The organism is Streptomyces sp. NPDC020299 (assembly GCF_044387825.1).
GTDB lineage: Bacteria > Actinomycetota > Actinomycetes > Streptomycetales > Streptomycetaceae > Streptomyces.
Window position 1 is genome coordinate 342,127 of the sequence record NZ_JBIRWL010000008.1, and the last position, 53,929, is coordinate 396,055.

55 protein-coding genes (2 of these 55 running past the window's edge) are annotated in these 53,929 nt (G+C 72.8%); 29 read left to right on the forward strand and 26 right to left on the reverse strand.

What is annotated here, in order from left to right:
• Positions 1 to 2,072 carry the 3' portion of an NHLP bacteriocin export ABC transporter permease/ATPase subunit gene (locus tag ACH45E_RS22555; RefSeq protein ID WP_361445787.1) on the forward strand. Its footprint begins 745 nt before the window's first position, so the window shows 2,072 of its 2,817 coding nt (coding positions 746-2,817); the start codon falls outside the window, past its left edge; the stop codon is at positions 2,070 to 2,072.
• Between the two features lie 13 nt (positions 2,073 to 2,085).
• On the opposite strand, the gene ACH45E_RS22560 is transcribed toward ACH45E_RS22555, so the two are convergent.
• A complete protein-coding gene (locus ACH45E_RS22560) occupies positions 2,086 to 2,613 on the reverse strand; it encodes an SRPBCC family protein (RefSeq protein WP_361445790.1) in 528 nt (175 codons plus the stop codon).
• Positions 2,614 to 2,757: 144 nt separating this feature from the next.
• Here ACH45E_RS22560 and ACH45E_RS22565 point away from each other — a divergent pair, with 144 nt between their 5' ends.
• The 7 genes from ACH45E_RS22565 to ACH45E_RS22595 all read left to right on the forward strand — a co-directional run bounded on the left by ACH45E_RS22565 (position 2,758) and on the right by ACH45E_RS22595 (position 8,082).
• Positions 2,758 to 4,260: an MFS transporter gene (locus ACH45E_RS22565; protein ID WP_361445793.1), complete on the forward strand. Its 1,503-nt coding sequence runs from the start codon at positions 2,758 to 2,760 to the stop codon at positions 4,258 to 4,260.
• A gap of 154 nt (positions 4,261 to 4,414) precedes the next feature.
• Positions 4,415 to 5,422, forward strand: a complete 1,008-nt coding sequence (locus tag ACH45E_RS22570) for a Ppx/GppA family phosphatase (protein WP_361445796.1) — start codon at positions 4,415 to 4,417, stop codon at positions 5,420 to 5,422.
• A 36-nt stretch (positions 5,423 to 5,458) separates the two neighbouring features.
• Positions 5,459 to 5,638 (forward strand): hypothetical protein, encoded by a 180-nt coding sequence (locus tag ACH45E_RS22575; protein ID WP_361445799.1) that lies wholly within the window; start codon positions 5,459 to 5,461, stop codon positions 5,636 to 5,638.
• Positions 5,639 to 5,679: 41 nt separating this feature from the next.
• Positions 5,680 to 6,693 carry an iron-containing redox enzyme family protein gene (locus ACH45E_RS22580; RefSeq protein WP_361445802.1) on the forward strand — a complete coding sequence of 338 codons (1,014 nt, stop codon included), beginning with the start codon at positions 5,680 to 5,682 and terminating at the stop codon, positions 6,691 to 6,693.
• 21 nt (positions 6,694 to 6,714) lie between these two features.
• Positions 6,715 to 7,368 carry a HemK2/MTQ2 family protein methyltransferase gene (locus ACH45E_RS22585; protein WP_361445805.1) on the forward strand — a complete coding sequence of 218 codons (654 nt, stop codon included), beginning with the start codon at positions 6,715 to 6,717 and terminating at the stop codon, positions 7,366 to 7,368.
• The gene (locus ACH45E_RS22590; RefSeq protein ID WP_361445808.1) at positions 7,349 to 7,552 is read left to right on the forward strand and encodes a CDGSH iron-sulfur domain-containing protein; all 204 of its coding nucleotides are present in this window, start codon (positions 7,349 to 7,351) and stop codon (positions 7,550 to 7,552) included. The genes ACH45E_RS22585 and ACH45E_RS22590 overlap by 20 nt, the downstream gene beginning before the upstream one ends.
• Before the next feature lie 128 nt (positions 7,553 to 7,680).
• Positions 7,681 to 8,082 (forward strand): STAS domain-containing protein, encoded by a 402-nt coding sequence (locus ACH45E_RS22595; protein ID WP_361445811.1) that lies wholly within the window; start codon positions 7,681 to 7,683, stop codon positions 8,080 to 8,082.
• Between the two features lie 134 nt (positions 8,083 to 8,216).
• On the opposite strand, the gene ACH45E_RS22600 is transcribed toward ACH45E_RS22595, so the two are convergent.
• Positions 8,217 to 8,648, reverse strand: coding sequence for a protease inhibitor (locus ACH45E_RS22600; RefSeq protein WP_361445814.1), 432 nt, complete (start codon positions 8,646 to 8,648; stop codon positions 8,217 to 8,219).
• Between the two features lie 323 nt (positions 8,649 to 8,971).
• Between ACH45E_RS22600 and ACH45E_RS22605 the strand changes: the two genes are divergently transcribed.
• Both ACH45E_RS22605 and ACH45E_RS22610 read left to right on the forward strand, forming a co-directional pair.
• On the forward strand, positions 8,972 to 9,535 hold the full coding sequence (locus ACH45E_RS22605) for a hypothetical protein (RefSeq protein ID WP_361445817.1): 564 nt from the start codon (positions 8,972 to 8,974) through the stop codon (positions 9,533 to 9,535).
• A gap of 82 nt (positions 9,536 to 9,617) precedes the next feature.
• The gene (locus tag ACH45E_RS22610) at positions 9,618 to 10,784 is read left to right on the forward strand and encodes a lactate 2-monooxygenase (protein ID WP_361445883.1); all 1,167 of its coding nucleotides are present in this window, start codon (positions 9,618 to 9,620) and stop codon (positions 10,782 to 10,784) included.
• Between the two features lie 26 nt (positions 10,785 to 10,810).
• Here the strand turns inward: ACH45E_RS22610 and ACH45E_RS22615 are convergent, their stop codons facing one another.
• The 3 genes from ACH45E_RS22615 to ACH45E_RS22625 all read right to left on the reverse strand — a co-directional run bounded on the left by ACH45E_RS22615 (position 10,811) and on the right by ACH45E_RS22625 (position 13,429).
• Positions 10,811 to 12,445, reverse strand: coding sequence for an RICIN domain-containing protein (locus ACH45E_RS22615; protein WP_361445820.1), 1,635 nt, complete (start codon positions 12,443 to 12,445; stop codon positions 10,811 to 10,813).
• A gap of 363 nt (positions 12,446 to 12,808) precedes the next feature.
• Positions 12,809 to 13,186, reverse strand: coding sequence for a toxin Doc (locus tag ACH45E_RS22620; protein ID WP_361445823.1), 378 nt, complete (start codon positions 13,184 to 13,186; stop codon positions 12,809 to 12,811).
• 3 nt (positions 13,187 to 13,189) lie between these two features.
• The gene (locus ACH45E_RS22625; protein ID WP_361445826.1) at positions 13,190 to 13,429 is read right to left on the reverse strand and encodes a hypothetical protein; all 240 of its coding nucleotides are present in this window, start codon (positions 13,427 to 13,429) and stop codon (positions 13,190 to 13,192) included.
• 169 nt (positions 13,430 to 13,598) lie between these two features.
• On the opposite strand from ACH45E_RS22625, the gene ACH45E_RS22630 reads away from it, so the two are divergent.
• On the forward strand, positions 13,599 to 14,321 hold the full coding sequence (locus ACH45E_RS22630) for a 2OG-Fe(II) oxygenase (protein WP_361445829.1): 723 nt from the start codon (positions 13,599 to 13,601) through the stop codon (positions 14,319 to 14,321).
• Between the two features lie 448 nt (positions 14,322 to 14,769).
• On the opposite strand, the gene ACH45E_RS22635 is transcribed toward ACH45E_RS22630, so the two are convergent.
• Entirely contained in the window at positions 14,770 to 17,874 is a 3,105-nt protein-coding gene (locus ACH45E_RS22635) for a glycoside hydrolase family 2 TIM barrel-domain containing protein (RefSeq protein ID WP_361456381.1), read from the reverse strand.
• A 259-nt stretch (positions 17,875 to 18,133) separates the two neighbouring features.
• Here ACH45E_RS22635 and ACH45E_RS22640 point away from each other — a divergent pair, with 259 nt between their 5' ends.
• On the forward strand, positions 18,134 to 20,524 hold the full coding sequence (locus ACH45E_RS22640; protein ID WP_361456384.1) for a SpoIIE family protein phosphatase: 2,391 nt from the start codon (positions 18,134 to 18,136) through the stop codon (positions 20,522 to 20,524).
• 28 nt (positions 20,525 to 20,552) lie between these two features.
• On the opposite strand, the gene ACH45E_RS22645 is transcribed toward ACH45E_RS22640, so the two are convergent.
• Positions 20,553 to 21,101, reverse strand: a complete 549-nt coding sequence (locus tag ACH45E_RS22645; protein ID WP_361456387.1) for an RNA polymerase sigma factor — start codon at positions 21,099 to 21,101, stop codon at positions 20,553 to 20,555.
• Positions 21,102 to 21,147: 46 nt separating this feature from the next.
• On the opposite strand from ACH45E_RS22645, the gene ACH45E_RS22650 reads away from it, so the two are divergent.
• From ACH45E_RS22650 to ACH45E_RS22670, 5 genes are all read left to right on the forward strand, one after another.
• Complete coding sequence (locus ACH45E_RS22650; RefSeq protein ID WP_361456390.1) at positions 21,148 to 22,557, forward strand: serine/threonine-protein kinase; 1,410 nt, start codon at positions 21,148 to 21,150, stop codon at positions 22,555 to 22,557.
• A gap of 152 nt (positions 22,558 to 22,709) precedes the next feature.
• On the forward strand, positions 22,710 to 23,414 hold the full coding sequence (locus ACH45E_RS22655) for a DUF4232 domain-containing protein (protein ID WP_361456393.1): 705 nt from the start codon (positions 22,710 to 22,712) through the stop codon (positions 23,412 to 23,414).
• Positions 23,415 to 23,616: 202 nt separating this feature from the next.
• The gene (locus tag ACH45E_RS22660; RefSeq protein WP_361456396.1) at positions 23,617 to 24,867 is read left to right on the forward strand and encodes a hypothetical protein; all 1,251 of its coding nucleotides are present in this window, start codon (positions 23,617 to 23,619) and stop codon (positions 24,865 to 24,867) included.
• 23 nt (positions 24,868 to 24,890) lie between these two features.
• Positions 24,891 to 26,186 (forward strand): arsenic transporter, encoded by a 1,296-nt coding sequence (locus ACH45E_RS22665; RefSeq protein WP_361456399.1) that lies wholly within the window; start codon positions 24,891 to 24,893, stop codon positions 26,184 to 26,186.
• Between the two features lie 76 nt (positions 26,187 to 26,262).
• Positions 26,263 to 26,757, forward strand: coding sequence for a universal stress protein (locus ACH45E_RS22670; RefSeq protein WP_361456402.1), 495 nt, complete (start codon positions 26,263 to 26,265; stop codon positions 26,755 to 26,757).
• A 31-nt stretch (positions 26,758 to 26,788) separates the two neighbouring features.
• On the opposite strand, the gene ACH45E_RS22675 is transcribed toward ACH45E_RS22670, so the two are convergent.
• Together ACH45E_RS22675 and ACH45E_RS22680 are read right to left on the reverse strand one after the other, a co-directional pair.
• Complete coding sequence (locus ACH45E_RS22675) at positions 26,789 to 29,002, reverse strand: RICIN domain-containing protein (RefSeq protein WP_361456405.1); 2,214 nt, start codon at positions 29,000 to 29,002, stop codon at positions 26,789 to 26,791.
• A 294-nt stretch (positions 29,003 to 29,296) separates the two neighbouring features.
• A complete protein-coding gene (locus ACH45E_RS22680) occupies positions 29,297 to 30,223 on the reverse strand; it encodes a helix-turn-helix domain-containing protein (RefSeq protein ID WP_361456408.1) in 927 nt (308 codons plus the stop codon).
• A gap of 68 nt (positions 30,224 to 30,291) precedes the next feature.
• Between ACH45E_RS22680 and ACH45E_RS22685 the strand changes: the two genes are divergently transcribed.
• A complete protein-coding gene (locus ACH45E_RS22685) occupies positions 30,292 to 31,128 on the forward strand; it encodes a phytanoyl-CoA dioxygenase family protein (RefSeq protein ID WP_361456411.1) in 837 nt (278 codons plus the stop codon).
• A 16-nt stretch (positions 31,129 to 31,144) separates the two neighbouring features.
• On the opposite strand, the gene ACH45E_RS22690 is transcribed toward ACH45E_RS22685, so the two are convergent.
• Complete coding sequence (locus ACH45E_RS22690) at positions 31,145 to 32,113, reverse strand: aldo/keto reductase (RefSeq protein ID WP_361456414.1); 969 nt, start codon at positions 32,111 to 32,113, stop codon at positions 31,145 to 31,147.
• 182 nt (positions 32,114 to 32,295) lie between these two features.
• On the opposite strand from ACH45E_RS22690, the gene ACH45E_RS22695 reads away from it, so the two are divergent.
• Both ACH45E_RS22695 and ACH45E_RS22700 read left to right on the forward strand, forming a co-directional pair.
• On the forward strand, positions 32,296 to 33,153 hold the full coding sequence (locus ACH45E_RS22695; RefSeq protein ID WP_361456417.1) for an endo alpha-1,4 polygalactosaminidase: 858 nt from the start codon (positions 32,296 to 32,298) through the stop codon (positions 33,151 to 33,153).
• A 149-nt stretch (positions 33,154 to 33,302) separates the two neighbouring features.
• The gene (locus ACH45E_RS22700) at positions 33,303 to 34,160 is read left to right on the forward strand and encodes a hypothetical protein (RefSeq protein WP_361456420.1); all 858 of its coding nucleotides are present in this window, start codon (positions 33,303 to 33,305) and stop codon (positions 34,158 to 34,160) included.
• On the opposite strand, the gene ACH45E_RS22705 is transcribed toward ACH45E_RS22700, so the two are convergent.
• Together ACH45E_RS22705 and ACH45E_RS22710 are read right to left on the reverse strand one after the other, a co-directional pair.
• Positions 34,157 to 34,696: a flavoprotein gene (locus ACH45E_RS22705; protein WP_361456422.1), complete on the reverse strand. Its 540-nt coding sequence runs from the start codon at positions 34,694 to 34,696 to the stop codon at positions 34,157 to 34,159. The two genes, ACH45E_RS22700 and ACH45E_RS22705, sit on opposite strands and share 4 nt — an antisense overlap.
• A 9-nt stretch (positions 34,697 to 34,705) precedes the next feature.
• Entirely contained in the window at positions 34,706 to 35,164 is a 459-nt protein-coding gene (locus ACH45E_RS22710; protein ID WP_361456424.1) for a nuclear transport factor 2 family protein, read from the reverse strand.
• A gap of 108 nt (positions 35,165 to 35,272) precedes the next feature.
• Here ACH45E_RS22710 and ACH45E_RS22715 point away from each other — a divergent pair, with 108 nt between their 5' ends.
• The gene (locus tag ACH45E_RS22715; protein WP_361456427.1) at positions 35,273 to 35,848 is read left to right on the forward strand and encodes a TetR/AcrR family transcriptional regulator; all 576 of its coding nucleotides are present in this window, start codon (positions 35,273 to 35,275) and stop codon (positions 35,846 to 35,848) included.
• A gap of 178 nt (positions 35,849 to 36,026) precedes the next feature.
• On the opposite strand, the gene ACH45E_RS22720 is transcribed toward ACH45E_RS22715, so the two are convergent.
• Genes ACH45E_RS22720 through ACH45E_RS22730 form a run of 3 tightly spaced genes read right to left on the reverse strand, consistent with a single transcriptional unit; the run spans position 36,027 to position 37,659 of the window.
• Positions 36,027 to 36,236, reverse strand: coding sequence for a ferredoxin (locus ACH45E_RS22720; protein WP_361456430.1), 210 nt, complete (start codon positions 36,234 to 36,236; stop codon positions 36,027 to 36,029).
• Positions 36,237 to 36,248: 12 nt separating this feature from the next.
• Positions 36,249 to 37,469, reverse strand: a complete 1,221-nt coding sequence (locus ACH45E_RS22725) for a cytochrome P450 (RefSeq protein WP_361456433.1) — start codon at positions 37,467 to 37,469, stop codon at positions 36,249 to 36,251.
• Positions 37,470 to 37,527: 58 nt separating this feature from the next.
• Positions 37,528 to 37,659 (reverse strand): hypothetical protein, encoded by a 132-nt coding sequence (locus ACH45E_RS22730; protein ID WP_361456436.1) that lies wholly within the window; start codon positions 37,657 to 37,659, stop codon positions 37,528 to 37,530.
• A 102-nt stretch (positions 37,660 to 37,761) separates the two neighbouring features.
• Here ACH45E_RS22730 and ACH45E_RS22735 point away from each other — a divergent pair, with 102 nt between their 5' ends.
• Positions 37,762 to 38,403 (forward strand): LysE family transporter, encoded by a 642-nt coding sequence (locus ACH45E_RS22735; RefSeq protein ID WP_361456439.1) that lies wholly within the window; start codon positions 37,762 to 37,764, stop codon positions 38,401 to 38,403.
• Between the two features lie 145 nt (positions 38,404 to 38,548).
• Complete coding sequence (locus tag ACH45E_RS22740; RefSeq protein ID WP_361456442.1) at positions 38,549 to 38,998, forward strand: nitroreductase family deazaflavin-dependent oxidoreductase; 450 nt, start codon at positions 38,549 to 38,551, stop codon at positions 38,996 to 38,998.
• 113 nt (positions 38,999 to 39,111) lie between these two features.
• Here ACH45E_RS22740 and ACH45E_RS22745 read toward each other — a convergent pair whose 3' ends face one another.
• Positions 39,112 to 40,176, reverse strand: coding sequence for a cation diffusion facilitator family transporter (locus tag ACH45E_RS22745; protein WP_361456445.1), 1,065 nt, complete (start codon positions 40,174 to 40,176; stop codon positions 39,112 to 39,114).
• Positions 40,177 to 40,273: 97 nt separating this feature from the next.
• Here ACH45E_RS22745 and ACH45E_RS22750 point away from each other — a divergent pair, with 97 nt between their 5' ends.
• The gene (locus tag ACH45E_RS22750; RefSeq protein ID WP_361456448.1) at positions 40,274 to 41,287 is read left to right on the forward strand and encodes a glutathione S-transferase C-terminal domain-containing protein; all 1,014 of its coding nucleotides are present in this window, start codon (positions 40,274 to 40,276) and stop codon (positions 41,285 to 41,287) included.
• Between the two features lie 32 nt (positions 41,288 to 41,319).
• Positions 41,320 to 41,616: a DUF4235 domain-containing protein gene (locus ACH45E_RS22755; RefSeq protein WP_361456451.1), complete on the forward strand. Its 297-nt coding sequence runs from the start codon at positions 41,320 to 41,322 to the stop codon at positions 41,614 to 41,616.
• Positions 41,617 to 41,631: 15 nt separating this feature from the next.
• On the opposite strand, the gene ACH45E_RS22760 is transcribed toward ACH45E_RS22755, so the two are convergent.
• A complete protein-coding gene (locus ACH45E_RS22760; RefSeq protein WP_361456454.1) occupies positions 41,632 to 42,024 on the reverse strand; it encodes a VOC family protein in 393 nt (130 codons plus the stop codon).
• Positions 42,025 to 42,082: 58 nt separating this feature from the next.
• Positions 42,083 to 42,547 carry a pyridoxamine 5'-phosphate oxidase family protein gene (locus ACH45E_RS22765; RefSeq protein WP_361456457.1) on the reverse strand — a complete coding sequence of 155 codons (465 nt, stop codon included), beginning with the start codon at positions 42,545 to 42,547 and terminating at the stop codon, positions 42,083 to 42,085.
• A 559-nt stretch (positions 42,548 to 43,106) separates the two neighbouring features.
• On the opposite strand from ACH45E_RS22765, the gene ACH45E_RS22770 reads away from it, so the two are divergent.
• A complete protein-coding gene (locus ACH45E_RS22770; protein ID WP_361456460.1) occupies positions 43,107 to 44,837 on the forward strand; it encodes a hypothetical protein in 1,731 nt (576 codons plus the stop codon).
• 100 nt (positions 44,838 to 44,937) lie between these two features.
• On the opposite strand, the gene ACH45E_RS22775 is transcribed toward ACH45E_RS22770, so the two are convergent.
• From ACH45E_RS22775 to ACH45E_RS22795, 5 genes are read right to left on the reverse strand one after another with little or no spacing between them, the layout of a single operon-like run.
• Positions 44,938 to 46,185, reverse strand: a complete 1,248-nt coding sequence (locus tag ACH45E_RS22775; RefSeq protein WP_361456463.1) for a cytochrome P450 — start codon at positions 46,183 to 46,185, stop codon at positions 44,938 to 44,940.
• Positions 46,182 to 46,787 carry an ATP/GTP-binding protein gene (locus ACH45E_RS22780; RefSeq protein WP_361456466.1) on the reverse strand — a complete coding sequence of 202 codons (606 nt, stop codon included), beginning with the start codon at positions 46,785 to 46,787 and terminating at the stop codon, positions 46,182 to 46,184. Before ACH45E_RS22780 ends, ACH45E_RS22775 begins: the two co-directional genes overlap by 4 nt.
• A complete protein-coding gene (locus ACH45E_RS22785; protein ID WP_361456469.1) occupies positions 46,768 to 47,139 on the reverse strand; it encodes a DUF742 domain-containing protein in 372 nt (123 codons plus the stop codon). The genes ACH45E_RS22780 and ACH45E_RS22785 overlap by 20 nt, the downstream gene beginning before the upstream one ends.
• A complete protein-coding gene (locus ACH45E_RS22790) occupies positions 47,136 to 47,546 on the reverse strand; it encodes a roadblock/LC7 domain-containing protein (protein WP_019057749.1) in 411 nt (136 codons plus the stop codon). The genes ACH45E_RS22785 and ACH45E_RS22790 overlap by 4 nt, the downstream gene beginning before the upstream one ends.
• Positions 47,547 to 47,551: 5 nt before the next feature.
• Entirely contained in the window at positions 47,552 to 49,327 is a 1,776-nt protein-coding gene (locus ACH45E_RS22795) for an ATP-binding protein (RefSeq protein ID WP_361456472.1), read from the reverse strand.
• A 259-nt stretch (positions 49,328 to 49,586) separates the two neighbouring features.
• Here ACH45E_RS22795 and ACH45E_RS22800 point away from each other — a divergent pair, with 259 nt between their 5' ends.
• Positions 49,587 to 49,949, forward strand: coding sequence for a DUF1304 domain-containing protein (locus ACH45E_RS22800; RefSeq protein WP_361456475.1), 363 nt, complete (start codon positions 49,587 to 49,589; stop codon positions 49,947 to 49,949).
• Positions 49,946 to 50,509, forward strand: coding sequence for a TetR/AcrR family transcriptional regulator (locus tag ACH45E_RS22805; protein WP_361456478.1), 564 nt, complete (start codon positions 49,946 to 49,948; stop codon positions 50,507 to 50,509). The genes ACH45E_RS22800 and ACH45E_RS22805 overlap by 4 nt, the downstream gene beginning before the upstream one ends.
• 4 nt (positions 50,510 to 50,513) lie before the next feature.
• Here the strand turns inward: ACH45E_RS22805 and ACH45E_RS22810 are convergent, their stop codons facing one another.
• Both ACH45E_RS22810 and ACH45E_RS22815 read right to left on the reverse strand, forming a co-directional pair.
• The gene (locus ACH45E_RS22810) at positions 50,514 to 51,332 is read right to left on the reverse strand and encodes a hypothetical protein (protein ID WP_361456481.1); all 819 of its coding nucleotides are present in this window, start codon (positions 51,330 to 51,332) and stop codon (positions 50,514 to 50,516) included.
• 61 nt (positions 51,333 to 51,393) lie between these two features.
• Entirely contained in the window at positions 51,394 to 52,350 is a 957-nt protein-coding gene (locus tag ACH45E_RS22815) for a helix-turn-helix domain-containing protein (RefSeq protein WP_361456484.1), read from the reverse strand.
• 71 nt (positions 52,351 to 52,421) lie between these two features.
• On the opposite strand from ACH45E_RS22815, the gene ACH45E_RS22820 reads away from it, so the two are divergent.
• Complete coding sequence (locus ACH45E_RS22820; RefSeq protein WP_361456487.1) at positions 52,422 to 53,372, forward strand: NADP-dependent oxidoreductase; 951 nt, start codon at positions 52,422 to 52,424, stop codon at positions 53,370 to 53,372.
• A gap of 1 nt (position 53,373) precedes the next feature.
• Here the strand turns inward: ACH45E_RS22820 and ACH45E_RS22825 are convergent, their stop codons facing one another.
• Positions 53,374 to 53,929 carry the 3' portion of an NAD(P)-dependent alcohol dehydrogenase gene (locus ACH45E_RS22825; protein ID WP_361456490.1) on the reverse strand. It continues 551 nt past the right edge of the window, so only the last 556 of its 1,107 coding nucleotides appear in the window; its start codon lies beyond the right edge, outside the window; the stop codon is at positions 53,374 to 53,376.

Genomic DNA, 53,929 nt, shown 5'->3' on the forward strand with positions numbered 1-53,929 from the left:
CCACGGCCGCCGACGCCGACGCCGGCTACGCGGCCTGCAAGCTGGTCGCCGAGGCGGCCGGGATCACCCTCGCCGAGCCCGCGCAGAGCGGCACCGGCGGGGACCGTCTCGACCCGGTGGACCAGGTGGCCCTGGCGTCCCGGGTGCGCACCAGGGCCGTACGGCTGGACGGCCGCTGGTGGCGGGAGAACGTCGGGCCGCTGGTGGGGCACCGGGCCCTGTCGGGGGCGCCGGTGGCCCTGCTGTGGCGGCGCGGCGGCTATGTCGCGGTGCATCCGGCGACCGGCCGGGAGACGCCGGTCGAGAAGGCCAACGCCGAGGAGTTCGAGCCGCGCGCGGTGATGTTCTACCGCCCGCTGCCCGAACGGCACCTCGGCCCGCTCGGGCTGCTCCGGTTCAGCATGCGCGGCACCCGCGGCGACCTGGTGAACCTGCTGCTCGCCGGGCTGGTGACGGTGGCCATCGGCGCGCTGGTGCCGATCGCCACCGGCAAGGTGCTCGGCGAGTACGTGCCCAGGGCGCAGCAGGGGCTGATCGTCCAGGTCTGCCTGGCGGTGATGGTCAGCAGTGTGGTGGCGGCCGCGTTCATGCTGCTGGAGAACCTGACCATCCTGCGGCTCGAAGGCCGTATCGAGGCCGCGCTCCAGCCGGCCGTCTGGGACCGGCTGCTGAGGCTGCCGACGAAGTTCTTCACCCGGCGCTCGACCGGCGAACTGGCCAGCGCGGCCATGGGCATCAGCGCGATCCGCCGGCTGCTCGCGGGCGTCGGCCCGGTGGTCGCCCAGTCGGTGACCGTCGGCGCGATGAACCTCGGCCTGCTGTTCTGGTACAGCGTGCCGATGGCGATGGCGGCGATCGGCATGCTCGTGGTCATCGGCGCCGTGTTCCTGGGGCTCGGCCTGTGGCAGGTGCGCTGGCAGCGGCGTCTGGTGGTACTCGGCAACAAGCTGAACAACCAGGCGTTCCAGACTCTGCGCGGGCTGCCGAAGCTGCGGGTCGCGGCGGCGGAGAACTACGCGTACGCGGCCTGGGCGGGCGAGTTCGCGCGCAGCCGCGAGCTGCAGCAGAAGGTCGGGCGGATCAAGAACCTCACCACGGTGCTGGGCGCGGTGTACCTCCCGGTGTGCACCCTGCTGATGTTCATGCTGCTGGCGGGCCCGGCCAGGGGTGCGATGTCGGCGGCGGCGTTCCTCACCTTCAACACCGCGGTGACCATGCTGCTCACCTCGGTGACCCAGCTGACCGGTGCCTTCGTCTCGGCGGTGGCCGCGCTGCCGCTGTTCGAGGAGATCAGGCCCGTGCTGGAGGCGACCCCCGAGGTGCGCGCCGCGAGCACCCGGCCGGGGCCGCTGTCCGGGGCCGTCGAGGCACGGCGGCTGTCCTTCCGGTACGCGGACGACGGTCCGCTGGTCCTGGACGACGTGTCGTTCGAGGTCCGGCCGGGCGAGTTCGTGGCGGTCGTCGGCCCCAGCGGCTGCGGCAAGTCCACGCTGCTGAGGCTGCTCATCGGCTTCGACAGGCCGGTGTCCGGGAGCGTGCTGTACGACGGTCAGGACCTGGCCGCCCTCGACCAGTCGGCCGTACGGCGGCAGTGCGGGGTGGTGCTCCAGCACGCCCAGCCGTTCACCGGCTCGATCCTGGACGTCATCTGCGGCACCGAGCCGTACACGCCGGAGGAGGCGATGGCCGCGGCGGAGCTGGCGGGGCTCGCGGAGGATATCCAGCGCATGCCGATGGGCCTGCACACGATCGTCTCGGGCAGCGGCGCGATCTCCGGCGGGCAGCGGCAGCGGCTGATGATCGCCCAGGCGCTGATCCGCCGCCCGCGGATCCTGTTCTTCGACGAGGCGACCAGCGCCCTGGACAACGACACCCAGCGCACGGTCATCGACAGCACACGCAAGCTCAACGCCACCCGGATCGTCATCGCCCACCGCCTGTCCACGGTGCTGGACGCGGACCGGGTGATCGTGATGGAGGACGGCAAGGTCATCCAGCAGGGCCCGCCCGCCGAACTCCTCGCGGACACCGGCGGCCGGCTGCACGAGCTGGTGCGGCGGCAGCTGGCCTGAGGGGCCCCTGCGGTCAGTCGAGGCCGGGGACGGGTGCGCCGGAGGGGAAGCCGGCCTCGACGTAGCCGTCGTAGAAGTCCTTCCACAGCGCGCCCGGCCCGGCGTGCGGCCCCGCGGACCCCGCCCCGCTCGCCCTCGCGTCCAGCGCGGTCAGGCAGACCTCCCAGCCGGCGGCGTTGCGGGCGGTGGTGTCCGCGGCGGCCAGGACGTCCGTGAGGGTGAGGCCGGTGCGGCCGTCGCCGGCGTCCTCCAGGTCGAACCGCAGTTCGTCACCGCCCCACTCGAAGGACAGGTGCCGGGGCGGGGCCACGGCGATCACCCGTCCCGTGGACGCGGGCATGTTCGGATCACCGCTGAACCGGATGGTGCCGCCGGGGCGCAGCTCCATCTCGGCGCGGGAGGGGAACCACCGCGCGAGTTCGCCGGGGTCGGTGACGAAGCGCCAGACCTGGTCGGCCGGGTGGTCGTAGGTGCGGTGGAAGCGGACGGCCGGGCGGTCGCCGGCCAGCGTGAGACGGGTTCCGGTGAGTTCGGCGGACATGGCGGATCACTCCTTCGGCGGCGAAACGAAACTTTGCCGTTTCGCAGAATCTGGTCTAGCCTCTGACAGGTAGGTGTACGAAACCGTTTCGTTTAACGCCCCTTTGCCCGAAGCTCCGAACGACTTCCCTGGAGTGGTTCCCCGATGTCACAGAAAACCCTGAAGGACGAGGCCCGGCCGGGCACCGTCGAGGCGCCGTCCGGCGGCTCGCCGAAGCGATGGTGGATCCTCGCGGTCGTCGCCCTCGCGCAGCTGATGGTGGTCCTCGACGCCACCATCGTGAACATCGCCCTGCCCTCGGCCCAGGCCGACCTCGGCTTCTCCGACGGCAACCGGCAGTGGATCGTGACGGCGTACGCGCTGGCGTTCGCCTCGCTGCTGCTGCTCGGCGGCCGTATCGCGGACCTGTTCGGCCGTAAGACGGCCTTCCTCATAGGTGTCGTCGGCTTCGCGGCCGTCTCCGCGCTCGGCGGTGCGGCGAACGGCTTCGGCATGCTGGTCACGGCGCGCGCCCTGCAGGGCGCCTTCGGCGCGCTCCTCGCCCCGGCCGCGCTGTCGCTGCTCAACACCACGTTCACCGACGCCCGGGAACGGGCGCGGGCGTTCAGCGTGTACGGCGCGATCGCCGGCGCCGGCGGCGCGGTGGGCCTGCTGCTCGGCGGTGTGCTGACCGACGCGCTCGACTGGCGCTGGACGCTTTACGTCAACGTGGCCATCGCGGTGCTCGCCTTCGCCGGCGGCCAGGCCCTGCTGGCCAACCACCGGGACGCGGCGAACTCCAAGCTCGACGTGCCGGGCACCGTCCTGGTCGCCGCGGGCCTCTTCTCGCTGGTGTACGGCTTCTCCAACGCGGAGACCCACGACTGGAACTCGCCGCTGACCTGGGGCTTCCTGATCGCGGGCGGGGTGCTCCTTACGGCCTTCGCCTGGTGGCAGACCCGGGCCGCGCACCCGCTGCTGCCGCTGCGCATCCTGACCGACCGCAACCGGGCGGCCTCCTTCCTCGCCGTACTGATCTCCGGCGCGGGCATGTTCGGGGTGTTCCTGTTCCTGACCTACTACCTCCAGCTGAACCTGGGCTTCAGCCCCACCAAGACCGGTGTGGCCTTCCTGCCGATGGTCGGCGCGCTGATGGTGACGGCCCAGCTCGGTACGACCGTCCTGGTGCCGCGGCTCGGCCCGAAGGCGGTCGTCCCGCTGGGTTTCGCGGTCGCCGCGGCCGGCATGGCCTGGCTGACCGGCCTCGGGATCGGCTCGCACTACCTGAGCGCGGTGCTGCCGCAGCTGGTCGTGACCGGCATCGGTCTGGGCCTGGTCATGCCGCCCGCCATGCAGCTGGCCACCGGCGGGGTGGCGGCCGAGGACGCGGGCGTCGCGTCCGCGACGGTCAACGCCATGCAGCAGGTGGGCGGCTCGGTCGGCACGGCGCTGCTGAACACCCTCGCGGCGAGCGCCGCGACCGACTACCTCTCCGGCCGGGACGCCACCAGCAAGCTGGTCCAGGCCCAGGCGACCATCGAGAGCTACACCACCGCCTTCTGGTGGTCGGCCGGCTTCTTCGCCGCGGGCGCGCTGATCTGCTTCCTCGTCTTCAGGCGGGGAGTGCCGGAGCAGGACGCGGACGCCGCACCTGTCGTCCACATGTGAGTGCCGCCGGCTGACGATCTTCTGTCAGATCTGTCCGAGGGGCCGCCGTCCACAGGGAGACGGCGGCCCCCACGCGTGCCCGGGGTGGCCGTATGCGTTCCCTCCCGCACGCGGCGAAGGGCATGGGACGGCTTCAGCGGGTACTTGCCAGACCATGCGGATCAGTGTGGTGGACGTGGGCTCGAACACGGTGCGGCTCGTGGTGGCGGACGCGGAGGGCGGGGTGCCGCTGCCGGTGCACACCGCCAAGTGGCGGCTGCGGCTGTCGGAGCAGGTCGGGCCCGGGGGAAAAATCCCCGACGAGGACGTGGAGAGACTGGTGGAAGCGGTGGCCGCGGCGAGCAGGACCGCCGCCAAGTGGGGGGCGGCGGGACCGCTGGCCTTCGCCACCGCCGTGGTGCGCGCGGCGCCGAACCGGGCGGAGGTCCTGCGGGCCGTCCGCACGGGCACGGGGGTCGACCTGTGCACCCTGCCCGGCGAGGTCGAGGCCGAGCTGACCTTCCTCGCCGCCCGGCGCTGGCTGGGCTGGCAGGCCGGGCCGCTGGCGGTGCTGGACATCGGCGGCGGCTCGCTCGAGGTCGCCTTCGGCCGCGGCCGGCTGCCGGACTTCGTGGCCTCGCTGCCGCTCGGGGCGGGGCGGCTGACCCGCGAGTTCTTCGATGACGAGGACCCTCCCTCGGCCGAGCGGCTGCGCGCGCTGCGGCGCAGGGTCCGCCACCAGCTGCGGGACGTGGCCGCCCGGATCCGCTGGGAGGGCCCGCGCTCCGCGGTGGCCACCTCACGCACCTTCCAGCAGCTGGGACGGCTGTGCGGTGCCCCGCCGGGACGGCACGGGCCGTTCGTGCAGCGGGTGCTGCACCGTGCCGACCTGCGCGACGCGGTCGGCCGGCTGGCCGCCCTGCCCGCCGCCGAGCGCGCCCATCTGCCCGGCATCTCCGCGCCGCGCGCCGCGCAGAGCCTGGCCGGGGCGGTGGTCGGCCACACCGTGATGAAGCTGACCGGTCTCGGCGCGGTCGCCCTGTGCCCGTGGGCGATCCGCGAGGGCGTCCTGTTGCGGCGCATCGAGGACGGCCCGGCCTGGTGGGCGGAGACCACCCGGCGCTCCGAGGAGCCCCCGCCCCCCGAACCGGTGCCCCTGCGCGTCGCGAGCACCACGCCCTGAGCCGGCGTACTGAGCCACGTACGGAAGGAGACAGTCATGTCCAAGTCGAAGAACCGCGAGGAGCACCCGCGGACCGCCCTGGGGGAGGTCGTCGACGAGGCCGCACGGGCCGGGAAGCGCACCACCGACTCCGACCGCGCCGACGAGCGCCGGGGCGAGGCAGGGGAGGCGGTCACTCCCAACACCCGGGCCCAGGAGGAGTCGCAGGGCGACTGACCCGGCGGGGATGAAGGGGCGCGGCCGGGTACCCGGGCGGCATGGCACAGTACCTCCAGGGACCCGCGCTGCCCCCCGCCCGCGGCCCGGTCTCCGCGGCCGTCGGCGCGTACCTGCCCGGCGCCGGCCCGCCTCCGTCCGAGGGGACGATCGCGGCGGCGGACGTGTACGGCGACGACCTCCAGCTCGCCCTCTACCTCTGCTACGAGCTGCACTACCGCGGCTTCGCGGGCGTGGCCCCGGACCGCGAGTGGGACCCCGATCTGCTGCGCGCCCGGGCCGTGATGGAGCGGCGTTTCCTGACCGCGCTGCGCGCCGGCACCCCGGCCCACGACAGCCTCGACGACGCCCTCGCGGACCTCCTCGTGGAACCCGTCGACGGCACGGGCGTCAGCCACTACCTGCGCGACGAGGGCGAGCTGTGGCAGCTGCGGGAGTACGCGGCCCAGCGCTCCCTGTACCACCTGAAGGAGGCCGACCCGCACGCCTGGGTGCTGCCGCGGCTGTGGGGGCGGGCCAAGGCGGCGATGGCGGCGGTGGAGTTCGACGAGTACGGCGGCGGCCGTGCCGACCGGGTGCACGCCCGCCTGTTCGCCGAGCTGATGACGGACCTGGGCCTGGACACCACGTACGGCCGCTATCTGGACGCGGCGGCGGCCGAGGTGCTGGCGACGGTGAACCTGATGTCCCTCTTCGGCCTGCACCGGGAGCTGCGCGGCGCCCTGGTGGGCCACTTCGCCGCGGTGGAGATCACCTCCTCCCCCGGCTCCCGGCGGCTGGCCGAGGCGATGCGCCGCACGGGCGCCGGGCCGGCCGCGGAGTTCTTCTACGACGAGCACGTGGAGGCGGACGCGGTGCACGAGCAGGTGGTGCGCCACGACGTCATCGGCGGACTGCTCGAACAGGAGCCGGGGCTGGCGGCGGACATGGCCTTCGGCGTCGACGCGACCGGGTACCTGGAGGACCGTCTCGCCCGGCGGCTGCTGGCCGCCTGGCGTGCGGGACAGTCCTCGCTGCGCACACCACTACAGCGGGAAATGCACCATATCTCCTGAATTCGGGGGTACCCGCGCTCCGTGAACGCACTGGTACTTCCGGGCGTGTACGCGCCCCAGGACGACACCGAACTGCTGGCCGAAGCCCTGGGCGAGGAGCCGCTGGAACCGGGTGCCCACGTGCTGGACGTGGGCACGGGCAGCGGCGCGCTGGCCCTGGTCGCCGCACGGCGGGGCGCCGAGGTGACCGCGGTGGACGTGTCCCGCCGGGCGGTGTGGACGGCCCGGCTCAACGCGCGGCTGGCCCGGCTCCCGGTGCGCATCCGGCGCGGGTACCTCTTCGGGCCCGTGCGCGGACGGTCGTTCGACGTGATCCTGGCCAACCCGCCGTACGTTCCCTCGCCCGACGCCCGGCCGGAACCCCGGGGCCGGTCCCGGGCCTGGGACGCGGGCCACGACGGCCGTCTGATCCTGGACCGCATCTGCCGGGACGCCCCCGCGCTGCTGCGCCCCGGCGGGGTGCTGCTGATCGTCCATTCCGCGCTGAGCGGTCCCGAGCGCACCCTCGAACTGCTGCGCGGGGCCGGACTCAAGGCCGCGGTGACCCGCCGCCGCTGGATCGACTTCGGGCCGGTGCTGCGGGCCAGGCACGGCTGGCTGCGGGAGCGGGGGCTGCTGTCGGCGGCCGACGAGAAGGAAGAGCTGGTGGTCATCCGTGCCGAACATGCCTGCTGACTCCGCTGAGCCACGGCGCATCACCATGCGGCGGCAGGGCCCGATCCTCGTCGACGGTCCGGTGGAGGTCGAACTGGAGGACGGCACCACCGTGTCCTCGGACCGGTTCCGGGTCGCCCTGTGCACCTGCCGGCGCAGCCGTTGCTATCCCTGGTGCGACACCAGCCACCGACGCAGGAGTTGAGTCAACTTCACAGACGGAGATTCACTCGATCGAGGGGATTTGATCTTTCGGGTCGCCTCACGGGGGTGGCCGTGCGTCCTGCGGGGTAACTACCGGGGTCCAAGGCGCCGGGCGACATGGAGCGAGATATGACGCCGGAAGCCGACGACCTCGACCCGGGAGTCCTGCCGGAGGCACCGGCGGCGAATCCGTGCGCCCGCACCCGGGCCGGCGGGCCGTTCACCGTCGTGGTGGCCTCGGGCGAGATCGACATCGCGACGGCGCACCTGCTGGCCGAGCATCTCGATGCCGCGACCTCGGGGCCGGAACCGGACGTCCTGGTGGACCTGAGGTCCGTGGAGTTCTTCGACTGCTCGGGGCTGCGGGTGCTGTGCCGGGCCGAGTCCCGGGCCAGGGAGCGCGGCGGACGGCTGCGCCTGGTCTGCGCGGGGCCGCTGCTGCCGCGACTGCTGCGCGTCGGCGGGTTGCTGGGGCGTTTTCCGCCGCTTCCCGGAATACCCCGGGACGGGCAGCCCGGGAAGCGGCCGTGAAACCGGGGGACGGCGGGCGGCCCCACTCCGCCCGCCGACCCCCGGTGCGAGATCGCGAGATCCCCGGGACAAGGGCCCGCACTCCCCAGCAACGGGCCTGTACCGGTGGTCGCGGGGACCGGCGATCCCGGTCCTCAGAACGCGAAGACGGCTCCGTAGGAGTCCTTCACGCACGCGTTGCCGAAGGTGCGCTCGTAGGAGACGCGCTTGCCCTGCCAGACACCCTCGACGGTGACGACGACGGGGTTGTAGAGCTTGGTACAGAAGACGTCGTCGCTGCTCTTGAGACCGTTCAGGTCCCCGCCGGCACCGCGCAGATCCGCGCACGCCTGGACGGCGGCCGGGTGCGTGCCGGAGGCCGTCGGGGCGCAGGAGAGGGTGACGGCGCGCTCGGGCGTCGCGGTGAGGGCGCTCTCGCCGTGGCCGGTGGTGAGCACCAGGGCCGAGGGGGCGTAGAGCGACGACGGGGCGCTGTCCGGTGCGGCGAAGGCGGCCCCGGTCAGGGGTCCGCAGACGGTGACGGCCGTGAGGCCGAGGGTCGCTGCCCAGCGCGCGGTGGTCCGCATTGTGTGCATCCTTCCGCTCGAATAGACGGGTCGCCGGCCCGGACCGGTGGGTGCCGGGGCGGCGTGCGCCACTCTGCCGAGTCCGCCGCCGAATCTCACATCGAACCCATAGGTTTCAGTAACCTTGCGTGTTGAATCAGTGGCGTGAAGTCACGGAGTTCGAACGCTCCAACGCCGAAACTGAGCGGTTCTTGATCGCCTCAAGCAGCCAAGTGGCTGAATTGCACCAGTTCGTTAATAGGCCTGAAACATTCCGGTTCAGCCGTCGGCGCACTCCCCCGCGGCCCCTTGTGTTCATGCGGAAGCCGAGTAATCGTCATTACATGATTACTTCGGAACAGCGAGAGAAGCTACGCGGCTGGTTCACCGGCCGGCTGCCCGAGGACCTCTTCCAGGAACTGGTCGAGGTCACCGCCGACCGCGAGGAGATCACCGTGATCGGCCGCATCCCGGCGCCCCGGCTCGCCGAGGGCGCCTCGGAGGCGGAGCGGGAGGCGGCCGTCCAGGGCCGCGTCCAGGAGTTCCGGGAACGCACCCGGGAGGCCAGGATCGCCGTGGCCCGCGAGGCCGAGCACCGGTTCCGCAGGAAGGTGTCCTGGGGAGTGGAGTGCGACGGCGAGCGCGCCCTGTTCACGCACGTGGCCGCCCCCGTCATGACCCGCCTCCGCCAGCCCGAGCGCCAGGTCCTCGACACCCTGATCGCGGCCGGCGTCGCACGCAGCCGCAGCGACGCCCTCGCCTGGTGCGTACGACTGGTCCAGCGGCACACCGACGACTGGCTCACCGAACTGCGGGAGTCGCTCGAACACGTCCAGCGGGTACGAGCGCAGGGGCCGGATGCCGAGGAGGTGGCCGATTCATCCACCGAGGACGGAGCAGATGGATGAACCGTCCGAGCACCGCCCCGTTCCCTACCCGCCGGTATCGTCGGCTCGGCGCACGACCGGCGACGAGAGGCGGGACGTACGGATGGCGAAGCACTGGGCGGACTTCCAGTACGAGATCTACCTGAACGGGATGACGGGCGCCGTGCCGCGCCTGCCCACCGACCTGACCCGGCTGGAGGAGCTCGCGGAGCACCGGCTGGGCCCCGGTCCGGTCGGCTATGTGGCGGGCAGCGCGGGCGACGGCAGTACGGCGCGGGCCAACCGGGCCGCCCTGGAGCGGCGGCGGATCGTCCCGCGTGTCCTGCGGGACGTGCGGGAGCGGGACCTGTCGGTGGAGGTGCTCGGCCGCGCGCTGCCCGCCCCCCTGGCGCTGGCGCCCGTCGGCGTGCTGTCGATCATGCATCCGGACGCGGAGACGGCCGCCGCCCGAGCCGCCGCCGCGCAGGGCGTGCCGTACATCCTGTCCTCGGCCTCCAGCACGCCCATGGAGCAGGTGGCCGAGGCGATGGGGGACGGCGAGCGCTGGTTCCAGCTGTACTGGGGCAAGGACCCGGAGGTGACGCGGAGCTTCCTCGGCCGGGCGCGCGCCGCGGGGTTCACGGTGCTCGTCGTCACCCTGGACACACCGCTGCTGGCCTGGCGGCCACGGGACCTCGACCAGGCGTACCTGCCGTTCGTGCACGGCGTGGGCACCGCCAACTACTTCTCCGACCCGGCCTTCCAGGCGGGGCTCGCCAAGCCGGTGCACGAGGACCCGGGCGCGGCGGTGCGGCATTTCCTCGGCCTGTACGGGGACGCCGGCCACACCTGGCCGGACCTGGCGTTCCTGCGGGAGCACTGGGACGGGCCGATCGTCCTCAAGGGCATCCTGCACCCGGACGACGCCCGGCTGGCCGCCGACGCCGGGGTGGACGGGGTCGTGGTGTCCAACCACGGCGGGCGGCAGGTGGCCGGTGCCGTCGCGGCGGCCGACGCGCTGCCCCGGATCGCGGCGGCGGTCGGCGACCGGCTGACGGTGCTGTTCGACAGCGGTGTGCGCACCGGCGACGACGTCTTCAAGGCCCTCGCCCTCGGTGCGCGGGCGGTCCTGCTGGGACGGCCGTACGTCTACGGGCTCGGCCTCGACGGGCAGGCGGGCGTGGAGCACGTGATCCGCTGCCTGCTCGCGGAGTTCGACCTCACCCTCGCCCTGTCGGGGCACGCCGGCCCCGGCACCGTCGCCGCCGGCGACCTCGACGGGCCCGCGTGAACCCTGCCGTGTTCGTGGACCTGCCGTCAGCCCCGGGTGCCGTCGTCCGGCAGGTTCGCCGGCTCGGCGGACGACCCCTCGGTCCCGGTGACCGACAGGGAGCCGGGGCTCGCCGACGGCGGGTCGGTCAGCCAGCGCTGCCCGGTGGAGCTGTCGCGGACCTTGACGACGATGTCGGCGCCGGCGTCCTCGCCCGCGCCGGCGAGGGCGAGGGTCTCGTCCCAGCGGGGCAGCAACTCGCCCTGCACGGTGAGGTCGTAGCGCACGTCGTCGCCCCGCCCCGCCTTCTTGCCCGCGCAGGTGCCGAGGACGACCACACCGGCGTCCGCGTGCGAGTCGAGGCACAGGTCGGGGTCGGCGGCGCTGCGCAGCAGGCCGTCGGTCTCGTACGTCCACTGCTGGGTGCCCGCCGACGAACACACCGCCAGCAGCACGCTCCCGCCGGCCCTGGGCCTGCCGTCGGTGTCCAGGCAGAGCCCGGCGGCGTTGCGCAGCCGCGTCCCCCGGGTCGCGTTGGGCAGCTGAGCCGTACCGGGCGAGGAGGCGGAAGTGCCGGGCGCGGTGTCCCGGGCACCGGAGGCGCCCGTCGAGGCGACCGGGTCGGTACCGTCCCCGCCGTCCGGCAGCAGGCTGATCGCCAGGACGGTCGCGAGCAGTCCGGCCGAGGCCAGGCCGACGCCGGTGAGCAGTGTCTTCGGTGACCGGGCCACCGAGGAGGCGCGGCGCGCCGGGAGGGGTATCCGCCCCAGTACCCGGTGCCGTGCTCCCCCGTCGGGTCGTCCGCCGGTGCGCCGGGAGGTGCCCCGGCCGCGCGGCGCGGCCGAATCGGCCCGGCCCGGGCGGGAGTCGAGGTAGCGGCGGGCGCCCCAGCCGAGCACCGCTTCGGCGAGCAGGAGGCCGGTTCCGGCCTCGATGTGACCGAGCTGCTCGGCGGCGTGCCGGCAGTAGCGGCATTCGGACAGATGCCGCTGCACATCGGGCAGCAGGTCGCCGCCGCGCCGGATCGGTACGTCGAGGAGACGGTTGTAGAAGCGGCAGTCCTTGGTGGGCGCCAGTTCCCGGTGGGCGCGGACACAGCCTTGGCGGAAGGCTTCCCGGGCCTGTTCGAGTGCGGCCGCCGCGGTGTCGGCGTCCATGCCGAGCAGGCCGGCCGGGACGGTGAGCGGTTCCGCCTCGACCTCGGTGTGCCACAGCACGCACTGCGCGAGCGGCAGGAGTCCCTGGAAGGACCGCTCGGCGAGGACACGGTTGTCGGGGATCAGGGACTTCGCCGCACGCATGCCGCGGCCCCCGGCCGGCCTCGCCAGGTCCGGCAGCACCTCGGGCAGATGGTCGTCGGCCGACCACTGGGCGACCGTGTCGCGCACGGCCACCAGCAGCCGGGGCCGCAGGGCGCCGGCCGGCCGGTCCGCCGCCAGCCGGTCCAGGACCCGGTGGAAGGCGGTGGCGGTGGCCATGTGGACGACGGTGTCCTCGGCGGCGAGGCAGATGGCGGCGTAGTCGTGGACCGGCTGCCAGTGCCTTGCCATCAGCAGGGCGACGGACGAGGCGGCCTCTCCCTCCGACTTTCCGCGCAGTCGGCCGGCGACAGACTCGTCGGACTCTCCAAAGGCCCCTCCGGGCGGCGGATAGGCAGGACGTGGGGGGTGGGGGGTGGGCACGGAGTGATTCCTTTGGTGCGTGTGCGCTGAAGTGGTTCACCCTTGCACAACTCCCCAAAGGCCAACAAGGAGTTCGGCGGCATCGACAGTTTTGACAGAAAGTCAGGCTATAGGGGAGCTTTCCCCTTTCCGTGCGCCCCGTGTGAACCACGCGCACGCGCCGGCCCGCCGCGCACGCTCCCGGCACCCGTCGGCGGGTAGTGCACTGGGCATCGGCCCTTCTCGCAAGGCCCCGCGCAGGACGGCGGCTCTGCTGCGCGGCATGGGCCGCCGGCCCTGCTCCTCCCGCCCTCGGCCGGCGGCCCCGGGCCGGCCCGCACCGCCCGGGGCGACTTCCCCTGCCGACGGGGGCGGGTGCCGCCGTCAGATCTGCCAGGAACGGAGCCGGTCGGCCGCGTCGTAGACATCGGTCTTGCCGGTCATCAGGTCGCGGGCGAGGTCGACCAGCGCGCCGTAGGGCGGGTCGATGCCGGCCCCGCTGACGAACATGTACGCCACCGCCGTCGCGCAGGCGAACCGCGCGTTGGCCGACGGCAGCGGCTTGAGCAGGGCGAGGGTGTGCAGCAGGGCGGCGGCCCGCCAGGCCGGGTCGGAGTTCACGCCGAGGCGCGGCGGGTCGACCCGGTGCCGGGCGACGGCGGCGACCAGCACCGAGAAGTCGTCGATCGTCGGCTGTTCCGGCAGTACTTCCTCATGACGCTGGAGCAGCCACGGGACGTCGATATGGAGGACGGGTGACATGGGTCAGGCGGCCTCGCCCCTGCCGGGGGGCTCGTCGTCCGGGAACGCGGCCGCGAACTCGTCGGCGTGCGTGGCGAAGAAGCGGCGGAACGTCTCCGCGCCCTCCTGAAGCGCGCGGTGCCGGGCGATGTCGGCCGCCGCCGCCTCGCGCACCAGGGCCTTCATCGACGTACCCCGCTCCTTGGCGATCCGCCGCAGGTCCTCTAGCTCGCGCTCACTGAACTCCACGTTGAGAGCTGGCATGCCCCAACGGTAGCGCGAGGGTACTCGGGCGTAAATAAACACAGCTCAGACGGCATACCCATCGGTACCTCCGGGAGTGGAGCACCAGGACACCAGGTCCGAATCCCGCCGGTTCGGCGCCGGCCGGGGCGACAGACTGGGACTCCGGGCGCACACGAAGGGAGCCGCCATGACCCTCACCCCCGACGGGGCCCGCCGTCGCGTGGCCGAAACGGACTGGGCCGTGCTCGCCGAGGAACTCGACGCGCTCGGCAGCGCGCCCACAGCCGGTCTGCTGACGCCCGCCGAGTGCCGTGACCTGGCCGCCCTGTACGAGAAACCGGAGCTGTTCCGGACCACCGTCGATCTGGCCCGGCACCGGTTCGGCTCCGGCGAGTACCGCTACTTCACGCACGACCTGCCCGCCCCGGTGGCCGCTCTGCGCGCCGCCCTCTATCCGCGGCTGCTGCCGATCGCCCGCGACTGGGCGGCCCGGCTGGACCGGCCCGCGCCCTGGCCCGACGACCTGGACGCATGGCTGGCCCGCTGCCACGCCGCCGGTCAGGACCGCTCGGCGCAGATCCTGCTGCGCTACGGCCCCGGCGACTGGAACGCCCTGCACCGCGACGTCTTCGGCGAACTGGTCTTCCCGCTCCAGGTCGTCGTCGCCCTCGACGAGTACGGCAGCGACTACACCGGCGGCGAGTTCCTGATGGTCGAGCAGCGGCCCCGCGCCCAGTCCCGGGGCTCCGCGACCGTCCTGCGCCAGGGCCACGGCCTGGTGTTCACCACCAGGGACCACCCGGTCCGCACCAGGCGCGGCTGGTCGGCCGGAGCGATGCGGCACGGCGTGAGCACCGTACGCTCCGGCCACCGCCGCACACTGGGGCTGGTCTTCCACGACGCCGCGTAGGCAGGCCGCCGGCGAGACCGCGGCCGACCTCGGGTCGGTTGCGCACGTCCCGTCGTCCGCCCGAAGGGCGGGCCCGGCGCCCGCCGCGACGGGGCCCCCGCACGAGTGTGTTCGAGCGTGGGCCCGGGCGCCGGGCGTCGCCGGGCTTGGGGGCCTCCCGGCCGAAGGCCGGGGGAGAAACTTTCGCAACAGGCCCCGGCTAGGGCCTGTCTGACAATTCCCGTCGTCCGCCCGAAGGGCGGGCCCCGCGGCGGCGATGGGGGTCCCCCCGCGCGAGCGCGTTCGAGCGTGGGGGAGCGTGCGATCGCAAGGCGCCGGAGCGCCCTCGCGGCGGAGCCACGTGGGTGGTTCGGCAACGCGGCATGGGGGTCCCCCCGCGCGAGCGAAGCCGAGCGTGGGGGAGTGCGTGCCAGACGCCGCGGGGCAGGCGGGAATTGTCAGACAGGCCCTAGACCTCCAGGCGGCTGATCCGCACCGCCCCCCGGGCCTCGCCCGGATGCGCGCTCGTCAGGGTCAGTCTGATGCGGGAGCCGCTCACCGGGGCGAAGGTGATCGCCGTCGGGGCGTCCGACGCGGTCGCCCACTCCACCGCCGCGTCCTCCACCGGGACGTAGGCCCGTCCGTTCCACACCGCCACCTCCACCGAGGCGGGCAGCGAGTGCGTCGAGTCCACGGTGAAGGAGGCCTCCACGCGGTCCAGGGTGCGGCCGCGCCCGAAGTCCACCGACACCCAGTCCTTCGCACGGGCCCCGTTGAAGGCGGGCAGCAGGGCGGTCGCCGACTTGGCGAAGGCGTTGGACCAGCCGGTGGCCGGGTCGCCGTCGAGCATCGCGGCCGGGAGGGTGTCGGGGCGGCCGGAGTAACTGGCGTCCGCGAGCGGGTGGTCCGAGGGCGCCGGGAGGTCGGGCCGGAAGCCGGGGGCGGGGGTACGGGCCACCGAGCGGGCGGCTTCGGTGCGCACCCGCACCGTTCCCTTGCGCAGGCCGTCCACCCGTGCCGTGACCTTGAGGGCGCCCGCCTCGGTGCCGGACCGCACGATGGCCAGGGCCTTGCCGTGGAACGCGGTGCGGGTGCTCGACTGATAGCGCTCGGCGCTCTCCTCACGGCCGTTGTCGAGCCCGGCGAGGGAGCCGCCGGCCACGTCGAAGGCGATGAGATGCCCGGCATCGGGCACGACCACCCCGTGCGCGTCGACGATGTCGGCGGTCACGAAGACCAGCGAACGCCCGTCGGCGGCGGTGGACTTGCGGTCGGCGGTCAGGCGGACCGCGTGCGGAGCACCGGCCGTGCGCAGCACATCGCTGGCGACCACCTTGCCGGCCCGCCGGGCCACCGCCCTCAGCTCGCCGGGCGCGTACGGCACCTTCCAGGCCAGGTGCAGCTTGCCCGCGCTGCCGTTGGGGCTGGTGTAACTGCCCGGGTAGGGGCCGCCGGTGAAGGTCTTGTCGTCGCCGGTGGCCTCGGTGGTCTCCAGGTAGGTGCGGCCGTCGGTGGTCGTCTTGGTGTCGAACTCCCGCACGCCCAGGGACTTTCCGTTGAGGAACAGCTCGACGGACGGCACGTTGGCGTACGCCCAGACCTCCACCGTGTCTCCCGGCTCGTGGTTCCAGGTCATCGGCAGCAGGTGCACCATCGGTTCGCTCACCCACTGGCTGCGGAACAGGTGGTACATGTCCTTCGGGAAGCCCGCGGTGTCGACCGCGCCGAAGAAGGACGCCTTGACCGGGAAGACGTCGTACGGGGTCGGCTCGCCGATGTAGTCGATGCCCGACCACAGGAACTGCCCGGCGAACCACTTGCGGTCCCGGTCCTTCTTGTGGCCGTACTCGCCGCTCATCGTCCAGGAGGCGAGGTTGTTGTCGTAGGAGGAGACGTCCCGCCTGCCCGGCGTGTGGTTCTCGCCGGTGTTGAGGTGCTCGGGCTCCTGGTAGCTGCCGCGCGTCGAGGTCTCGGACGAGGACTCCGACTCGAAGAGGAACAGCTTCGGGTACTTGGCGTGCAGGGCGTCCACCGACCTGGCGGTGTTGTAGTTGAGGCCGAGGCCGTCCAGCTTGGCCAGCATCAGGTCGGCCGCGGAGCCGGTGGCGGGCACGCCGTGGTACTTGTTGGAGCCGATGACGACCGGCCGGGTGCCGTCCGCCGCCTTGATCGCGCCGATGATCCGGTCCGCCATGGCGAGGCCCGCGGTGGAGGTGGAGTCCGGGATCTCGTTGCCGATCGACCACAGCACCACGGCGGGCGAGTTCCGGGCCGCGAGGACCATCTCGGTGGCGTCCTTCTCGCACCACTCGTCGAAGAACCGGCCGTAGTCGTACTTGGTCTTGCCGGTCCGCCAGCAGTCGAAGGCCTCCACCATCATCACGATGCCCAGCTCCTCGCAGACCTCGATCATCTGCGGCGAGGGCGGGTTGTGCGAGGTGCGGAAGGCGTTGACGCCCATCGACTTCATGATCGTCATCTGCCGGCGCACCGCGTCGACGCTGATCGCCGCGCCGAGGGCGCCCTGGTCGTGGTGGAGGTCGACGCCCTTGATCTTGGCGTGGGTGCCGTTGAGGGAGAAGCCCTCGTCCGGGTCGAAGCGGTAGCTGCGGATACCGAAGGGGGTGCGGCAGGTGTCGGTGGTGCGGCCGTCGACGCGGAGTTCGGTCACCAGGGTGTAGCGCTGCGGGGTGTCGAAGTCCCACAGGCGGGGCCGGGCGACGGTGAGCTCGTGTGTCTCGCTCGCCGTGCCGGAGACGGCCGCCGTGGAGGACGTACGGGCGACCTGGTGTCCGCCGGGGTCGAGGACCCGGGAGACGACCTGGACGTCCGTGCCGTCGCCGGTCTCGTTCACGACATCGGTCCGCACCCGCACGACGGCCCGCTCGGCGGTGATGTCCGGCGTGGTGACGTACGTGCCCCAGCGGGCCACGTGCACGGGGTCGGTCACCACCAGGCGGGCCTCGCGGTAGATGCCGCTGCCCGAGTACCAGCGGCTGCTGGGCAGCTGGTTCTGGACCTTGACCGCGATGACGTTCTCGGTGGTTCCGTCGGTGTGCACCAGGCCGGTCAGATCGAGGGCGAAGCCGGTGTAGCCGTACGGGTGACGGCCGGCCTGGGTGCCGTTGCAGTACACGTACGAGTCCATGTAGACGCCGTCGAACTCCACCGAGATCCGCTTGCCCGCACAGGCCGGCGGCAGGGTGAAGGCGAGGCGGTACCAGCCGAGGCCGCCGGGGAAGAAGCCGGTGCCGCTGGTCGTGCCGTGCTCGGTGGTCGGGGTCTGCTCGATGCTCCAGTCGTGGGGTACCGCGACCTCGCGCCAGGCGGAGTCGTCGTACCCCGGGTCGGCGGCGTTCGCGTACGCGCCGGTCGGGTCGGTGATGCCGCCCGGGTCGACCAGCGCGAAGCGCCAGCCGTCACGCAGGGGGACGGTACTGCGCCCCCCTGCGGCACCGAAGGTCTCGGCGGCACCGGACGCCTCGGCGGCCCGGGCGGCCGGTGCGCCGAGGAGCGCGCCGGCCGTCGGGGCCGCCGTGGCGGCGACCAGAACCGATCTGCGAGTGACCGTCATAGCGGACTCTCCCTCATCAGGACCCAGAAGTACTCACAACTGATCGTGAACGAACAGATTCTGACGTGGAGCCACACCTGCCCGTCAAGGGTGCGGGGCCGTACACCCGTCACGGGAGTCACTTCGGCGCAAAACGGCTCTTGACGGAGGTGCCACACGATGCCCAGGGCCCGCGTTCGCGCGGGAGAGGGACGCACTAGGCTGGAAGCCCAAAGTGACGCGCCTGTTCACTGTGAGTGTGCGCGATGGAGTGGCGACGATGAGTCCGGTGTACCCGTTCGACGACGCCGCGACGGCACGGGCTGTCGTCGACGACGCGGGCACGGTCGTCGAATGGAACGACGGGGCGCGTCGCCTGCTGGGCTGGGAAGCCGCGGACGTCGTGGGCCGTCCCGCCGTGAACCTGCTGGCCGGCCGGGTCGGACCCCGCTCCTTCACCCCGCAGGACGAGCGCTGGTCCGGGACCGTCACACTCTGCCACAGCAACGGCTCAGCGGTGTCCGTCTGGGTACTCGCCCACCACCGGCCGCCGGCGGGGGACGGCCTGGGCCACTGGCTCGTGGTCACGCCCCTGAAGGGCGACGGCCCGCGCTCCCCGGACGACCCGCTGGACCGGGCCGAACTCCTCCAGTCGCCCTGCGCCGTCGCCATCTACGACGACCGGCTGCGGCTGCGCCGGATGAACGACGCCATGGCCGACGTGCTGGGGCTGTCCGAGGAGAACGTGCGCGGGCTGCGGGTGCCCGAGATGAGCGGCCGGCCGCAGAGTCTGGACATCGAGCAGCATCTGCACCACGTGCTCACCAGCGGCCGCGGGGACGATGTCCGGACCTATCTGCCGATCGGCGGTGACGGCCACAGATACGCCTGGCTGGCCCGGATGGCGCCGATCACCGACGACACCGGGCGGGTACGCGGCGTGTGCGTGGCCGCGCACGACTTCTCCGAGCAGTACCTGGCACGGGAGCGGCTGCAGCTCGTCAACGAGGCGAGCGTACGCATCGGCAGCACGCTCGACGTCGTCCGTACGGCACAGGAGCTGGCGGACGTGTGCGTGCCCGCACTCGCCGACTTCGTCACCGTCGACCTGCTCGACCCCCAGGAGTTCGGCGGCGAGCTCCCCATCCTGCTCGCCGCGCCGGTCCGGCTGCGCCGGGTCGCCCACCGCTCCCTGCTGCCGGGCACCCCGGAGGCGGTGGCCGAGCCGGGCCAGTTCGACCTCTACCCCTCCCCCTCCCCACAGGCCGACTCGCTCGTGGCGGGCCGCCCGATCGTCGTCTCCATGCCCTCCGACGAGCTGGAGCGGTGGCTGACCTGGAACCCGGAGCGCGCCGAGCGGGTGCGGGAGTACGGCATCCACTCCTCGATGTCCGTGCCGATCCGGGCCCGCGGTCTGACCCTGGGGGTCGCGGTGTTCACCCGGCACCGGCGGCCCGAGGCGTTCACCGCGGACGACGTGCTGCTCGCCGAGGAGGTCACGGCCCGCGCCGCCGTCTGCATCGACAACGCCCGCCGCTACTCCCGCGAGCGCGAGACCGCCCTCGCCCTCCAGCGCAGCCTGCTGCCGCGCTCCCTGCCGCACACGGCCGCCCTGCGGGCCGCGTACCGCTATCTGCCCGCGGCGCGCGCCGGAGTGGGCGGCGACTGGTTCGACGTGATCCCGCTGTCCGGGATGCGGGTCGCCATGGTCGTCGGAGACGTCGTCGGCCACGGCATCCAGGCCTCGGCCACCATGGGCCGGCTGCGCACCGCGGTGCGCACCCTCGCCGACATCGACCTCGCCCCGGACGAGCTGCTCACCCACCTCGACGACCTGGTGCTCCGGCTGGCGGAGGAGTCCGGCGGCGAGGGCAGCGGCACCGGCGAGGTCGGCGCGACCTGCCTGTACGCCGTGTACGACCCGGTCTCCCGCCGCTGCACACTGGCCCGCGCCGGGCATCCCGCGCCCGTGCTGCTGCCGCCCGGCGGGGCGCCCCGGCAGATCGACCTGCCCGCCGGGCCGCCGCTCGGTCTCGGCGGGCTGCCCTTCGAGTCCACCGAGCTGGACCTGCCCGAGGGCAGCGTGCTCTCCCTCTACACCAACGGCCTCATCGAGTCCCGCGACCGGGACGGCGAGGCCGGCCACCGGCTGCTCGCCGAGACCCTGGCGGGCTGCGGGGACTCGCTGGAGGAGACCTGCGACCGGATCATGGGCGCCCTGCTCCCGGAAGGCGGCTCGGCCGACGACGTGGCGCTGCTGCTCGCCCGTACCCAGGGACTGCCGGCCTCCGAGGTGGCGACCTGGGACATCCCCGCCGACCCGGCCCTGGTCGCCGCGATCCGCAAGCAGGTCGTCCAGCAGCTGGACCACTGGTCGCTGAACGAGATCGGCTTCACCGCGGAACTGGTGGTCAGCGAACTGGTCACCAACGCCATCCGGTACGGCGCCCGTCCCATCCGGCTGCGGCTGATCCACGACGCGGCCACGCTGATCTGCGAGGTGTCCGACACCAACCACACCGCCCCGCACCTGCGGCGCGCCAAGACCTTCGACGAGGGCGGACGCGGACTGCTGCTCGTCGCCCAGCTCACCCAGCGCTGGGGCAGCCGGCACACCGCGGAGGGCAAGACGATCTGGGCGGAGCTGTCGCTCTACGAGGCGGACGTGTAGTACCACCCGTACCGGCGGTACCGGTGGCTCAGGACGCGGTCAGCCAGGGCCGCACCTGCTTGCGGGCCTCGTGCAGCCGGGACTTCAGGGTGCCCAGCGGGATGCCGACGCGCTCGGCGACCTCGGCGTACTCCAGCTGGCAGATGTCACGGTAGACCAGCGGCGCGACCAGGTGCGGGTGCTCCCGCTCCAGCCGGTCCAGCGCCTCCAGCAGGTCCACGCGGGAGCCCGCGATGACGCTCGTGGTGCGCGGATCGACGTACTCGGCGGGCTCGATGACGACGGGCTGCTCCGCTGCGCGCCGCTTCAGCTCGCGGTACTTCTGCCGGGCGCAGTTGGCGACGACGGTGTACAGCCAGGTGCTGAAGCGGCTGCGGCCCTCGAAGGTGGAGATCCGGCGGGCGATCTGGAGCAGCACGTCCTGCGCGGCCTCCTCCGCGTCCTCCCGGCAGGGCAGGAAGCGTCCGCAGCGCCGGACGATCTCGGGCCGGACCTCGGCCAGCAGCCGCTCCAGGGCCGCCGGGTCCCCCGCGGCGGCGCGCCGGGCTAGGTCTTCGGTCAGCGCCGCTTCGTACACCGCGGGTCCCCCTTCGAGTCGATCTGTGAGCAGGCATGATAGTCCTATGCACTCCCTCGAGCGGATCGGCCGCTACCGCCTGCAACGATGCCTGGGCTCCGGCGCGTTCGGCACGGTGTGGCTCGCCCACGACGACCAGCTCGAGGCCCCGGTGGCGGTCAAGGTCCTCGCCGAGAACTGGTCCCACCGCCTGGACGTGCGCGACCGGTTCCTGTCCGAGGCGCGGCTGCTGCGCAAGGCCGACTCCGGCCGGGTGGTGCAGGTCTACGACATCGGTGAACTGCCGGACGGCAGGACGTACTTCGTCATGGAGTACGCCGACGGGGGCACCCTCGCCGACCGGCTTGCGGGCGGCCCGCTGCCGGTGCCCGAGGCACTGCGGCTGACGGCGCTGGCCGCCCGGAGCGCGGCGGCCCTGCACGAGGCCGGGATCGTGCACCGGGACGTCAAGCCGAGCAATGTGCTGCTGCGCACCGCGCCGGACGGCAGCCGCCGGGTGCTGCTGGCCGATCTCGGGCTGGCCAAGAGCCTGGCGCAGGCCTCCGGGCTGACCCTGGCCGCCGGCTCTGCCGGGTACCAGCCGCCGGAACAGGCCGAGCCCGGGACGGGCATCGACGCCCGGGCCGACGTGTACGGCCTGGGCGCGGTCGGCTACGAGCTGATGACCGGCACGGTGCCGGGCCCGCCGGGCCGGGTCGTACCCCCGCGACGGCTGCGTCCGGACCTCGCCGACGAGGTGCAGCGCGCCCTGATGCGGGCGCTGGAGCCGGACCGGGAGCGGCGCTGGCCCGGCGCGGAGGCGTTCGCCGACGAGCTGGACCGGCTGGCCGCGCGGGTGTCCGTGCCACCTCGCCGACGCCGGCTCGACGGCGTGCGCGGGCGGATCGGCGTCCTGACGCTCTCGGTCGCCGCGGTGCTCGCCGCCGCGGTCGCCGCCGGCACGGTGACGCTGCTGCACCAGCGCTCCGCGTCGGACTCCCCGGCCGACGTGGTGCGGGTGAAGGACTCCACGGGCCGGATCGTGGCCGAGGTGCCCCCCGGCTGGGGCCGGCAGCTGCGCGACGCCGGCTGGGATCCCAAGGATCTCGGTCTGCCCTCCGGGCACGAGCCGGGACTCGCGGTCGCCGACGACCTCGCGAAGTGGCCCGATCTGGACGCGGACGTGGACGGCCTGTTCGTCGGCCTGAGCGAGCACGGCGACGTCACGGCGAAGGTGAACGCCCTCGCCCACAGCGGCTGCCACTACGACGGTGGCCGCGCCTACACCGGCACGGCCTGGCAGGGCCGGGTCCGCAGCTGGAGCGGGTGCCCGGGCGGCGGCTCGATCAGCGAGAGCGCGCTGCGCCCGGCGAGCGGCAAGGCCGAGCCCCAGCTGTACGTACAGATACGCCGGACCGACAGCAGCGGCGCCACCGGCGCCACGGACCGCATACTCCGCTCCCTGCGGGTCACCTGACGGGTGGAGAACGGGGAAGAAAACGGGTGAAAAAAGCGCGTCGACCGCGAACTTCTCCCGCGGAGCGCGCATCGGACTGTCATGACGGCGCACGAGGCGCCGAGGGCACGCGGCCCCACGGCGTGTGCCATGAGCAGCAGGAGTGTGGAGACATGGCGTACACGTCCCAGTCCTTGCGTCGAGCGGCCGTGCTCGGGAGCGCGGTCGCCGTGCTGGGGCTGCTGAGCGCCTGCGGCAACGACACCGGGAACGGGTCGCCGCAGAAGGTTCCGGGCAACGCCTCGCCCGCGTCGGACGGGCCGACGGGTGCGACGGACACGGCGGGCGGCAACTCCCCGGCATCACCGGGCGCCGCCGCCACGAGCGGTACGCCGTCCGCGCCGAAGCCGACCGGCAAGACGGGTACGGGCGGCGACGGCACGGTGGACTCCGCCGCGAGCGCCCGCTGCCACACCTCCGAGCTGAGCGCCGCGGTGGGCCGCAACGACCCGGGCGCCGGCCAGGAGAACTTCCCCGTCGTGCTCACCAACAAGTCCGGCCGGACCTGCACGCTGCACGGCTATCCCGGCGCCGCCTTCGAGGACGCCTCGGGCGCCCAGCTCGGCCCGGACCCCAAGCGTTCCTCGGGCAAGGCCACCACGGTCACGCTGAAGCCCGGCGGAAGCGCCTGGGCGGGCCTGACCTTCTCCAATCCGGAGGTCAGCGGCGCGAAGACGGCGTCCCCCGCCGCGCTCGTGGTCACCCCGCCGGACGAGCGGGACCAGCTGAAGGTGAAGTGGACGGCCGGCCCGGTACCGGTGTCCGGCAACTCCTCGTCCGTCTTCCTGACCGTCGTCAGCCCCGGCACGGGCCCCTGACCCCCCTCTCCCCTCCCTGATCCGGACCCCGCTGCCGCCACCCCCCGGGCAGCGGGGTTCTTCATGGCCGCGTCCCGACTGTCACAGGACGGAAACAGGCGCCGCCGGCCCCGATCTTTCCGCCGTGGGCGCCCATCACACCCCTCGACCGCACAGCGAGAAGGCCCCGACGGGGCCGTGACGAGGGAATCGGGGACGAGACATGAGCGGCATCTCACGCAGGCGTCTCATGACCGCGGGAGCGACGGCGGGCGCGCTGGGCGCCCTGTCCGCCTGCTCGGCCGGAGGGCTGTCCGTGGGCGGCGGCTCCGGGAGCGGCGGCTCCGGGAGCGGCCGGAGCACGGCGCAGGCCCGGCCGGTGAAGAAGATCGGCGACGGTTCCACCGCGGACACCGGGGCGCAGCCGCACCAGCCGAAGGCGACGCGGATGAAGGCGGGGACCAAGCCGCCGCAGTTCGTGGTGTTCTCCTGGGACGGTGCGGGCGAACTGAGCAACGGGCTGTTCTCCCGGTTCCGCAAGGTGGCCGCCGACCACGGCGCCAAGATGACCTTCTTCCTCAGCGGCATCTACACGCTGCCCGAGTCCAAGAAGCACCTCTACCACCCGCCGCAGCACCCGGTCGGCGCGTCCGCGATCGGCTATCTCGCCGACCGGCACATCCACGCCACGATCCAGCAGGTGCGCTCCGCCTGGCTGGAGGGCCACGAGATCGGCACGCACTTCAACGGGCACTTCTGCGGCGCGGACGGGGTGCGCAACTGGTCGAGCGCAGAGTGGCGCAGCGAGATCGACCAGGCGGTCCGCTTCGTCACCGAGTGGAAGACCAACACCGGCTTCACCGACCTCGACCCGCTGCCCTTCGACTACCGCAAGGAGCTGATCGGCGGCCGCACCCCGTGCCTGGAGGGCCAGACCGCACTGCTGCCCACGGCGGCGGCACTGGGCTGGAAGTACGACGCCAGTTCCCCCGGCGGGCTGCAGATCTGGCCGGGCAAGGTACAGGGCGGCCGGATCTGGGACTTCCCGTTGCAGTCCATACCGTTCTCCGGCCACTCCTTCCAGGTCCTCTCGATGGACTACAACATGATGTTCAACCAGTCCGCCGGGAACCCCCTGGGCGACCGCTCCCAGTACGAGGCCTGGCGCACCCAGGCCCGTGACACCTATGTGGCGGGCTTCCACCGCGCCTACACCACCAACCGCGCTCCCATGTTCATCGGCAACCACTTCGAGCGCTGGAACGGCGGCATCTACATGGACGCCGTCGAGGAGGCCGTCGGACGGATGGCCGAGTACGACGACGTGCGCTTCGTCTCCTTCAAGCAGCTCGTGGCGTGGCTCGAGGCGCAGGACCCGGCCGTGCTGCGCAAGCTGCGCACGCTGAGCCCGGGGCAGTCCCCGATCGGCGGCTGGGAGGAGTTCCTCGGCGCAGCGGGCACGCCGTCGGCGTAGCGCTCTCACCTTCGTCTGTTTTCATGGGGCGCGCACCTGTCGATCACCTCGCGGAGGGCCGTCCCCTGAACACCCCGCTGGCCGAGGCCCTGTCCGTCGTCCTGCTCGTCGCCGTGCTCGCCTGGGCCGTCGTGCGGCCCTTCGGATGGCCCGAGGCGGTGCTGGCCGTTCCCGCCGCCGGGATCGCCGTCGCCACCGGCGCGATCTCCCTGGACCACGCCCGGGCCGAGGCGGAGCGGCTGGGCCCGGTGGTCGGGTTCCTGGCGGCGGTGCTGGTGCTCGCGCACTTCTGCGATGTCGAGGGGCTGTTCGAGGCCTGCGGGGCGTGGATGGGCCGGCGCGCGGGCGGGCGGCCGGTGCGGCTGCTGACGGCGGTGTTCGCGCTGGCGTCGGTGATCACGGCCGTGCTCAGTCTGGACGCGACGGTGGTGCTGCTGACGCCGGTGGTGTTCGCCACCGCCGCCCGCACCGGGGTACGGCCCAAACCGCACGTCTACGCCTGCACCCATCTGTCGAACACGGCGTCGCTGCTGCTGCCGGTGTCCAATCTGACCAACCTGCTGGCGTTCGCGGCGAGCGGGCTGAGCTTCACGCGGTTCGCCGCGCTGATGGCGTTGCCGTGGCTGGTGGCGGTCGGCGCCGAGTACGCGGTGTTCCGGCGGTTCTTCGCCCGCGACCTGTCGGCGGCGGCCCCGGGACCGCGGGGGGCCGCCGAGCAGCCCGGGCTGCCGCTGTTCGCGCTGGTGACCGTGGTCTGCACGCTGGCGGGGTTCGTGGTGGCGTCCGCGGCCGGCGTCGACCCGGCGTGGGCGGCGACGGCGGGGGCGCTGGTGCTCGCCGGGCGGGCCCTGCTGCGGGGGCGGGCGACGCCCATGACGGTGGTGCGGGCGGCGGCCCCCGGGTTTCTGGCCTTCGTGCTGGCGCTGGGCATCGTGGTGCGGGCGGTGGTGGACAACGGGCTCGCCGACGCCCTCGGTCATGTCCTGCCCGGCGGTACGGGGCTGCCGGCGCTGCTGGGCATCGCCGCGCTGGCCGCCGTACTGGCCAATCTGATCAACAATCTGCCCGCCGTACTGGTCCTGCTGCCGCTGACCGCACCGGCCGGGCCGGGTGCGGTGCTGGCGGTGCTGCTCGGGGTGAACATCGGCCCGAACCTGACGTACGCGGGGTCGCTGGCGACGCTGCTGTGGCGGCGGATCGTGCACCAGCACGAACACGAGGTGGATCTCGGGGAGTTCACCCGGCTGGGGCTGTTCGCCGTGCCGTCGGCGCTCACCCTGGCCGTGGTGGCACTGTGGGGTTCGCTGCAGGTGGTGTGAGCCGGATGGTGTGAGACAAGTCTTGTGAGACAAGTCTTGTGAGACAGGTCGTGCGCGACCGAGGGAGGCCGACCGAATGCGTGTGATCGTGTGGCTGGTGGAAGGCACCTGGCCCGCCTGCGTGGACGCCGTGCACGCCCACGCCCCCACGGCGTCCGACGTGGTCCTGCTGCATGTCAGCGGGCCGGACGTGCCGGGCCTCGCGCACGGCGCCTTCGCCGGGCTGCTCGGCCGCGGACGCCCCGACCGGGACCCCGGCACCCGGCTGGAGGACCTCGGCGGCAGTTCGGCGGCCGAACTCCTCGACGCGGCGGCCGAGCGGCTGGGGCGGCCCTGCGCCCGGCTGGAGCGGTCCGGGCGGGTCGAGCGGGAGGTGGTGGCCGCCTGCGAGGGCGCCGGTCTGCTGGTACTGGCCCGCGACGGCGACCGGGCCCGGCTCGGCCCGCACAGCCTCGGTCCCGCCGCCCGCTTCGTCGTCGACCACGCCCCCTGCCCGGTGCTGCTGGTGTGGCCGGAGGCGGCGCCCGGCCTGACGACGATGCCGCCTCCCCCACCGCCGCACCACCGCTAAGGCCCGTTCGCCACCAGCCCGGGCCGGCCGCTCAGTGTCCGCCGTGTCCCGAGCCGTAACCGCCGTAACCGCCATGGCCCCATCCGCCGCCGCCGTACTGGCCGTTCCCGTCCCAGTCGCAGTAGTACGGGTTGTACGCGCACATGTCGGTGGAGCCGGTGCTCGACGGCGTCGGCCGGGCGCTCGACGGGGTCGCGGACGGGGTGGGTTCCGGCGACGGGGTCCTCGGCGCGGACTTGGGCGCGGCCGGGGCCGGGGTCGGGGAGGTGGTCAGCGGGGTGCTGTCGGCGTCCCAGTTGACGTTCTGCATCTGCAGGTCCGTCTTGGAGGTGTCCATGGCCCAGCGCTGCACGTCGCTGTCCGCGCGGGTCTTGACCACGAGGGCGCCGGCGCCGTCGGTGGCGGCGGGGGCGAGCGCCAGGTCCTGCTGCCCGCGCGGCACCAGGGCGCCCTGGAGGGTGAAGTCGTAGCGGAGGTTCGTGCCCGTCGCGGCCGTGCACGGGGCGAGCTGGACCGAGTAGCCGAGGTGGGAGTCGAGGCACAGGCCGGGGTCGGCGTCGTTGCGCAGCAGTCCGTCGGTGTCGTACGTCCACTGCTGGCTCGCCGCGGAGGAGCAGGTGGTGAGTTCGGTCTCGGCGCCCTTGACGGCTTTCTTGCCGACGATGCCGACGCAGAGCCCGGAGGCGATGTTGTGCAGCCGGCCGCGCAGGGCGCCCTTGGCGGTCTGGCCGGACCCGACCCAGGACGGGTTGGTGGTCGCGGAGCCGGAGTTGGGCTTGCCCGCGTCCTTGCCACTCGCGACGGGAGCGGCGCCGTCGCCGGAGCCGAGCACCGTCCACAGCACCAGCGGCAGCACGACCAGACCGCTCACCGTCGCCACGGCCACGGCGAGGTTGCGGCGCCGGACCCGGCGGGCCGCCCGCAGCGCGGAACGGCGGTTGGCGGAACGCGCGGACGGGCCGGGCGTGTCGGGGCCGGAGGCGGCCTCGGCGGTGGCGGCGGCGGGTTCCGTCCCGGGCGCGGACGCGCGAGAGGCCGTACGGCGCCGGGAGCGGGGCCCGGACCGGCCGGACCCGGCCGCGGGCTCGGCGCGGCGCGCGGAACGAGAGGCGGCGGCGCGCGGTTGACGCGGTTCGGTGCCGGGCGCGGGCGGGGCGGGCGCGAAGCCCTGGCCTGCCGCGGGAGCGGCCCCCGGGGCCGCGAGGTGCTCGCCGCCCGCGAGGCCCGGTGCCGGGGCGGGGAAGGGATCGCCGGCCACGGGTCCGGGCGCGGGATCGGTGAACGACTCACCGCCGGCGAACGCGGGGGCGGGGCCGGTGAAGGCCTCTTCGCCCGTGAGTCCGGCCGCGATGGCGGCCGCGTGCGCGCTCCCGGCCGGTCCGGCGCCGGGTACCGGCTCGGCGGTCCGCTCGGCGGAGGCCGCCCGGGCTTCCACATAGGCCGCGGCGCCCCAGCCGAGCACCGCCTCGGCCAGCGCGAGGCCGAGCCCGGTGTTGAACCGGTCCAGTTGGTCGGCGGTGTGCCGGCAGTGCCGGCAGCCGTTCAGGTGCTGCTGGAGGTCGGGGTCGACGTCGACGCCGGCCCGCCGGTAGGTCACGTCGAGCATCCGGCTGTAGCGCAGGCAGTCGTCCTGCTCGGAGAGTTCGCGGTGGGCCTGGAGGCACTCGTCGCGCAGCCGCTCCCGGGCGCGCCGGAGTTCCACGCGGGCGCCTTCCTCGTCGAGGCCGAGCAGTCCGGCGGGTATCTCGAGGGGCTCGGACTCGACCTCGGCGTGCCACAGCACGGCGCGGGCGGACTGGGGCAGCCGCTGGAACGCGCGGGAGATGAGGCGCCGGTGCGCGGGCGGCACCAGCCGGGCCGCCGCGCGGTCGCCGTCGCCGGTGCCGGGGCGCAGGCCGGGGTGGAGGAGTTCCTGCCTTCCGTCGTTGTCCCACTCCGCCGCGATGCGGCGCACGGTGACCAGGAGCTGGGGCCGCCAGGCGGAGGTGGGCCCCGCCTGTCTGAGTGAGGCGCCGAAGAGCCGGGTGAAGGCCGCCGTGGTGAGCATGCCGGCCGCGCGCGGTCCGTCGGTGCACAGCCGGGCGTAGGCGAAGGCCGCTTCCCAGTGCCGGTCGAGGAGTTCACCGACGGGGTGCAGCGCGGGTGTCGCTCCTGTCCACTTCTTCAGCTCCGCGCTCAGCTGTTCGTCCGGGATGTCGAACGGCCGGGACGGGGTGGGGGAATTCGACAGGCCTGCGTCATTCACGGCTGCATTCCTCCAAGACGCAACACAAGATTCCATCCATACCAAGGGGGGTATGCTATCCGGCCCTGCAACGCGCCCGGGACGCCCGTACGGCATTCGGCACCTCGAACGTCCGCCTTGGGCAGCTCTTTTGAAGCGTGGGGGGCGTACGGGAGCGGCTTCGCACCCGCGGAGTGCGAGACACGGAATTGTCCGCTCGCCGACAGGGCACACCTTCGCACAGGCCAGCGGGGCGGAACAAGGGACCCCCGGGTTTTACGCACAGCCCGCCCGTCCGGGGATTTTGACGAATTGTCAACAGGGGTCTTTTCCGGCTTCTCCCCCTGCCGGCACGGTAATTGCCCGGTACGTGCCCGGCGGGACCCCGTACCGCTCCCGGAACACCCGGTTGAAGTGGAAGGGGCTGGGAAATCCGGAGGCGGCGGCCACCCGCTCCACGGTCAGGTCGGTGCCCTCCAGCAGGCGGGCGGCCTGGCGCAGCCGCGCCTCGCGCAGTGCCCGCATCGGCGACCGGCCGGTCTGCCGGGTGAACAGATGGGCGAATCGGGAGGGGGAGAGCGCGACGCTCGCGGCGAGCGAGCGGACGGTGTGCCCGGCGGCGGGGTCGGCGGCGATCAGTTCCTCGGCGCGCAGGATCCGGGCGTCGGTTCCCGGCGGCGGCGCCGCCGCGCGCGCTCCGGCCGCCGCGAGCAGCACGACCTCCTCCAGCGCGCACAGCGCCAGTTCCCGCGCCGTGCTGTCGTGGGCGACGGCGACGGGCCCGTCCCCGGGCCCGGTGGCGGGCGGCGCCGTGCCGCCGGGCCCGCGGGCGTCGGCGAGCATGCGAGCGAAGGCCCGGCCGGCCCGGTCGCGCAGCTCGGTGGGGACGGTGGCGACGTACATCCCGTCGGCGACCGCGTACGGTCCGAGCCAGGCCGCCCAGGACGGCCGGGCCCGGCAGTGCGCCCACCAGAACCGCCAGTGCCGGGCGCCGGGCGCGACGCCGTAGCGCTGCCGGACGCCGGGGCCGAGCACCACCAGGTCCCCCGCGCCGGGCCGTGCCCCGGCCGTCCCCTGCCGCACCATGCCCTGCCCGCCCGTCGTCCAGGTGAACAGCCAGCTCGCCGCGCCCTCGGGCCGGTGGACGCCATACCCCGGTGCCCGGTCGAAGAGGCCGGTCACCACCAGGCCCGGCGAGGGGTCGGCGAGAGCGGCAGTCACAGGCAGTCCCTCAGTGGTCATGGGCATCCTCCGGTCGGGCGCACCGGCCTAGCGTGACGCGTGATGACCGGATGGGGGAAGGAGCAGCCATGACAGCCATGGACAACACGGCGCCCGGCGCGCCCGATGCCGCGCGGCAGTGGGCCGGGGAGTTCGAGGAGACGGGTTACACCGTCGTGCGCGGTCTGTTCGGGTACGACGAGATCGACCGGCTGTGCGACGGGTTCGCGGCGCTGCACGCGGCCGGTCCGGTGCCCGGGCACTTCGAGCCCCGGACGCCGGTACCGGGTGACGGCCCGGCCGATCCGCTGCACGCGTACCCGAGGGTCATGCACCCGCACGAGATCAGCGGCCTCGCGCGGGACTTCCTGCTCGACGCCCGGCTGCGCACGGTCCTTCAGGCGCTGCTCGGGGAGGAGGTGCTGGCCGCGCAGAGCATGTTCTACTTCAAGCCGCCGGGTGCCCGGGGCCAAGCGCTGCACCAGGACAACTTCTATCTGCGGGTGGAGCCGGGGACGTGTGTGGCCGCGTGGGTGGCCTGCGATGTGATCGACCGGGACAACGGCGGGCTCGAAGTGGTCCCGGGCACACACCGGATGGACCTGTTCTGCCCCGAGGAGGCGGACGCCGGACAGTCCTTCGCCCGGGAGTACGTGCCGCCGCCGCCCGGTCTGAGCGCCGTACCCGTGGACATGGCACCCGGCGACGTGCTGTTCTTCAACGGCAGCCTGGTCCACGGCTCGTCGCCCAACCGCAGCGCCGGCCGTTTCCGCCGTTCCTTCATCGCGCACTACGTGGGGCGCTCGGCCGAGCGGATCGGCGAGCACTACCGGACGCTGTCCATGTCCGGCGACCGGGTGCCGCTGGCACTCAGCGAGGGGGCCGGTCCGTGCGGCACGGAGTTCCCACCGCACGGACCCCACTGACCCTCGGTACCGGCCGTCAGTGCCCGCTGATGGCGTGCGGCGCGTAGGGCGCCCGGAGCTCTTCGATCTCCTTGTCGCTCAGTTCGAGTTCCACGGCGGCCACCGCGTCCTCGATGTGCCGCGGCTGGGCGGCGCCGACGATCGGCGCGGCGACCGTGTCCTGGTACAGCAGCCAGGCGAGGGCGACCTGGGCGCGCGGGACGCCCCGGTCGCCCGCGATGCGGGTGACGGCCTCGACGATCGACCGGTCGCTCTCCAGGTACAGCCTGCCGCCGAAGTCGTCGGCGGCGCTGCGCTCGGTGGTGGTCCCCCAGTCGCGGGTGAGGCGGCCGCGGGCGAGCGGGCTCCAGGGCAGTACGCCCACCCCCTGGTCGGCGCAGAGCGGCAGCATCTCCCGCTCCTCCTCGCGGTAGAGGAGGTTGTAGTGGTTCTGCATGGACACGAACCTGGTCCAGCCGTGCCGCTCGGCCGTGTACTGCGCTTTGGAGAACTCCCAGGCGTACATCGAACTGGCCCCGATGTAGCGGACCTTGCCCGCCTTGACCAGGTCGTGCAGCGCCTCCATCGTCTCCTCGACGGGCGTGTGGTGGTCGTAGCGGTGGATCTGGTAGAGGTCGACGTAGTCGGTACCGAGGCGGCGCAGGCTGTGGTCGATCTCCGTCATGATCGCCTTGCGGGACAGTCCGGCCCCGTTGGGGCCGGGCCGCATCCGGCCGTTCACCTTGGTGGCCAGGACGATCTCGTCACGGTTGGCGAAGTCCCCGAGCGCCCGTCCGACGATCTCCTCGCTGGTGCCGTCGGAGTAGACGTTGGCCGTGTCGAAGAAGTTGATGCCCGCCTCCAGCGCCTGCCGGATCAGCGGCCGTGACGCCTCCTCGTCGAGGGTCCACTCGTGGACACCGCGGTCGGGCAGGCCGTAGGTCATGCAGCCCAGACAGATCCGCGAGACGTCCAGGCCCGTCGAACCGAGCTTCCCGTACTGCATCGTTGCTGCTCCTGCCTTCGGGTCGGTTGCCACAGGCGAGCGTACGTCGTAGCGGGCCGCCCGCCGGGGCGGATTTGACGGCGGTCGTATCCGGGCGTTTTGATCACAACACGGCCGTCACTGCCTGTGCCGGCACCAGCAGTGCGCGAGGCGGGGTCGTACCCGCGATTGATGGAGCGGTCATGCCCGCCAGGGGTGGTTTTCGCGCCGGAGGTCTCGGGAGGGCCACCGGCCCCGTCGTGTTCGCCGCCGTCGCGGCCCTGGGGCTCGCCGGGTGCGGTTCATCCGGCGGAACACCGGCGTCGCCCTCGACCGGCAAGGCGCCGAAGGCGGTCCGGCTGCCGCCGCGCGCCGCGGGCTTCGACTACCAGATCGGCGGCCCCTACCACCCGCCCGCGGGTGTCCGGATCGTCAGCCGCGACCGTACGGCGTCCCCGGCGCCGGGGCTCTACAACGTCTGCTACGTCAACGCCTTCCAGGCCCAGCCCGATGAGCGCGGCTCCTGGCCCGCCGACCTGCTGCTGCGCGACACGCACGGCAAGGTGGTCATCGACGAGGACTGGGACGAGCCCCTGCTGGACATCCGGACGCCCGCCAAGCGCGAGCGGGTGGCCGAGCGGGTGAACCGCTGGATCGACGGTTGCGCGGCCAAGGGCTTCGACGCGGTCGAGCCGGACAACTACGACAGCTACACCCGCTCCCGGCACCTCCTGACCGCCGACGACGCGACCGCCTTCATCACCCTCCTGGCGCGGCACGCGCACGAACGGCACCTGGCCATCGGCCAGAAGAACACCGCGGAGCTGACCGGTGACAGGAAGCGGACCGGGCTGGACTTCGCGGTGGCGGAGGAGTGCGCCGAGTACGACGAGTGCGGGACGTACGCCAAGGCCTACGACGACCGGGTCCTCGTCATCGAGTACTCGGACTCCGGGCTGCGCAAGGCTCTCGCGAAGTTCGGCGGGCGGCTGAGCATCGTGCGCCGGGACCGGGACGTGTCGACTCCGGGCAGTGACGGGTACGTGCGCAAGGTCCGGTGAGCCCGGGGCGGGCGGGCGTCGGCGCGACCTGGGGTTGCTGCCCGCAGGTGACCGGTCGGCGTGGGAGCGGCCGGATGATCGTATCGGTGCCGCATCCTCGGCGCAGGCGACCGGCGCCCGGCCGGTCACGGCCGTACGGAGGAACCGCCGTGCCGACACGTGCGCGTACGTTGAGGACCCTGGCCGGGGCGGCGCTGCTGCCCCTCGCCCTCGTCTCGCCGGCCTGGGGGCGGCCCGCTCCCCCGCGCGCGGTCGCGGCCGAGCCGCCGGGCACGCTGTGCGCGACCGCCGGGGTGCTGCGCGGGGAGCGCGGCCAGCGGGCCACCGTCAACCTGTGCGCGGGCAACGGCACCCCCACCATGTCCGTCTCCGCCGCGGCGACGTGCGGGCGGGCGGGAACGCGCGTGCGGTACACCTGTCAGGCCTGGGGCACGTGGACGGCCCGGCACGGCAGGAAGACCGCCCTGTCCGGGGCGCTGCCCGGGTCGGCCCAGTACCCGGGCCCGGGGACGTACGACATCTCGGCCACCGTGCGCGTCCGGTCGGCGCCCGCCGGTGTCGATCTGCGCGGCACCGTACAGGCCACCCTCACCCTCACCGCGCCCCTGCCGCAGGCGACGCACCGTGTCCAGGTCGACCGGAGCACCGTGCGGGCCAACACCGAGACCACGCTGACGTACACGGTCCAGCGCGACAGCGACGAGGGTGACGGCAGCGCGCGCCTCGGGCTCATCGGCGAGCAGGGCACCGGCGTGCGGGTGTCCACCGCCGACCCGCGCTGCGTCAACCCGCTGGTCGGCCGCTACCCGGCCAAGACCCGGCTGGCCCATTCCCTGGACTGCGCGCTCACCGACCTCCAGCCGGGCCATCCCGCCAAGGTGGTCGTCCGGGTGACGGTCGCGGGCGCCTGCTCCACGCTGGTGTCCAAACTGGGCTACTGGCTGCCGCGGGGCCAGGACCTCTACACGGGCGGCGTGCTGGCCGGGCCGACGGTCACCTGCCGCTAGCTTCGGGGGCTCTGCAGCAGGTCGAGCGCCCGTTCCCACCGGAACTCCGGCCGTCCGCCGTCGTCGCCCGGCTCGCCCGAGTACGGGTCGCCGAACCGGACGCCCATCCCGCGCAGGCGTATCAGACTGTCCTGGTAGGCGGGGTGGGCGGCCAGGGCGCCGGCCACGCAGGGCAGCACGGCGATCGGCACACCGAGCCCGGCGGCCTCGCACAGGGTGCCGAGGGCGAGGGTGTCGGCGATGCCGGCCGCCCACTTGTTGACGGTGTTGAAGGTGGCGGGGGCGACCGCGACGGCGGCGGGCGGCGGGAAGGGGCGGGGGTCGCCCGGGCTGCGCCAGGCCGAGCGGATCGGACGGCCGGTCTGCGCCTCGACGGCGGCGGTGTCGAAGAAGCCGCCCATCGCGACCGGCGTCGCGAACACGCCGACCTCCCAGTCCCGCTCCTGGGCGGCGGTGATCAGCTTGCTGACGTCCGCCGCGATCCCGGCCGCGCAGACGACGAGGTAGAGGAACGGCTTCCCGGCCTGTTCGGTCATCCGGGCACCCTACTGGAGCGGGAAGGTCAGCCCCCGTTCGGCTTCCGGCCGCGGTCCGGGAATCCTGCGCTCCCCCTCCGTGATGCGTACGTCGTTGATGCTCGCCTCCCGACGGGTCATCAGTCCGCGTCCGTCGAACTCCCACAGTTCGTTGCCGTACGACCGCCACCACTGTCCGCCGGCGTCCCGGCACTCGTACTGGAAGCGGACCGCGATGCGGTCGCCGTCGAAGGCCCACAGGTCCTTGCGCAGGGCGTACTCGAGCTCGCGCGCCCACTTGGCGGTGAGGAACTCCACGATCTCGGCGCGGCCGGTGAGGAAGGTGTCGCGGTTGCGCCAGACGGAGTCCTCGGAGTAGGCGAGCGCCACGCGCTGCGGGTCGCGGGTGTTCCAGGCGTCCTCTGCGGCCTGCACCTTCCGGGCGGCGGTGGCGCGGGTGAAGGGGGGCAGGGGCGGGCGGTCGGTCATGGCTTCCTCCTCGCGGAGAACGCTCGTTCTCCGGTGTGGCTGCTACGGTATGAGAACGCTCGTTCTCGCGTCAAGGAGAGGCCGGGGAAGGTCAGGGGGAGGTCGTAGATGGACAGCACAGCAGCCCGCGAGCGGGTGCTGGACGCCGCCGGGGAGCTGTTCTACGGGCGGGGTGTCCAGTCCGTCGGCATGGACGAGATACGGACCGCCTCCGGGGTCTCGCTCAAGCGGCTCTACCAGCTCTTCCCGGCGAAGGACCAGCTGGTCGAGGCCTACCTGGAACGGCGGGACGGGCACTGGCGCGGGAGGCTCGCCGCGTACGTGGAGCGCGAGGAGGATCCCGCGCGGCGGGTCCTGGCCGTCTTCGACTGGCTGGAGTGCTGGTTCGGCGAGGACGGCTACCGCGGCTGCGCCTGGATCAACGCACACGGCGAACTGGGCGCCACATCGGCACGCGTGGCGGCCCAGGCGGTCGCGCACAAGCGGGCGTTCCGCGCCTACCTCACCACTCTCGTGACCCGTGCCGGCCTGCCCGCCGCCCTGGCCGGCCCCCTGTTCCTGCTGGCGGAGGGCGCCATGGTCACGGCGGGCATCGAACACAGCACCCGCCCGGCCACCGAGGCCCGAGAGGCAGCGAAGCTGCTGCTGACCGCCGCCGGGCCCGGTCCCGAAAACCCCACCTGACCGCGACACCCGACGGCCGCATGGACCGGTCCCGAAGAACCCCGCCCGACGCCTCTGCCGCGCACACAGCACACGACCCACGGACCCAGACCCGGACGGCAGAGCCGCTGCCCACGGCCGCCGGGGGCCGGGCGTGTAAGCCACACCCGGCCGGGCGTCCGGTGGTCGCCGGGGGCGGTCAGTCCGCCGGGTCCCGGAGGGTGATGGCGCCGACGGGGCAGGCGCGGGCTGCCTCGCGGAGCATCGGGTCGCTGTTGTCGGTCTCCCGGCCCGGGATCAGGGTGCTGTAGCCGTCGTCGTCCTGGGTGAAGACGCCGGGGGCGGCGAGGGCGCACTGCCCCGCGCCGATGCAGGCGTCCTTGTCGATGTCGATGTGCTCGATGTGCATGGCAGGAGCCTCTTACCAGGTCACGGGGAGTTCCAGCATCCCCTGGATCGTGTCGCCCGGTTTGAAGGGGATGTCCTCCGGCCGGGCGGCGAGCCGTAGCCCGGGCAGCCGCTCGAAGAGGGTGCCGAGGGCGATCTCCATCTCGGCGCGGGCCAGGTTCTGGCCGAGGCACTGGTGGATGCCGAAGCCGAAGCCGACATGGTGGCGGGCCGGGCGGTGCCAGTCGAGGGTGTCGGGCTCGGCGTAGACGGACTCGTCGCGGTTGATGACCGAGGTGGCGAAGACTACGCCGTCGCCGGCCCGGATGGTCGTCCCCTCCACCTCGATGTCCTCCAGGGCGGTCCGCAGCAGCCCGTCGGCGATCGACAGCAGCCGCATCAGCTCCTCGACCGCCCCCGGCAGCAGCGCCGGGTCGGCGCGGAGCTCGGCCAGCCGCTCGGGCTGCCCGAGGAGCGTGAAGGTGCCCAGCGAGATCATGTTCGCGGTGGTCTCATGGCCGGCGACCAGCAGGATGACCGCCAGGGACACGACTTCGGCGCGGTCCAGCGTGCCCTCGCGCAACCGCTGGTGGACGAGGTCGTCGAGGATCGCGTCACCGGGCTCCGGACTCTTGGCCTTGCCGTCGATCAACTCACCGAGATACGCCTCCAGTTGGTCCCGGGCGTCCAGCGTGTCGGCGGGCTCCGGACCGCGCAGCAGGCGGCGGGACTGCTCCTCGAAGAACTCGTGGTCGGCGTACGGGACGCCCAGCAGGGAGCAGATCACCATGGACGGCACGGGCAGCGCGAAGGCGCCGACCAGTTCGGCGGGCGGCCCCTGGCCGATCATGGCGTCCAGTCGCTCGTCGACGATCCGCTGGATGGCGGGCCGCAGTTCGGCGGCGCGCCGGAGGGTGAAGTTCGGGACCATCATCCGCCGCTGGGTGTGGTGTTCGGGGTCGTCGGCGCCCAGGAGGGCGACCTTGCGGTCGCGGGCGGCGGCGATGCGGGGGGTGGTCACCGGGAAGCCGTGGCGGGTGCGGTCGGAGGACAGCCGCGGGTCGGACAGCAGGGTGCGGGCGGTGGCGTGGCCGGTGACCAGCCAGGCCGGGCGGCCGTCGAACAGGGTGACGCGGGCCAGGGGGCGGTGCGCGCGCAGCGGGTCGTAGGCGGTCGGCGGATGGTAGGGGCAGGTGCGGTCCTGGGGGAAGGCGACGGGCTCGGGCTGAGCCGTCGATGCGGTCGATTCCGTCATGGCGGACCTCGCAGACGAAGGGTGCGGCGTGCCGATCTTCATTAGATGCCCGGGGCATCTATAGGACGACGGCAAGTTCGGCCAGATCGGTGATCCGCGCTTTCTGGCCGAACATCGTGCGTGCGACCGCCGTGATCGGGCCGATATTCGGTTGCGGGTGCCGGGCCGCGGGCCGCACGATCGCCCGCATGTTCACCCCTGACGCCATCCTGCCGCCGATGCCCGCCGCCGTCCTGCCGGCGCGTGCCCGGCAGCAGCCCGGCCGCCCCCGGAGGCCCGAGCCCGCACGCCCGTGACGGCCGTACCGGCCGCGCTCGTCGCCGGCCTGGTCGCGGGGTACGGGGTCGCCGTGCCCGTCGGCGCGGTCGCGACCTACCTGGTCTCCCTCACCGCTCGTACGTCCCTGCGGACCGGCGCCTCGGCCGCGCTCGGCGTGGCGAGCGCCGACGGTCTCTACGCCCTCCTCGCCACGGTGGGCGGTTCCGCGCTCGCGGCGGCGCTGCGGCCGCTGCTCGGGCCGCTGCGCTGGGCCTCGGCCCTGGTGCTGGCGGCACTGGCGGTACTGGGCGCGGTGACCGCCGTACGCCGCTACCGCGCGCACCGGCTCACCACCCGGCCGGAGAAGCCGCCGCCCGGCCCCGGCCGGGCCTACCTCGGCCTGCTCGGGATCACCCTCCTCAACCCCACCACGGTGATCTACTTCGCCGCCCTCGTGCTCGGCACCCGCGCCCAGGACGCCGTGCGCCCCCTGGAACAGGGCGTCTTCGTCCTCGCCGCCTTCGCCGCCTCCGCCAGCTGGCAGCTGCTGATCGCCGGTGGCGGCGCGCTCCTCGGCCGCGCCCTGACCGGGCACCGGGGACGGCTGGTCACGGCGCTGCTGTCGAGCGTCCTGACCATGGCACTGGCGCTACGGGCCGCGGTGGCGCCCGGGTGACGCGGCCGGCTCGATCGGAACGCCGGGCCGGGACGGCCGCGTTCCGGATCCGGCCGGGTACACGCGTGGTACGGATGATTCGGGCACCGGCGGGTGTTGAAGCTCGGTGCCAGTAGGCCGCAGGACCGTCGAAGGGACGAACGTCATGCCTCTCCAGGGCGAGTACGAGCCCAGCCCGACCCAGTGGGTGCGCGAGCAGGTCGAGTTGTACGAGAGCTCCGGCGGCACCAAGGGGACGACGCTGATGGACACGGGGATGCCCGTGATCCTGCTGTCGACCCGGGGTGCCAGGAGCGGCAAGATCCGCAAGACCCCGCTGATGCGGGTGGAGCACGACGGGCGGTACGCCGTGGTCGCCTCGCAGGGCGGCGCGCCCAAGCACCCGGTGTGGTACTTCAACCTCAAGTCCGACCCGCACGTGGAGCTCCAGGACGGCCCGGCCAAGCAGGACATGCGGGCCCGTGAGGTCACCGGCGAGGAGAAGGCCCGGTGGTGGGAGCGGGCGGTGGCGGCGTACCCGCCGTACGCCGAGTACCAGGAGAAGACCTCCCGGGAGATCCCGGTCTTCGTCCTGGAACCGGCCGACGGCGGGTGATCCGCCGAAGCGGAGGTTCCGCCCCCAGGGGCCGATTCCGGACCGGGAACGCCGTAATTTAGAAAAATCTGTTTCCGGGAGGCATGGACCGTCCCCACCCGGGCAGCAGAGCGTCAGGCCCCGCCGCGTTCCCCCGTCGCGGCGGGGCTTTCCCGTGCCTCGCCCGCCGGCCGGTCGGTCACGTCGAGGAAGATCTGGTCGGCCTCGGGGACGGCCTCGGCTAGGGACTGCTTGATGCGTACGGAGACCTCCTCGACCCGCTCGCTGTCCAGGCCGGGCACCAGGTCGATCCGGGCCGCCACGAGCGTCGAGTCGAGGCCCATCTTCATCGTGAAGAGCGCCTCCACGCTGTCGATCTCCGGCTGTTGTGACAGCAGCGTGCGGATCCCGTCGCTCTGCTCCGGATCGGCGGCCTCCCCGATGAGCTGGTCGCGGGCGTCGCGGCCCAGCCGGTAGGCGACGTACACGAGCAGCACGCCGATCGCCAGCGAGGCGGACGCCTCCCAGACGACCTGCCCGGTGGCCATGTGCAGCGCCATGCCGATGATGGCGAGGGTCACGCCGAGCACCGCCGTACCGTCCTCGGCGACCACGGTGCGCAGGGCCGGGTCGCGCAGACTGCCGCCCTGCCGGCGCACCTGGTGCAGCGCCCGGAACAGGGAGGCGCCCTCGGCGAGCAGCGCGACGCCCAGCACGATGAGGCCGGCCACATAACCGCTGAACTTCTCGCTCGCGCCGCTCCTGAGCGCCTCGGCGCCCTGGAAGAAGGAGAAGCAGCCGCCCATGACGAAGATGCCGACGGCGGCCAGGAGGGACCAGAAGAACCGCTCCTTGCCGTAGCCGAAGGGGTGCCGTGCGTCGGCGGGGCGGCGGCTGCGGCGCAGTGCCGCCAGCAGGAAGACCTCGTTCAGGCTGTCGGCGACCGAGTGCGCGGCCTCGGACATCAGGGCGGGCGAGCCCGCCAGCAGGCCGCCGGCGGCCTTGGCGGCGGCGATCACCAGATTGGCGGCGAGCGCCACCCAGACGGTGATCCGCGTCTTCCGGTCGGCCTGGTGGTCCCCGGCCCCGGCCCGGTGCGCCTCCTTTCCGGTGTTCCGCTGGGGGGCCCGGCCGCCGTCCCGGTCCGTCGTCCCCCGTGTCCGCTGTTGCGTCTTGTTTTCCGACGATGTCCCGCTCACCACCGCCGACTGCCCCGGCCGGGACCGCTCACACCGTGCCGTCGGCGGAAATCGGGGAACGCGTTCCTCAGGACGCCCCGTGCGGCAAGGAGGAAACATGGGTGGCGACGGCAACCGCGCCTACGGCCACAAGACGTTCACCCGGTCCAGGAGCCACTTCACCGACCGGATCACGGCGGACGGCCGTGACGGCTGGCCGGTGACGTCCGGGCGCTACCGTCTGGTGGTCAGCCGCGCCTGTCCGTGGGCGAGCCGGGCGGTGATCTCGCGCCGCCTGCTGGGCCTGGAGGACGCCCTGTCCATGGCGATCGCCGACCCGGTCCAGGACGACCGCAGCTGGCGCTTCACCCTCGACCCCGACGGCCGCGATCCGGTGCTCGGCATCCGCTTCCTCGCCGAGGCCTACGACCGGCGGGAGGCCGGGTATCCGGGCGGGGTGAGCGTACCGGCGGTCGTGGAACTGCCGAGCGGCCGCCTTGTCACCAACGACTACCAGCGGCTCACCCTGGACCTGGCCACCGAGTGGACGGCCGTGCACCGCCCCGGAGCGCCGGATCTGTATCCGGCCGCACGGCGCGACGAGATCGACGAGGTGATGGCGGACGTCTACGAGGGCGTCAACAACGGCGTCTACCGCGCGGGTTTCGCCACTCATCAGACGGAGTACGAGGCGGCGTGCGCGGCGGTCTTCCGGCGGCTGGAACTGCTGACGGAGCGGCTCGCCCGGCAGCGCTACCTGGTCGGCGACACCCTCACCGAGGCGGACATCCGGCTGTTCACCACACTGGTCCGTTTCGACCCCGTCTATCACGGTCACTTCAAGTGCAACCGGTGGAAGCTGGCGGAGAACCCGGTGCTGTGGGCGTACGCCCGGGACCTGTTCCAGACGCCCGGGTTCGGCGACACGGTCGACTTCGACCACATCAAGCGGCACTACTACCAGGTGCACACCGGCATCAACCCCACCGGGATCGTCCCGCTCGGGCCGGACCTCGCCGGCTGGCTCGCGCCGCACCACCGGGAGGAACTCGGTGGCCGGCCGTTCGGCGACGGGACACCGCCCGGGCCGGTCCGTCCGGCCGAGCAGGTGCCGGCCGCGGGGCGGCCCTGAACCGCACACATCGCAACGAAGGAGTGTCACACGTGGCCAAGAAGAAGAAGCTGCCGCTCGCCTACCAGCCCGTCGGCTTCGTACTGAGCTGGGCGGGCGGAGCGCTGGCCGGGATGGCCTTCCGGCAGGCGTGGAAGGCCATCCGGCACGAGGACGACGCGCCCGACGCGCTGGACGAGGATCGCGGCTGGGGCGAGATCCTGCTGGCCGCGGCGGTCCAGGGCGCCATCTTCGCGGTGGTGCGCAGCGCCGTGGACCGCACCGGGGCCAAGGCCATCGAACGGTCGACGGGGGTGTGGCCGGCGTCGGACAAGGAAGGCCGGGACTGACCGGGAGGCTCGCGCTCAGCCCTGTTTGGGCGCGGTGGGAGGCATCAGGCGCAGGGTGAAGGAGTGTCCGGCCGGGTCGGCGTAGCCGCGTTCCTCGTACGGCCCGGCCGGGTCCTTGGTGTCGATGGGCCGGCCGCCGAGCCCGACCACCCTGCGCTCGGCCTCGTCGAGGTCCTCCACCAGGAAGTCCAGGTGGAGCTGGAGGGAGTTCTCGGGGCGCGGCCAGCTCGGCGGGGTGGCGTTCACGTCCCGCCGGAACGCCAGCCGGGCCCCGTCGGCCCCCCTGATCTCCACCAGGTTGGCGGAGGCGGCCGTCTCCTCGCCCTCCAGCAACTCCTTGTAGAAATTGGCGAGTTTCTCAGGCTCGCTGCAGTCGAGCACCACAACGCCCGCTTTCACCAGTGTCATTGCTTCCTCCGTGGGGATGGGAGAGACCCTCCTTTGCGGATATCCCCGCCCCGCGGATTCAGTCGGTCACCAGCCACTCGCCGTCGCGCATGAGGTCACGCCCGTCCAGTTCGTCGGCCTCGCGCCAGGCCTGCACGCGCTGCGGGCGGATCCGGAAGTACAGGTAGCGGGTCTTGAGCCCGCGCGGGTCGAATCCAGTCCTCGCGGCGAAGAGTTCGCCCTCACCCTCGGCCAACTCGGCTGATTCCAGGGCTTCGACGCTCCCCTCGATCATGACGACGTCCCGGGTGGGTCCGATGCCCACCCGTGTCGTGCCGGTCGCCGCCAGGTTGCGGCCGGTGGGGCTCGCGGCCGGGGTGGCGACGAGCAGGGCCGCCCCGTCCCAGAGGAAGGACAACGGCACGAGGTACGGCGCTCCTCCGTCGGCACCGGCGGTGGCGACCCACGCGTCCACGTCGTGCTCGAGCCGGTGCAGGGTGTCCCTCTTGCGCTGCTCGGCGCTACGGGCGGGCGGTGGAGTCATGCGCCTTGCGCTCCTTGGGAGTTGTGGGATTGTACGCGACTCATGAGGTGTGGGCAGTAACTCATATCACGGCCGGGGCGCTGTGTAGATCATTTACGCTCTGGGCAGTCTCGTAACGCTTCTCGGCGCAACTTTCCGGTCAGGAAGCGGAGTTCGAGTGCGCGGGCGGCCGATCGGGCCGCCCGTTCGCAGGGGCGGGGGGCTCTGCGTTCCGTATCCCGGAAGGACATCTATGCCTGAGGACGTCAGGTTCGGCCTGCCCTTCGACACCCCCGTGAGCGAACACCTGGAATGTGCGCGGTCGCGCCATCCGCGGTGGATCCGGGACATGGGCCTGGGGCGCGCCACCTCTGACGGGCCGCGAGTGCTTCCCGATCAACACAGCTGAGGCGCCGATGCCGCTCCACTTCCTCGGCCGTCGGCGCAGCAGTCGTGCCCGTCGCGGTCGTTCGCAGCAGGAACCGGAGCCGGTCGCGTGAGTCCGGCCGCCCGGCGGGGCCGTAGCGGCAGGCACAGCGATCGATTCCGTTGCCAGGACCACAGCTTGAAGGAGACCGGTGTGAAATCTCGAGTCGTAAGTGCTGTTCCGAAGGCGTCCGCCGACAGTTTGCTCCCGGCGCAGCCGAGCGCCCAGCTCCAGCCCACGGAGGCGGGGAACACCCTGGCCCGCCTCCTGGTGGAACGTAGCAAGGGGAGCACGGAGCAGTACCGAAGCTGCCAGAACGCTGCTCAGCGGCGGCTGGACGCACTCATATCCCCCCACTCCAGCACCACGCTGCATGTGGAGGGAGCCCTCCGACTGGCGCAGCGCGCGTTCCTCCCGCCCGACGAGGAGGGCTACGCCAGGTTGAGGCGACTCGACACCGGCCTGCGCATGATCGAGGCGGCCTTCCCCCAAGTCAGCACCGACATCGAGGTCTGCCGACTGACCTGCATGATGCTGGAAGGGGCCTGGCGGAGCCGGGCGCTCGTCCCGCCGCGCGAGGAGGAGCAGGCGGCCGCCTGCGCCTGCCCGCTGTGCCGTCTGCTGCCCACGCCCCCCGCACGCACGCTGGGTGACTACAGTTGGCGGCAGAGCGCCGGTCGTCCCCTCACCGTCAAGGCCTGGCCGTACCGCCAGGAACTCGACAGCGTCCTGACCGCTGGATGGATCTGGGCCCGGCAGATGAACGACTTCGAACAAGACCTTGGCAACCGCCACCACTTCGAAGACGACATCCTCGTCTTCCACGAATACAAACGCGTGATCGACACCATCGACACCACGTCCCTCACCCAACTCGTCGAAGGCCGCCTGGCCGAGAGTTTCAGCATCAACAGCGCACGGGCCCTGGTCTGCGGACTCTACGCGGCCCACAAGCGATCCGCCGACGAGTACTGGCTCCAGCAGCACCAAGCGGGCAGCGTCAGCCTGCCCCAGACCAACCCGCTCGGCCAGAGCACCTACTCGGCCCTCCAGATGCTGGACTGCCTGTTCTGGCACGTCTCGCCCGACACCGAACTCTGGCAGGAGGAACACCTCGCCTCCCTGCTGCTGTGCCGCGTCGTCGACGACATGGCCGACGTACGAGTCGACGCCCTGACCGGCGAGATCAGCAATTTCTGGCTCGCCGACATGCCCACCCACACCAAGGCCCTCTACGCTGCCTGCGCCATCGCCCTGATCAAGTACGGCTGCATGCCCGAGGCGCACTCCTCGATGTGGAACAGCTGGCTGATGCCCAGCACCATCGTCTGGATGGGGCTCACGGGCCGCCATGCCCTGTGGTTCGACGGCATCACCCAGGACCTTCCCCCGGCCGAGGCGTGCCCGCTGTGTGACCTTCAGCCCGACGCGTGCACCGGCATCCTCACCCACGGCACCACCCTCACCATCAGCCCGCGGCCCACCGCGCCGGCCCTGAGCACCCTGACCGCTGAGCTGTCCGCACGCTGCCGAGCCCAGTTCCCTGGGACCTGGCCCCTCTTCGACGCCGAGCTACACGCCTTCGAAGCACTGCACGGCCCCTGGCGCGGCAACACCGACACCGCATGGGAGATCCTGCGCCGCACCTACATCGCCGCCGTGGAGGCATCCATGGCCGAGCCGTCCCCAGACCGCGCTCGCCAGATCCAGCAGGACGCCGGCGCAGTCGGATGTGAGCAGTTCTACACCCTGTACGACCCTCGAACCGGGAGGGAGGACACCGCACTGCTCGCCTACATGTTCGGCTGCGCCCACCCGCATTTCCTCTGGAACGCCACCGGATACCGGCCCACGGGCGTCACAGGCGACTGGCTCGACGGCTGACGCCGTCGATTCGTGGTTGCCGTTGATCCCGTGCTGGACGGCCTCCACAAGTAGGGCAGCGGCGCTGCCCGGTCGGGTCGCCGACCGGGCAGCGGCGTGCTCACACCGGGAACTCGACCGGCAGCCTGTCCAGCCGGGAATCCCAGGTGGAGGCGGTCGTGGTGAGCTCGTCCGCCGGCACGGCCAGCCGCAGGCCCGGCAGCCGGTGCAGCAGGACGTCCACCGCAATCTCGATCATGGACTGCCCGATGCTCTGCCCGGGGCACTCGTGCGGGCCCGCGCCGAACGCCAGGTGCGACTGGTTGCCCTGCACCGAGACACCCGGGTCGGGACGGACCTCGGGGTCGAGGTTCCCCGGGGCGAGACCGAGAACGAGCAGGTCGCCCTCCTCGATGCGGTGCCCGCCCAGTTCGACATCGCTGGCGGCGAAGCGCCCCGGCAGGACGGCCAGCGGCGGAGAGTTCCACATGGCCTCCTCCACCACCGCCGAGATGTTCAGCTGACCGCTGATCAGCCCGGAGAGCCGGGAGGCGTCGGTCAGGACCAGTTCCAGCACCCGGGCCAGCAGGTTGGTCGTGACGTGTGCGGCGATCAGCACCACGCGCAGGTGGTGGACGACCTCGTCGTGGTCGAGAGCCGCGTGATGCCTCAGCAGGCCGGTGGCGAGGTCGGAGCCGGGTTCGGACCGCCTGCGCTCGGCGAGTTCACCGAAGATCTCCCTGATCATGCCATCGTGCACCACGGCGTCCTCGCCGCCCTTGAGCACCTGGGCGCAGGACTCGACCAGCCGGCGCCCCTCCGCCTCGGCGAGCCCCAGAATGCGGGTCATCACGAGCATCGGCACATAGTCGGCGTAGTCCGCCACCAGGTCGGCGCGGCCGTTGTCCGCGAACCCGTCGATCTGCTTGTTGGCGAAGTGCGTGGCGTGGCGCCGGATGCCGCGGCCGGCAGCATCCTGCAGCACATCGTTGACGGCGCCGCGCAGCCTGCGGTGCGCCTCGCCGTCCTGGGACACACAGTCGGGGCGCCAGCCGAGCATCGGAACCAGCGGAGAGTTCTCCGCGATCCGGCCCTCCCGCCAGTCCCGCCAGTTCCGCGCGTCCCGGGCGAACTGGCGGGGATTGTCGAGCACCCGTCGGCTGTCCCGGTAGCCCAGCACCAGCCAGGCGGGGATGTCGCCCTCCAGCAGCACCGGCGCGACGGGGCCGTGCTCCTTGCGCAGCCGCTCGTAGATGCCGAGCGGGTCGGTGGCCGCCTCGGGCCCGTACAACCGGGCCGGCTCGGCCGAACCGTGGGCGACCGGGCAGCCGCGGGGGGCGTCGGGACTGTCGAGGTTCCGGTCGTTCATCGGGGCTCCAGTGCGACCGCGGAGCGTTCCTGCAAATGACGTATCAGGGCGATCAGTACGTCCCGGCTGGCGGCCCGGTCACGGGCGTCGCACACCACGACCGGGATGTCCGGGGAGATGTCCAGGGCGTCCCGGATCTCCTCGACCGGGTGCTCCTTGGAGTCGGGGAAGACGTTCAGCGCGATGACAAAGGGGACGCTCTGCCGCTCCATCTCCTCGATCGCCCGGAAACTGGAGGCCAGGCGGCGGGTGTCCACCAGGACCACCGCGCCGAGCGCCCCTTTGAACAGGCCGTTCCACAGGAACCAGAAGCGTTCCTGGCCGGGGGTGCCGAACAGGTACAGCATCAGGCCCTCGTTGAGGCTGATCTTGCCGAAGTCGAGGCTGACCGTGGTCTGCGCCTTGTCGGCGACACCGATGAGATGGTCGTCGCCGACACTCGCCTGGGTGAGGGTCTCCTCGGTGGTGAGCGGCTTGATGTCGCTGACGGAGCGGACCATCGTGGTCTTACCGGTGCCGAACCCTCCGGCGATCATCACCTTGACCGAGCGGGTGCCCCCGGCCGCGGGCCGGCCGGGACGGTCAAAGCCTTTCAAGTCCACTGAGTACCTCCTGGAGGAGCGCGAGGTCGGGCCCGCGTCCGGCGTGGTGCGCCGGAATGGGATCACGGGCTTCAATACGGCCTGCGTCCAGCAGATCCGCCAACAGCACCGCGAGAATGTTGAAGGGCAATCCGAGATGGGCGCCGAGTTCGGCCACCGACAGCGGGTCACGGCAGCGCCGGAGTATCTCCTCGTGCTCGTGCTGCATCCCCGGCAAGGGACCGGTGCGGGAGACGACGAGGGTCGCCACGTCGAGGCTCGACGCCGACCCGCCCGGTCCGCTGCGCCCCCCGGTGAGGACGTAGTAGCGCTCGAGACCGGCCGGGTCCGTGGGCCGGCGGGGGGCACTCATCCAGAGTGCTCCTCCAGGCGCGCAGTGGTGCCGAGGAGCTCGCCCATCCGGCGGGCCAGATCCCTCATCTGGTGTCCGAGCAGGCCCTGGTCGAGGCCTTCACGGGCGAGCACACCGAGATACGTCTCGACACCCGCGCGCACGACGAACAGATGACCCCCGTCGACCTCGATCATCGCGAGCCGCAGTTGCCCCGCGTACTTGGGGAACTGCTCGGCGACCGGCTGGGCCAGGGCCTGCAGGCCGGCCACCACGGCCGCGAAGCGGTCCACGTCGTCGGGGTCTTCGGCGCCAAAGGAGGTGATGGCCTTGCCGTCGCTGGAGGCCACCAGGGCGAAGCGGATCTCCGGGATGCTCTCCACCAGATCGCGGAGCGCCCAGCTCACGTCGGTTCCCTGTTGCGTCATGTGGACTAGTCGCTCTCTTCGCCTCGGTGCTCGGTGGACTCGCGTCCGGCGGGCTCGCGTGTGGTGTTCGGTGTGCCGGCCTCCGGGAACTGCCGTGCGGGTTCGGCTCCGCCGGGCTCGCGGCCCGCCGTGGCGAAGGCTGCCAGGCCCGCGAAGGACGCGTCCGGGGGGACGGCGGTGACGGGGGACGGCTCGGGCCGCGAGGTGCGCTCGGTCCGCTGCCGTTCCTCCGGCTCGCGGCGCTTGCTGCGGCGCCGGGGCAGACCGCCGGGCGTGGTGTCCACCGCGTCGGCGGTGTCGGCCGGAGGGGCAGAGGTGTCCGGGTCGGTCGCGAGGGCCGGGCCGGCGGCGGGTGCCTGGACGGCCGCCGGCGCGGCGGCCGGGGTGGCCGTCGTGGCCGGGGCGGGCGCGGCGAGAGGGCTGAAGTACTTGTGCGGGATCACGACGACCACCGAGGTGCCGAGCCAGGGCGAGTCGGCGAAGGTGACCCGGATGCCGTAGCGGCGGGCGAGGGTGCCGACCACGCGCAGGCCGATGCTGGCGTCCTCCGAGATGCCGCCGAGGCCGGGACCGGCAGCGGTGCCCGCGAGGGACTGATCGGCCTCGCGCTTCTTCTCCTCGCTCAGCCCCTTGCCGGAGTCCTGGATCTCGATGCCGACGCCGTTCGGCACCTCCTTGCCGGAGACGACGACCGGCTCGGTGGGCGGCGAGTAGCGGGCGGCGTTGTCCAGGAGGTGGGCGAAGACCAGCGTGAGATGGTCCACCAGACCGCCGTCGACGCCGAGTTCGGGCAGATGGCGCACCTCGACCCGGTGGAAGTCCTTGATCCGGCCGATACCGCCGCGGACCACGCTGAGCAGCCGCTGCGGTTCCTGCCACTGCCGTCCCGGCCGGTCCGAGCCGCCGAGCACGCCGATGCTGGCGGCGAGCGAGTCCGCCGGGCCGAGTTCCTGGTCGAGTTCCATCAGCCCCCGGGCCACGGCGGGCAGCCGCCCGTGCTCCCCCTGCATCTCGTGCAGCCGGCCACGGAGTTTGCTGGTCAGGACGTGGATACGGTTGCCGATGCTGATGACGGCCTGCTCGGCGGAGGTGGAGCGGTTGAACTCCTCCTCGAGACCGATCAGCGAGGTCCGCAGGATCCGGCGCAGATCGGCCTGGAGTTCGGCGTCGGCCTTCGCGCTCTGGTTCGCCACGGGCAGCAGGTCGTCGACGGCGTCCCCGGCCCGCAGCCGCCTCAGCGCCTCGGGCAGCTGCTCCCCGGCGAGCCGGGCCACCGCGTCCCGCTGGTGGGCGAGCTCCTCCTGCCACGCCTCGGCCCCGTCGGCGAGCCGGTCCTCGCAGGACTTGACCGTGTCGGCGATCCGCTGCTCGTACGCCCGTGCCTGCTCGGCCAGTTGGGTGTCGTAGGCGGTCTGCCGCTCGGCGAGCCGGGCGTCGTACGCGGTGGACTGCTCGGTCAGCTGCGCGTCCAGGGAGGCGCGCTCGGCGTTGAACTTCCGTTCCAGACCGGCGACATGCTGCTGCCACTGCAAGGAGTGCTCGGCCTGCGAGGTGCGGAAGTCGCCCTCGAGGCGGCGCAGTTGCCGCTGGGAGCGGATCAGCAGCCGTACGCACACGGCGCCGGCGGCGGTCGCGGCGGCACCGGCGACGGCGGCGGTGAGGCGCTCCGAGCTCATGAAGGTGGCGGCAACCGTCCCACCTCCTAAGGCCAGAGGCATCAGCCACCAGCTGTACCAGGCGACAGGGGCCCGCGCCGCCGGTGGCGGAGTGGCGAGTTCCATCTGCATCCTTCGAAAGGGAACACGATTCGAACAGGGGGGGGTGTGCACGTCAACTCGCAGTGCCGGACTGGAGCTTATCGGGTTTGAAGCCGAAAGGATCAAATGCACGGTCGCCCGGAAGTGAGGGTTCAGTCACTGTCCGCCAGGAAGACGCGAAGTAGACTCCTGGACACCTGTCCAGCTATCGTGGACATCTGTCCAGCACTTGTTCCCAGCAGGGAACGGCGGAGAACAGCAGAGATGAAGGAGCCCACTGGTCGTGGACATCGTGGCGAGAACACTGGTCGGCCTGGTCGCGGCCCTGCACGCGTACATCCTGGTGCTGGAGATGTTCCTGTGGCAGAAGAAGCCGGGCCGGGCGCTGCACGGCTTCGACGCGGAGATGGCCCGGGCGACCGCGCCGATGGCCGCGAACCAGGGCCTCTACAACGGCTTCCTCGCGGCCGGTCTGGTGTGGGGGCTGATCGCCGACGACCCGACGGGCTTCGCCGCGCAGGTGTTCTTCCTGTGCTGCGTGGTCGTCGCCGGTGTGTACGGGGCGGCCACGGCCAACCGGCGCATCCTGTTCGCCCAGGCGCTGCCCGGCGCGCTCGCCCTGGCCGCCGTGCTGGCCGCGCGGTGACCCGGACCGCGCCCGAGGACCCGCGGGCCGCCCGCACCCGGGCGCGGCTGCGCGCGGCCCTGCTGGCGGAGTGCGCCGAGCGGCCGCTGGCGGAGGTCGGCGTGGCCGCGCTGGTGCGCAGGGCCGGGGTGGGCCGGGCCACGTTCTACGTGCACTACGACGGCCTGGAGGCGCTGGCCGTCGATGCCTGCGCGGACGTCGTACGGGAGGCGGTCGAGGCGCTGCACGCCTGGCGCGGCCGGCCCGACCCGGTGCACGCCCCGCCGGCCCTGCCGGAGTTCTTCGCGGGCCTCGCCCCGCACGCCTCCCTCTACCGCACGCTGCTCACCCCGGGCGGCGGCGGACCGCTCGGGCACGTTCTGCACCGGGACCTGAGGGCCCGCAGCCTGGCCGAGCGCGAACGGGCGGGCGCGGCCGACGCCCCGCTCGTCGCCTCGGCCGTGGCCGCGACCTTCGCCGGTGTCCTCGCCGACTGGCTGCACGGACTGCTGGAGGCGAGCCCGGGAGAAGTCGCCGACCAGGTCTGGCAGTTGCTGGTGGCCCTGCACCGCAGCCGGTGACGGCTCACTTGCAGGCCAGGCCGTTCTTCGCGAGCGGCCAGGCCTCCACGCCGTGGGACGTGCGGACGTACGCCGTCGCCTTGTCGTCCGTGAGCCACAACCGCCAGTCGTGGTAGCGGTATCCGGCGTCGTAGGCGCCGACGGGCATCCGGACGTCCCCGTCGTAGGGGGCGGAGAGCTGGGTGCCGGTCGCGAACAGCCCGTCGGGGTCACGGACGTACATCGCGGCGCCCGCACCCCGGCCGAGTTGCAGGAAGTGGGCGCTCTGCCAGTCGCAGTGCTCGGCGCCGGTGGAACTACTGACCTTCGTGACCGGTACCCGCCTGCCGGTCCGGTCCGTCCAGATCTCGTACTCCCAGGAGTCGGTGACACTCGCCGGGAGTTCGGCGGGGTCGCATGAGGCGCTGGTCTCCGGGCCCCAACCGGGCCGGTTCTTCCCGTCCTTGGCCACCACGACGGCCACCTTGGTCCGGCCGCCGACGTCGTAGGAGTACAGGACGCGGTCGCCTTCCTCGCGTTCGACGCGGTAGCCGGAACGGGGTACTTCGGGCACGTAGATGTCGAAGTACGCCTTCAGGCCCTCCTCCGGGGTGCCTCCGCCGTCGCCCTTGCTCCATGCGTCGCCCTTGTCGGTGTCGAAGACCTTCCCCTCGCACTCCAGCGCGTCCGCCGCGTTCAGCGGACCGCTGTAGGGCGTCTCGGGAGGCGTGCCCTCGACCACGGCCTCCTCCCCGCCGCCGTCACCACCGCACGCCACCACCGTCATGGTGGTCACGGCGGTCACCGCCGTCAGTACCGCCGCCGCCACAAACCCTCCGCGCATCGCCGCCCCCGTTCTCCGGCCACTGTCTCCGCTCCTGCGACGCCACGGCGTGCCGAAACGTTCACCGGGCGGTCTGGAACGTCCGCCGGTACGCCTGCGGTGACACCCCGATCGCCGCGTGCAGATGCTGGCGCAGGGAGGCACCCGTCGCGAAGCCGACCTCGCCCGCGATCTGGTCCACGGACAGGTCGCTGGACTCCAGCAGGTGCCGGGCCCTGGCGACGCGCTGCTGGATCAGCCAGCGGCCGGGGCTGAGGCCCACCTCGTCACCGAAGCGGCGGGCGAAGGTGCGCAGGCTCATCCGGGCGTGGCCGGCGAGGTCGGCGAGGGTGAGGGGTTCGCCGAGGCGTTCCAGGGCCCAGGCGCGGGTGGCGGCCGTGCTCGCGGCGGCGTACTCGGGCACCGGCTGCATGATGTACTGCGCCTGGCCACCGTCCCGGAACGGCGGGACCACGCAGCAGCGGGCCACGAAGTTCGCCAGAGCACTGCCGTGGTCCTCGCGCACGAGGTGCAGGCAGATGTCGACACCGGATGCCGCGCCGGCCGAGGTGAGGAACCGGCCGTCCTCCACGAAGAGCACGTCCGGGTCGAGGGTGACACGCGGAAAGGCACGCCTGAAGCGCTCGGCGACGGCCCAGTGCGTGGTGGCCCGGCGCCCGTCGAGCAGTCCGGCCAGGGCGAGGACGAACGCACCCGTGCAGATGGAGACCACCCGGGCGTGTTCCGGGATGCGGGCGAGCGCCGCGGCGACCTCGTCCGGCAGTTCGTCGGGGATGCGCTCGGTCGGGAAGGACGTGATCACCACGGTGTCCGCGGACTCCAGCACGTCGGGGCCGTGCTCGACGGTGACCGAGAAATCGGCGCTGGTGCGCACCGGTTTCCCGTCGACCGTGCAGGTCAGCACCTCGTACCGGCCGTCGGCCGCGCCCAGGATCCGGCTGGGGATGCCCAGTTCGAAGGGGTAGACGCCGTCGAGGGCCAGCACCACGACCCGTTCCCTGCTCCGCTCGCCACGCATGGCACGATCTTATCGGATGTTGGCAATCATGCCATTTCCCGGGCGGGTGGAGCCGGGCAGGCTGGTTCACCATGAGCCATGTGAACACCATGCGTGCGATCAGTCAGGACGTCCTCGGCGGGCCCGAGGTACTCAAGGAAGTGGAGCTGGAGCGGCCCGCGCCGCGGCCCAACGAGGTGCTGGTGCGGGTGCGTGCCGCCGGGGTGAACCCGACCGACTGGAAGCACCGCGCCCACGGCGTCTTCCTGGGCGAGCCGCCCTTCGTGCTGGGCTGGGACGTCTCCGGGGTGGTGGAGGCGGTCGGCATCGGCGTCGCCGCCTTCGCGCCCGGCGACGAGGTCTTCGGCATGCTGCCCTACCCCTTCGGCCACGGCTCGCACGCCGAGTACGTCACCGGGCCTGCCCGCGCCTTCGCGCACAAGCCGGCCTCCGTGGACCACACCCAGGCGGGCGCGCTGCCGCTGGTCTCCCTCACCGCCTGGCAGGCGCTGGTCGAGACGGCGGACGTGCGGCCCGGTCAGCGGGTGCTGATCCACGCGGCGGCCGGCGGCGTCGGCCATGTGGCCGTGCAGATCGCCAAGGCGCGCGGCGCGTACGTGATCGGCACCGCGAGCGCGGGCAAGCACGAGTTCCTGCGCTCCCTCGGCGTGGACGAGGCGATCGACTACCGGGAGACGGATTTCGCCGAGGCCGTGAAGGACGTCGACGTGGTGCTGGACACGATCGGCGGCGAGTACTCGACGCGTTCACTGCGCGTGCTGCGCCCCGGCGGGGTCGTGGTGTCGATCCTGCCGGTGGGCTCCGACGACTTCTACGAGGAGGCCGGGCGGCTCGGCGTACGGGCGGTCCGTCTGCTCGTCGACGCCTCGCGCAGCGGTATGAAGGCGATCGCGGAGCTGGTGGAGGCGGGGAAGCTGCGCGCCACGATCGCCGGGACCTTCCCGCTGGCCGCTGCCGCCGAGGCGCACGCGCTCGGCGACACCGGCCGGACCACGGGGAAGCTGGTGCTGCTGGCCGACTGAGTCAGAACGTGAGTACGGGCTTGATCGCCTTGCCCGCCTTCATGTCCTGCACCGCCTGCTCGATGTCCGCGAACGGATAGGTGCTGATCAGGCGGTGCAGCGGGAGCCGTCCGTCCCGCACCAGCCGGACCAGGGCGGGGATGAAGGCCTGGGTCTCGCTGTCGCCGAGGGTCAGGCCGACGACCCGCTTGCCGCCGAGCATTCCGTTGACGTCCAGGGCGACCTCGGTGCCGAACGGCGGGGCGCCGACGATGACCAGGGTGCCGCGGGCGGCGAGCGCGTCGACTCCCTGGCGCAGGACGCCGGCGTTGCCGGTGGTCTCCACGACACCGTCGGCGCCCTGGCCGCCGGTGATGTCGGCGAGCGCCGCGGCCAGGTCCTCCTCGCCCGCGTCGACGGTGTGTGTGGCGCCGAGTTCGAGGGCCAGCTGGAGCCGTTCGGCGACCCGGTCGACGGCGATGATCGTGGTGGCGGGGGTGAGGGTGGCGGCCATCACGGCGGACAGGCCGACGGCTCCGGCGCCGAGGACGACCACGGTGTCCCCCGCGGCCGGCCGC

Excerpts from the sequence above, each read along its gene's own strand:
- ACH45E_RS22560 (WP_361445790.1), bottom strand. The coding sequence starts at position 2,613 with ATGTCCGCCGAACTCACCGGAACCCGTCTCACGCTGGCCGGCGACCGC.
- ACH45E_RS22565 (WP_361445793.1), top strand. The coding sequence starts at position 2,758 with ATGTCACAGAAAACCCTGAAGGACGAGGCCCGGCCGGGCACCGTCGAG.
- ACH45E_RS22570 (WP_361445796.1), top strand. The coding sequence starts at position 4,415 with ATGCGGATCAGTGTGGTGGACGTGGGCTCGAACACGGTGCGGCTCGTG.
- ACH45E_RS22575 (WP_361445799.1), top strand. The coding sequence starts at position 5,459 with ATGTCCAAGTCGAAGAACCGCGAGGAGCACCCGCGGACCGCCCTGGGG.
- ACH45E_RS22580 (WP_361445802.1), top strand. The coding sequence starts at position 5,680 with ATGGCACAGTACCTCCAGGGACCCGCGCTGCCCCCCGCCCGCGGCCCG.
- ACH45E_RS22595 (WP_361445811.1), top strand. The coding sequence starts at position 7,681 with ATGACGCCGGAAGCCGACGACCTCGACCCGGGAGTCCTGCCGGAGGCA.
- ACH45E_RS22600 (WP_361445814.1), bottom strand. The coding sequence starts at position 8,648 with ATGCGGACCACCGCGCGCTGGGCAGCGACCCTCGGCCTCACGGCCGTC.
- ACH45E_RS22605 (WP_361445817.1), top strand. The coding sequence starts at position 8,972 with ATGATTACTTCGGAACAGCGAGAGAAGCTACGCGGCTGGTTCACCGGC.
- ACH45E_RS22610 (WP_361445883.1), top strand. The coding sequence starts at position 9,618 with ATGGCGAAGCACTGGGCGGACTTCCAGTACGAGATCTACCTGAACGGG.
- ACH45E_RS22620 (WP_361445823.1), bottom strand. The coding sequence starts at position 13,186 with ATGTCACCCGTCCTCCATATCGACGTCCCGTGGCTGCTCCAGCGTCAT.
- ACH45E_RS22625 (WP_361445826.1), bottom strand. The coding sequence starts at position 13,429 with ATGCCAGCTCTCAACGTGGAGTTCAGTGAGCGCGAGCTAGAGGACCTG.
- ACH45E_RS22630 (WP_361445829.1), top strand. The coding sequence starts at position 13,599 with ATGACCCTCACCCCCGACGGGGCCCGCCGTCGCGTGGCCGAAACGGAC.
- ACH45E_RS22635 (WP_361456381.1), bottom strand. The coding sequence starts at position 17,874 with ATGACGGTCACTCGCAGATCGGTTCTGGTCGCCGCCACGGCGGCCCCG.
- ACH45E_RS22640 (WP_361456384.1), top strand. The coding sequence starts at position 18,134 with ATGAGTCCGGTGTACCCGTTCGACGACGCCGCGACGGCACGGGCTGTC.
- ACH45E_RS22650 (WP_361456390.1), top strand. The coding sequence starts at position 21,148 with ATGCACTCCCTCGAGCGGATCGGCCGCTACCGCCTGCAACGATGCCTG.
- ACH45E_RS22655 (WP_361456393.1), top strand. The coding sequence starts at position 22,710 with ATGGCGTACACGTCCCAGTCCTTGCGTCGAGCGGCCGTGCTCGGGAGC.
- ACH45E_RS22660 (WP_361456396.1), top strand. The coding sequence starts at position 23,617 with ATGAGCGGCATCTCACGCAGGCGTCTCATGACCGCGGGAGCGACGGCG.
- ACH45E_RS22665 (WP_361456399.1), top strand. The coding sequence starts at position 24,891 with ATGGGGCGCGCACCTGTCGATCACCTCGCGGAGGGCCGTCCCCTGAAC.
- ACH45E_RS22670 (WP_361456402.1), top strand. The coding sequence starts at position 26,263 with ATGCGTGTGATCGTGTGGCTGGTGGAAGGCACCTGGCCCGCCTGCGTG.
- ACH45E_RS22680 (WP_361456408.1), bottom strand. The coding sequence starts at position 30,223 with ATGACCACTGAGGGACTGCCTGTGACTGCCGCTCTCGCCGACCCCTCG.
- ACH45E_RS22685 (WP_361456411.1), top strand. The coding sequence starts at position 30,292 with ATGACAGCCATGGACAACACGGCGCCCGGCGCGCCCGATGCCGCGCGG.
- ACH45E_RS22690 (WP_361456414.1), bottom strand. The coding sequence starts at position 32,113 with ATGCAGTACGGGAAGCTCGGTTCGACGGGCCTGGACGTCTCGCGGATC.
- ACH45E_RS22695 (WP_361456417.1), top strand. The coding sequence starts at position 32,296 with ATGCCCGCCAGGGGTGGTTTTCGCGCCGGAGGTCTCGGGAGGGCCACC.
- ACH45E_RS22705 (WP_361456422.1), bottom strand. The coding sequence starts at position 34,696 with ATGACCGAACAGGCCGGGAAGCCGTTCCTCTACCTCGTCGTCTGCGCG.
- ACH45E_RS22710 (WP_361456424.1), bottom strand. The coding sequence starts at position 35,164 with ATGACCGACCGCCCGCCCCTGCCCCCCTTCACCCGCGCCACCGCCGCC.
- ACH45E_RS22715 (WP_361456427.1), top strand. The coding sequence starts at position 35,273 with ATGGACAGCACAGCAGCCCGCGAGCGGGTGCTGGACGCCGCCGGGGAG.
- ACH45E_RS22720 (WP_361456430.1), bottom strand. The coding sequence starts at position 36,236 with ATGCACATCGAGCACATCGACATCGACAAGGACGCCTGCATCGGCGCG.
- ACH45E_RS22725 (WP_361456433.1), bottom strand. The coding sequence starts at position 37,469 with ATGACGGAATCGACCGCATCGACGGCTCAGCCCGAGCCCGTCGCCTTC.
- ACH45E_RS22730 (WP_361456436.1), bottom strand. The coding sequence starts at position 37,659 with ATGCGGGCGATCGTGCGGCCCGCGGCCCGGCACCCGCAACCGAATATC.
- ACH45E_RS22740 (WP_361456442.1), top strand. The coding sequence starts at position 38,549 with ATGCCTCTCCAGGGCGAGTACGAGCCCAGCCCGACCCAGTGGGTGCGC.
- ACH45E_RS22750 (WP_361456448.1), top strand. The coding sequence starts at position 40,274 with ATGGGTGGCGACGGCAACCGCGCCTACGGCCACAAGACGTTCACCCGG.
- ACH45E_RS22760 (WP_361456454.1), bottom strand. The coding sequence starts at position 42,024 with ATGACACTGGTGAAAGCGGGCGTTGTGGTGCTCGACTGCAGCGAGCCT.
- ACH45E_RS22765 (WP_361456457.1), bottom strand. The coding sequence starts at position 42,547 with ATGACTCCACCGCCCGCCCGTAGCGCCGAGCAGCGCAAGAGGGACACC.
- ACH45E_RS22775 (WP_361456463.1), bottom strand. The coding sequence starts at position 46,185 with ATGAACGACCGGAACCTCGACAGTCCCGACGCCCCCCGCGGCTGCCCG.
- ACH45E_RS22785 (WP_361456469.1), bottom strand. The coding sequence starts at position 47,139 with ATGAGTGCCCCCCGCCGGCCCACGGACCCGGCCGGTCTCGAGCGCTAC.
- ACH45E_RS22790 (WP_019057749.1), bottom strand. The coding sequence starts at position 47,546 with ATGACGCAACAGGGAACCGACGTGAGCTGGGCGCTCCGCGATCTGGTG.
- ACH45E_RS22795 (WP_361456472.1), bottom strand. The coding sequence starts at position 49,327 with ATGGAACTCGCCACTCCGCCACCGGCGGCGCGGGCCCCTGTCGCCTGG.
- ACH45E_RS22810 (WP_361456481.1), bottom strand. The coding sequence starts at position 51,332 with ATGCGCGGAGGGTTTGTGGCGGCGGCGGTACTGACGGCGGTGACCGCC.
- ACH45E_RS22815 (WP_361456484.1), bottom strand. The coding sequence starts at position 52,350 with ATGCGTGGCGAGCGGAGCAGGGAACGGGTCGTGGTGCTGGCCCTCGAC.
- ACH45E_RS22820 (WP_361456487.1), top strand. The coding sequence starts at position 52,422 with ATGAGCCATGTGAACACCATGCGTGCGATCAGTCAGGACGTCCTCGGC.